Consider the following 57,671-nt stretch of genomic DNA (forward strand, 5'->3'; position numbering starts at 1 on the left):
CAGCAGACTTGTCGCGCGAAAAAGATTTCTCCCTCCGGTTCGAAATGACATGGAGGATAATTAGTTAACGGGCCTTAAAACTTCACCCCTAACCCAATTTGCCAAACCTGGTTATTATACTGCGGAATATCAGATATCCCTGCAATACTGGTGCTCTGCAAATCAATATTATACCTTGCACGCAATTCAATGTTCGGGTTTAACTCTAATCCAACGCCCACAACACCACCAATTAAGGTTTTGTTATAGCCATCGGTAGCCTTGTTGTAAACATCTTGCGTTTGAGTACTGTAGCCATTATTAAACTTGTTTTGTGTTGATAACAGGAACGAAACCTGCGGACCAACCACAAAATTAAAGTTAGGCACCGGCCTGATCTTTAAAAGCAATGGCAGATCGATCCAGTTGGTACGTTGCTGAAACTCACCAGTTGACGTTATCGCGCTGTAACCTTTACCCGAGTAAAGCAGATCGGCCTCAAACCCGAAAGGATAGCTGATAGGAACATCCATAGTAACCCCGGCATTTAAACCCGCCAGTGTACCGGTAGAAAAATTGGAATTGTTCACATTAACAATGTTCGAAATATTTACCCCACCCACAATACCAAACTTCACCTGCTCCTGAGGCTGTTGTTGCTGCCTTTGATTACCCTGCGGACGATTACGAGGATAATAACGGCGATGTTGCGCACTTACCGAACCCGCCAGTAACAGCAGGCATATTGCCGAATAAAAGATCTTTTTCATGTCTGAAAGTTTTTTAATTTTCAAGATATAGATAAAAGAATAAGGCAAAGGTTTTGTTTCATTATTGATTTTAACAATAATTAACAATTGGATGATAAATGGGAATTAAGTGCTTTTAAAAGTAAGAACGTAACCACCCTGTCATTGCCAGGTACGAAGCAATCGCACGGAGGCAAAGCAGTTATGCATGTTCGCCCTGTATAGTTGCAACAAGCGAGCACTTGCGGTAGCGGGGGGGCTTGTATAACAACTAAACTTTGATTATTCTTGAATCCAATACTAATCGTTACCTTAACAGTGTATCGTAAGCTTCTGAACATGGATATCCCTAATATTATAAACTATCTTAAAACACATTTAGATCAAACAGATATTACGCTTAACCCAGGAGCAAGCCAAGAATTGATCGCGAGATTTGAAGAGGCACGAAATAGTAAGCTACCTGATGACATTCGACTGTTTTATGAGTTCAGCAACGGGTTTAACTCTAAGGAAGATGATTTTAACATCGTTCCTTTGGAAGATCTTGCAGACATTACATATCACGAAGAACTATTCATTGCTCAATTCTTGATATACTGCGATGCCTGGGAATTAGAAATAGATTTGAATAACCCCGATAGCTACGGTATATTCGTCATACAGAACGACAGTTCTAAAATTGTGCTAACCAATTCCTTCGCTGAATTCTTACAAAGATTTCTTAATGGTGGACTGTATGGCAAGGGCGGTTTATATGATTGGGCTGAAGAGCTACAAAGGCAGAAACAAGACCATTCCAAAGAGGTTGTTATTGTAGCGAATTTAATTTTTTCAGGAAATGCTAGTAGTTATTATCGGTTTCCAATAAGAGAGAACTTAAGACTATCATTTTTACTTAATGGTGCTGCTATTGCAACTCCATCTGAGTTAATAGTTGACGATGCGATAAAGTTTAATAAGTCGTACAGGGTTCAAATAATCGTTATAAATCAAGATGTTTTAGAAGATTTGATTTACATAGGCAATGAGTTTCACTTGGCTACTTTTACTATTTTATTAGCAAAAGGAACTATACTTAGTATAAGCAAAAGGTTTCCAAAATAATCTCGTATCCCCTCGCTACCGCAAGTGTCCTCACTTGTGGCTTTAGGACAAGCGAACATTACAGAGCAGCTCTGTAGGTCACAGATTAAACCAACTCAAATAAACAAAAAAACCCTTTAGCTAAAAAACTAAAGGGTTAAAAAATGTGGGTTTGGTTTGAACTATCTTAATTATCCAGAGCAGCTAATGCACCCCTCTTCCATCGAACAAACTGGTCCTTCAGGTATTTCGTCTACTACAACAACACCATTATCAGGCATAACCGGGTCCATAGCTTTGCCGCCCTGGCTCTCAATGGTAAATTTAACCGCTTGCGATGCCGCTTGAGTACGCAGGTAATACATACCGGTTTTCAAGCCTTTCTTCCATGCGTAAAAATGCATCGAGGTTAGTTTAGAAGCATTTGGCGAGCTAACAAACAAGTTTAACGATTGCGACTGGCAAATGTAAGCGCCCCTATCGGCAGCCATATCAATAATGGTACGCATCTTAATTTCCCATACGGTTTTGTACAGTTCCTTAATGTCGGCAGGTATTTCAGCGATGTCCTGGATAGATCCATTCGCGCTGATGATCTGGTTCTTCATTTCGGTGGTCCAAAGGCCCATGTTAACCAAATCGCGCAATAAGTGTTTGTTTACGATAACAAATTCACCGCTCAATACACGGCGGGTGTAAATGTTTGAGGTATATGGCTCAAAACACTCATTGTTACCCAATATTTGCGATGTAGAAGCCGTAGGCATTGGCGCAACCAATAACGAGTTACGTACACCATGGTTCATCACGTCCGAACGTAAGTCTTCCCAGTTCCAACGGCCGCTATCCGGAGTAACGTTCCATAAATCGAATTGAAACTGTCCTTTAGATAATGGTGAGCCTTTAAAGGTTTCGTACGGGCCGTCTTTAATAGCCAAGTCCTTAGAAGCCGTCATGGCAGCAAAGTAAATGGTTTCGAATATCTCTTTGTTCAGTTGTTTAGCTTCTTCGCTTTCAAATGGTAAACGCAGGCGGATAAACGCATCAGCCAAACCTTGCACACCTAAACCAATAGGGCGGTGGCGGAAGTTTGAATTGCTGGCCTCAACAACCGGGTAGTAATTATGATCGATGATCTTGTTCAGGTTTAAAGTTACCTGGTAAGTTACTTCGTATAATTTATCATGATCAAATACACCAGCGGTAATATATCTTGGCAAAGCTAACGATGCCAGGTTACAAACGGCAACCTCGTCAGGAGCGGTGTATTCAATAATTTCGGTACAAAGGTTCGAGCTTTTAATGGTACCTAAGTTTTGTTGGTTTGATTTGCTGTTGGCAGCATCTTTATACAACAAATAAGGGTTACCGGTTTCAACCTGGGCATCTAATATGGCAAACCAAAGCTCTTGCGCTTTAATGGTTTTACGGGCACGGCCTTCGGCTTCGTAACGGGTGTACAAAGTTTCAAACTCTTTACCCCAGCACTCGTGCAAGCCCGGTGCTTCGTGCGGACAGAATAAGCTCCAATCGCCATCTGCTTCAACACGTTGCATAAACAAATCACATACCCAAAGGGCATAGAACAAATCGCGGGCACGCATTTCTTCCTTACCGTGATTCTTACGCAGATCAAGGAACTCAAAAATATCAGCATGCCAAGGCTCTAAGTAAATAGCGAAGGCACCTTTACGCTTGCCACCACCCTGATCAACATAACGGGCGGTATCGTTAAACACCTTCAGCATCGGTATGATGCCGTTGCTTGTACCATTAGTACCGCTGATGTACGAACCTGTAGCACGTACATTATGTACGCTCAGGCCAATACCACCTGCGCTTTGTGATATTTTAGCGGTTTGTTTTAAGGTATCGTAAATACCATCAATACTATCATCCTGCATGGTTAATAAAAAGCACGACGACATTTGTGGTTTAGGAGTACCGGCGTTAAACAAAGTAGGCGTAGCGTGAGTGAACCAACGCTCGCTCATCAGGTTATAGGTTTTGATAGCGCTTTCTACATCTTCCTTATGGATACCAACAGATACACGCATAAACAAGTGTTGAGGGCGCTCGGCAATTTTGCCGTCTATTTTCAGCAGGTACGATTTTTCTAAAGTTTTGAACCCGAAGTAATCAAAACCAAAATCACGATCATAAATAATGCTGCTATCCAGTAATTCAGCATTAGCTTCAATAACCGCCCAAACATCATCAGCGATAAGCGAAGCATCTTTACCCGTTTTTTTATCAACGTAGTTGTACAATAACTTCATCGTCTCGGAGAAAGACTTGATGGTGTTTTTGTGCAAGTTTGATACCGCTATACGCGATGCCAGTAAAGCATAATCGGGGTGCTTTGTAGTTAACGACGCCGCCGTTTCTGCCGCAAGGCTATCCAGTTCAGATGTGGTTACCCCATCGTACAAACCCTCAATCACCTTTTTAGCCACATCTATCGGGTCAACTAACGCTGGGTTTAAGCCATAACATAGTCGCTCAATTCTGGCCGTGATCTTGTCAAATTTTACTGTTTCCTTTTTTCCGTCGCGCTTAAGTACAAACATGTTGCCCCCTCCTTACTCCCCCAAAGGGGGAGAGATTTTTAAAATTGTTAACTATTATTAATTAGGTATGTATCACCTGTTTCCAGGGTATCAAGCTATTGTAAGTCCTCTCCTTTGGAGAGGATTTAGGTGAGGCTCTTAGAAATCCTCATCCATCGAGAACGACTGGCCCTTAACATCGCTGCTAAGTACACCGCTCTTTTGGTAATCGCCCACACGCTTTTCAAAGAAATTGGTTTTCCCTTGCAGGGATATCATTTCCATAAAATCAAACGGGTTGGTAGCGTTATATATTTTTGGATAGCCAAGCTCCTGCAACCATCTGTCGGCTACAAATTCGATGTACTGGCTCATCAGTTTCGCGTTCATGCCAATCAGGTTAACCGGAAGCGCGTCTGTTACAAATTCTTTTTCAATTTCAACCGCGTCGGCAATAATAGCCGTTACCGCTTCGGTTGATAGTTTGTTGCTTAGCATACCATAAAGCAAACAGGCAAACTCGCAATGCATACCTTCGTCACGCGATATCAGCTCATTGCTGAAGGTTAAACCCGGCATTAAACCACGTTTTTTCAACCAGAAGATAGAGCAAAAGCTTCCTGAAAAGAAGATACCTTCTACAGCCGCGAAAGCAACCAAACGCTCGGCAAAGCTTCCGTTATCTATCCATTTCAATGCCCATTCGCCTTTTCTCTTTACACATGGTATAGTATCTATAGCGTGGAACAAACGGTTTTTTTCGGTAGCGTCTTTAATATAAGTATCAATTAACAAGGCATAAGTTTCTGAGTGGATGTTTTCCATCATGATCTGGAAACCATAAAAACAACGCGCCTCGGGTAACTGTACCTCGCTCATAAAGTTTACAGCCAGGTTCTCGTTCACAATACCATCGCTTGCCGCGAAAAATGCCAATACGTGCGAAATAAAATAGCGCTCGCCATCGTTCATCTTGGCCCAATCCTTCATATCGTCAGATAGGTCGATCTCTTCTGCTGTCCAGAAACTGGCCTCGCATTTTTTGTACATCTCCCATATTTTGGGATAATTGATAGGCAGAATCACAAAGCGGTCCTTGTTTTCTCTTAGCAATAATTCGTCTTCCTGGCTCATATTCTGTTATCTCTTTTATTAATTGTACAATGGTTTCATTAGCGACGACGATGCTTATCCCTTTTTTCACAAAGAGCTTCGGCAAAGCTTCCATCAAAATTTTATTCGTAAAAATATTTAACAACTATTGGCCTGCTGCCTGCTTATCAGCAAATAATCCGGAGTCAATCTGTTTAACTCATTACCCAATTTTTCAATCGGGTAGTTAACAGTAAGTTAACTTTATTCGCTGCGGCATAAGCCGGCCCATGCATTTAACACGGTTACCTTTTTATGTGTTACAACCTAAATTGCAACGGGCTGTTTAATTGTTTGAAAGAACGTAAACCAAAGTTACATACTATACCCTAAAGGTTGTTATCCTATTTATAAACATTAGGGTTAGTTTTACACACATTTGATAAACATTTTCCGGCCGGATAATATATCAAATCGTACTGCATATTACGGGTAATTTTTAAACATTCATCGCCGCATTTATCAACATATTAACATTCTTGATTTTATTTTATTTGTTAACATTAACTTAACAACCAATGGGTTAGGTAAGTCGTAAACTTGAAAAACTAAACACTAACTAAACATTATTTGTATGAAACTAACTAAGTTTTTCATTTACCCTTTAGCAGCGGTCTTATTTCTAAGCTCGTGTCAAAAGGAGGCTTCGGCTCCGGTTGTTGATTCACAGTCAGCACCATTTTCCTTTAACGGTTCAATAGCGCAAGGCTATGCCATCACCCAAACTTTCGACGAAGGTTTTGAGGCCGGTACTAAAACAGCTTACGCCATTGCCAACGTAACCTTCGGCAGTGGGAGCTGGAGTTTGGATAACGCCCTGGTAGGCACCAGCACATCCGATCCTAAAGTAGGCACACACTCCGTTCGCATTACCCAAACAGGTATTGTAGGTATGAATTTTGATGTAACAACAGGCGCGTCAACAGTAACCATTAAACATGCTGTTTACGGCAGCGATGCTTCATCAACCTGGGGTTTGTACATGTCGGTTAGCGGCGGGGCTTATTCACAGGTCGGTTCAACAGTAACTACATCATCAAGTACCATAGCAACCGCGAGCTTTGCCGTTAACACCAACGGAACCCTGCGTTTCCAGGTGCGTAAATTAACCGGAGCTGCAAACCGTATCAACATCGACGAGTTTACCGTTAATAGTTACGACAGTGGCTCAGGCGGTGGCGGAGGGGGTACAACCGGCGATAACAGCAACATGCTGTTAGGCAACCCAAGCGGAGCTACAACCAGCATCACTACAAGCTATAACAACTTTTTGTACGATCATACCCAATACATTGATAGCTATAACCGCGATAAAGGCGTACCAAACTGGACAAGCTGGTACGTAGGCCCAACAAGCTTAGGCTCTGCCGCGCGTCAGGACGATTTTAGGGCTGATACCGCCCTGCCAAGCGGCTGGTACGAAGTTGGTTCTTCAAGCTACTCGGGTTCTGGTTTCGACAGGGGCCATAACTGTCCATCTGCCGATCGTACCTCAAGCGTTGCCGCTAACTCTGCCACCTTCCTGATGGACAATATGATACCGCAGGCGCCAAACAATAACCAGCAAACCTGGGGTAATTTAGAAGACTACGGCCGTACCCTGGTAAACGCCGGTAACGAGATCTACGTGATCATGGGAATCTACGGCTCTGGCGGTACAGGCTCAAGCGGCTCTGCAACAACTATTAACAGTGGCCACGTTGCCGTACCATCACACGTTTGGAAGATCATCGTTGTGATACCTAACGGCAATGGCGATTTAGCACGCATCACGGCTTCAACCCGTGTAATTGCTGTTGATACACCAAACATCAACACCGTAAGCAGCACATGGCAAAACTATATCACCACAGTTCAGGCTATTGAAAATGCTACAGGTTATTCATTCTTCACAGCTTTACCGGCATCAGTAAAAGCCGCGCTTGAAACTAAAGTTGATCCGGGTTCATAATTAACCCCATCAATATCTCACAACAAAAAACGCCGGGTGAATGCCTGGCGTTTTTTGCTTCTTTCTACTTTCGTTACAGCAAACTGAACAGGAGCCCACAGACGGACACAAAAAAAGCCGATATCAATGATACCGGCTCTTCAAATATTCGATTAAGCAATTCTTAAAACAACAACCTAACAGGCTCTTCTAACAATGCTTTTAAAGTTTGTAAAAATGCGGCGGCAGTAGCGCCATCAACAGTACGGTGATCCGCGCTTAGCGTAACCTTCATTACGTTACCTGGTACAACCGCGCCGTTTTTCACAACCGGAACCGCTTGTATACCGCTAATGGCTAATATACATGAGTTTGGTGTGTTAATAATAGCCGTAAACTCGTCAACACCAAACATACCTAAGTTTGATATGGTGAAGGTTGAGCCTTCCATTTCGTTGGGCTGTAATTTTTTAGCTTTTGCTTTACCCGCGAAGTCTTTAACCTCGGCGCTGATGTGGCTCAATGATTTACCATCGGCAAATTTGATAACCGGAACCAGCAAACCTTCATCAACCGCAACGGCCACACCAATGTGAACGTGCTCGTTGTAACGGATCTTATCGCCCAACCATGATGAATTGATATTCGGGTTTGTTTTCAACGCGATAGCTGTAGCTTTCAACACCAGATCGTTAAACGATACTTTAGTTGGAGCGTAAGCATTGATCTTGTTACGGGCCTCAATAGCTGAATCCATATCGATAGACATGGTTACAAAGAAGTGAGGCGCGGTAAACAAGCTTTCGCTTAAGCGCTTGCCAATAACTTTACGCATTTGAGTAACCGGTTTTTCGGTAAAGGTTTCAACACCAACATACTCAGGTATCTTAACCGGAGCCGGTGCTGATTTACCAGCGGCCGGAGCAGCCTCGGCAGGTGCAGGAGCACTTGCAGCAGGTTTAGCAGATGGCGTGTAAGACTCAACATCTTTTTTCACTATACGGCCACCTTCGGCGCTTCCTTTTATTTCAGTTAGGCTAATGCCTTTATCTTTTGCAATTTTGCGTGCCAATGGCGATGCCTTTACACGGCTATCGTCAGCTTCTTCAGCAGATGCAGATGTTGCTGCAGCGGCCGCCGGGGCAGCTTCGGCAGCAGGAGCGGCTTCTTCGCTTTTAGCAGCAGGCGCAGCGTTACCAGCATCAAGCAATGGCTTAATATCGGTACCTTCTTTACCAACAATGGCTATAATATCGTTAACCTTAGCGGCTTTACCTTCTTCAACACCAATGTATAATAATGTGCCGGCTTCGTAACCAACAACATCCATGGTAGCTTTATCAGTTTCAACATCGGCTAACGAATCATCGCTCTTTACCTTATCGCCAACTTTAAAGTTCCACTTGATGATCACACCTTCGGTCATGGTATCGCTCATCAAAGGCATACGGATAACCGTTGCCGGGATCTTAGATAGATCAACAGCCGGAGCGGCAGCTTTCTTTTCTTCAACCGGAGCGGCAGCAGGTGCTTTATCAGCAGCAGGCGCGGCAGCTTTCTCTTCGGCTTTTGGAGCGCTTGCGCCATCGGCATCCAGAGCAGCTTTAAAATCTTCGCCCTCTTTACCTATTACAGCTATAACACCGTCAACAGGCACAGCTGTACCTTCGGATATGCCAATGTATAGTAATGTACCATCCTGAAACGACTCAAAATCCATGGTGGCTTTATCGGTCTCTATCTCAGCCAATACATCACCCGATTTTATCTTATCGCCAACCTTTTTATGCCACTTAGCCAATACCCCTTCGGTCATGGTATCGCTCATTTTAGGCATTTTAACTACTTCAGCCATATATTTACTTGATGAATAGTTTTATAATATTTTGTAAACGTGTTTGTAATTAGTCTCTGATGTATGGATAATCCTTTTGTACATACACATCGGTGTACAATTCAGATGCTTCCGGCCAAGGTGATTCTTCAGAGAATTTTACTGATTCATCAACAATGGCTTTGATCTTTTCGTCAATTTCTTCAAACCATTTGTCGTCAGCATATTTCTCAGCGATGATGGTATTTTTAACCGTTTCGATAGGGTCTTTCGCTTTATAGCTTTCAACCTCATCTTTGGTACGGTATTTTTGAGGGTCGGACATCGAGTGACCTTTGTAGCGATAAGTACGCATCTCAAGGAAAGTTGGTCCGTCACCTTTACGGGCACGCTGAACAGCTTCGTCCATCGCGTTGTGTACCGCAACCGGGTCCATACCATCAACCGCAGATGAAGGGATCCCGTAAGGTAAACCTAACTTGTAAATATCTGGCTGGATAGTAGTACGCGCTACAGATGTACCCATGGCGTAACCGTTATTCTCGCAAATAAAGATCACTGGGAGTTTCCATAAAGCCGCCATGTTAAAGGTTTCGGTTAATGCACCCTGGCGCACTGCACCATCACCCATGTAAGCGATGTTCACGTTATCGCGGCCACTATATTGGTTAGCGAAGGCAACACCAGCACCCATCGGGATCTGGCCACCTACTATACCATGACCACCATAAAAATGGTTCTCTTTATCAAACATGTGCATTGAACCGCCTTTACCTTTAGAGCAGCCAGTGGCTTTTCCGTAAAGTTCGGCCATTACAGCGTTCGGGTGGGTACCTTTGGCTAAAGCGTGAGCATGATCGCGGTAAGCGGTTATCATACTATCATCATGCCTGATTACCGACATGGCTCCGGCCAGAACTGCTTCCTGACCTATATACAGGTGGCAAAAACCCCTGATCTTTTGCTGACCATATAACTGACCTGCTTTTTCTTCAAACTTGCGCATTAAAAGCATTGATTCGTACCAATGCAAATAAGTGTCTTTGGTTATCGCGACTGAACTCATGTGTTAAAAAAGAACTTTTAATTTTAAGATGCGCAAATCTAATTATATCCACGTAAAAAGCGAAACCCGAGCGAGTTTGTTTAACTTTTATTATATTTTTTTTGGAAAACTAAATTTTTAGGCTATCTTCGAAACCTGATAAGAATGTTAAAAGACCAAACGCTACCTGTTTGATGAACTTTTAAGTTATCAGTTTAATAAATATTGTTGCAGATCCCTAACAACAAAAAGAGATTAAATGAAGAAATTTTCTATCCTGTTTGCATTGTTCATCAGCGTTACTATTGCTACCGTACAAGCTCAAACAAAAACAGTACCAAACACAACACAGGAAGCTGCTGATGATCAGGACAAAAGCTTAGTTAAAGATTACCTTTCACAAATAATGGGCGTAGCGTTGTCTACAACCTCAAATGTTAAACTTTTTCAATTTGTTTACGACTGGATTGGCACTCCATACCGTTTTGGTGGCAACACTAAAAAAGGTATCGACTGTTCAGCTTTTACTAAAGAGTTGTATAGCAAAGTGTTCAACTTAGATATTCAACGCAACTCACGCGATATTTTCAGCATGGTTAGCCCTGTTAAAAAAGATGAGTTGAAAGAAGGTGACTTAGTATTCTTCAAAATACACAGCCGCAGCATATCACACGTTGGTATTTACTTAGGCAACAACAAATTTGCACACGCGTCAAACAAAGGCGTATCTATCAACAATCTGGACGACGATTATTACAGCCGTTACTTTTACCGCGGTGGTCGTTTGCTGGATTCGTTTAAAAAAGAATTAGAAGTAGAATCGAAAGACTCAAAATAACCAATTATAGTCCTCAATTAGAGAATCCTTTCGCCCATCGAAAGGATTTTTTTTTGACCTGATATGATGAATCACTCCCGCCTAATACCATTATCCGCCCTTTTCGGGATCATATTTCTGGCATCATGCGGGGAGCAGGCTCACACTGTTTTGTATTCCGAAAAGCCAAAATCCATCATAATACCCCAATCAACACTAAAAACACAACATAACGATACCATAACCATTGCCGCCGTTGGCGATATGATGTTGGGCACTGCTTATCCAAACGCCTGGAATCTGCCACCAGATAGCGGTAAAAACAGCCTAAAAGCCGCCGAAAAGCATCTAAAAGAAGCTGATGTAGCCTTCGGCAACCTCGAAGGCACTTTGGTTGATAGCGGTGTACCCATTGGTAAAAAGAAACTCAAGCCATACTCCTTCCGCATGCCTGTAAAATATGGTGGCTTATTTAAAGCTGCCGGTTTTAAAATGTTAAGCATCGCCAACAACCACATTGATGACTTTGGTGATCAAGGCCGCAAAAGCACCGCGAAAGTTTTAGATAGTATTGGCATCTATCATGCCGGTTTACAAATACACCCCACATCCATATTTACTATTAACGGAGTTAAATATGGTTTCTGCGCTTTCTCGCCAAATGCACAGGTAGTATCATTTCATGATTATAAAGGCGCGGCCCAAATTATCAAAAACTTAAAACAACAGGTTGATATCGTTATCGTATCCTTCCACGGCGGCGGCGAAGGTGTAGGTTACGAGCATGTGCTTTGCCAAAAAGAATCTTACATCGGCGAAAACCGTGGCGATGTTCACGCCTTTGCTCATAATGCCATTGATGCAGGTGCCGATGTAATATTTGGTAACGGCCCCCACGTTAGCCGCGCTATGGAATTATACAATAAACGATTGATAGCTTATAGCCTTGGCAATTTTTGCACCTATAAAAATGTAAGTGTAGCCGGGGTATGCGGCCTTGCTCCATTACTAAAGGTGCGCCTCAATAAAAAGGGTGAGTTTTTAAACGGCAATATCATTTCGTTCACCCAAAACCATAATAATGGTTTGCAGCGCGATAGTTTAAACCGCGCCGTTAACCGGATTAAATATTTGACAGAGATGGATTTCCCACAATCTGGGTTAACCATCACCAATGCTGGTTTAATAAAACCAGTAAATTAGATTTGACAACTTTTAAAAAGTTGTCAAATCTTTACGGATGCTAAGCCTCATCCTTAGTAACCCTTACCAAACTGATTCCCGAAAAGAAGAATAGCAGCCCAATAATGGCGAATACCGTAATATTAGTTGCCGCTGCCGATTTATTGATGATGGCAATACCGGCATAAATAAGCCCTATAATTCCTAATACGGTTAATATGGCTCCAAAAGTACGTTTCATGTTCATGGCTATAATTGTTTTTACTGATACCTATCAAAAAGTCAACCATTTATAAACCTTTAGTTATATTCGTTAAATTAATCGTTATGGAAATGATCCCAACACTCATTATTGTCGCCGTAGTTTTACTATTGATTTTTTCGGCGTTCGTGTCTATCCAACAAGGCACAATAGCCGTTGTAACTGTATTTGGAAAATACAGTCGCATTTTAACGCCGGGCTTAAATTTCAAAATACCCTTGATAGAGATGATCTCGTCGCGTATTTCTATCCAAAACCGCTCTGTCGAACTGGAGTTCCAGGCCGTTACTGTCGATCAGGCCAATGTATACTTTAAAGCCATGCTGTTATATTCTGTTCTGGATCAGAACGAAGAAACCATCAAAAACGTAGCCTTCAAATTTGTTGACGAACGCAACCTTATGCAAGCCCTCATCCGCACGGTTGAAGGTTCCATTCGTGCCTTTGTTGCTACAAAACGCCAGGCAGATGTACTGATTTTAAGGCGCGACATTGTTGATCACGTTAAAGAACAATTGGACCAAATCTTAGAAACCTGGGGATATCACCTGCAAGATCTGCAATTGAATGATATTACCTTTGATGATGTGATCATGAAATCAATGAGCCAGGTAGTAGCCTCGAACAATTTAAAAGCCGCTGCCGAAAATGAAGGTCAGGCCCTGTTGATCACCAAAACCAAAGCCGCCGAAGCAGAGGGTAACGCCATCAAAATTTCCGCCGAAGCAGAACGTTCAGCCGCCCAATTACGCGGACAAGGTATCGCCCTCTTCCGCGAGGAAGTGGCCAAAGGTATGAGCGTTGCCGCGAAAGAAATGAAAGAAGCGGATATGGATACCTCGGTAATTTTGTTTACCATGTGGACAGAAGCCATCAAACACTTCTCCGAAAACTCCAAGGGCAACGTTATCTTCTTGGATGGTTCTGCAGATAATATGCAACGGACCATGAAAGAGATGATGGCATTAAATACATTAAGCGCCCAAGGTAATACCAAGGATACAAAATCTAAGTAAAACCTTACACAATACATTCAAACCCGGGGCATAACAGCTTCGGGTTTTTTGTTGGTAATTTAACTATTGCAAAATAAACCAAAGCATAATTTATTGGTCTATCCATCGTTATCCTGATAGAAATGAGAACAAAGATTAGTGTGCGATTGATTGGTGTAGTTTTTTTATTCCTTCTTCCGTTTTTGACCCTCGCCCAACCTTACCGCAAACTCAGCACCCGCGATTTTACCGGCGCACCTGCTAACGATGGTTTTGCCGCTTACACTTATTGCTATGTAAGTTATTCCTATCAGCCAACAAGGCGCAATGGTAATTATAATATTGATTTTAATGTGCAGTTGCAGATGAACCCCGGCAGATCATGGATAAAATATGCCCAGGTAAACAATCCCAATGATTTACAGGATGTATTGAAGCACGAGCAGGGCCATTACAACATTGCCTACTTAATGAGGAACGAACTTTACTCGGTTCTATCCCGCCACCGGTACACCTCAAACTATCAGGCCGAAATTGCCAGCCTTTTCAGAGAAGTAGATAACAAATACCATAAACTCAACAGCGATTACGAAACCGAAACCCAGCATATGGCCGATATCCGTAATCAACAAAAATGGGATCTATGGTTCAGCAAACAACTAAACACTACCGAAATAGCATCTAACTATTAAACACCCAAACTTTTTCAGGAGTAATGCATTGGTGCAATGGGATGTCATACTGGTTAATATCCTCAATAAGTTCTACCGGCTCAAAAAAAGACAGCCCGATAAACCGGGTGCCCGGTTTACAATCTGCCATAAAACGATCGTAAAAGCCTTTGCCATAGCCAGCACGGTAACCTTTCTCATCAAAAGCCAACAGCGGAACAATAACCATATCAATATCTCTGTTTGATATGGTGTTTCCTTTTATAGGTTCAGGTATTCCATAAGCGTTAGTATCTATTTCCAGATCAGTATCTTCAAGGTAATGCACCATCGTATTCGCAACAAAATCAGATTTAGGAAAAGCCAGCCTAATTTGTGGATGCACTTCCTCTAACCACTCCGCAAAACTAAATGTATTGGGTTCACGTCGTTCAAGCATCGGCAAAAACAAGCTGATGTAATTGATATCATTCAAATCCACACTTTTAAACTGATTCAATAGCCCTTCGTTAAAGCTTGCATACTCATCCGGCGACAGATCCATGCGCTTTTGTAGATACAGCTTGCGTAATTCTTGCTTTTTCAAGTTGATGCTAATAAAAAAAGGCTCCCAATTTTGAGAGCCTTTCTATGAATAATTAATTCTTATTTCTTTGCACGCTCAACATAATTACTGCTGGCCGTATCAATTTTAACCCTATCGCCAATATTGATAAACAATGGTACATTAATTTCGGCACCGGTTTCAACGGTGGCTTTCTTTATTGCACCGGTTGATGTATCACCCTTAACTGCAGGCTCAGTATAAGTTACCTCTAACTCTACCGAGTTTGGCATCTGGCCTATAATAGGCTCATCGCTTTCAAAAGCGACAACCACATTCATACCCTCTTTCAAAAACTTTACCGCGGCGCCAAATAAGCCTTTAGGCACGTTAAACTGGTCGTAAGTGTTAGTGTCCATTACAACTAAAGCATCACCATCCATATACAAAAACTGGTAGTCGTTGGTTTCTACACGTGCAATTTCAACATCCTCATCCGTACGGAAACGGTATTCAACCAACTTGCCGCTTTTAACGTTACGCATACGGGCCTGGTAAAAGGCGCGCAGGTTACCCGGTGTACGGTGAATGATCTCTTCAACCTGAATCAGTTCGCCATTAAAGCGAAGTATACTGCCATTTTTTATTTCTGATGCTTTAGACATAAAACTCTTAAAAATTTAGAACCGCAAACTTAGCCACTTGTGTTGTAAATTACAAACAACTATTTAACAGGTTCGCCATCGGCATCAAGCTCAATAATCTCATAACCTAACTTTTGCAAGCCGGGTAAAACCCGGTCTTTATCACCAACTACCAGTATCACCATTTTATTGATGTCTAAGTATTTTACAGCTAAAGCATCAATCTCTGGTTTGCTAATACCTTGCAGTATCTTGTTTTGCTCATCGGCAAAAGTAGGTTGCAATTTGTATTGTTGTATCCTTGATAAAAATGCTGCCTTTTGCTGATTAGTTTCGTATTTACGGGCATCGCTCTGGCTAATGGATGCTTTGGTAAAAACCAACTCAGCCGGCGTAATACCATCCTGATGATAGTTTTTGATCTCCTTTACAAACTCCACCACAGAGCTATCAGTAGCCCCCGCTTTAACACCCGCCGAAGCAGTGAACACACCATCGTACCTATCGCCTATAAAATTGGCTCTCGCACCATAAGTCCAACCTTTAGCTTCACGTAAGTTAAGGTTAATGCGGCTATTAAAGCCACCACCCAATGCATAAGCCATAATACCCGAACGGTAATATTCGCCCAAAGCATCATATTTCAAATCCGTTTCGTTACCGATCCTGATCTCGGATTGTGCCGCTTTAGGGACGTTAACCAGGTATAATTTAGTTTGAGTAAATGTTTTTCCAGGTGCTGGCGCAGGTACATCAACCGCTTTAACAGCCCAGTTATTTAAAAAGCCAAGGCTCGCCTTTGCTTCTGCCTCGGTAATATCGCCAACTACAACAACTTCGCTAACAGACGGCGAGAAGTTATTATCGTAAAATGCCTGTACATCGGCCAAAGTAATATTGGCAACAGTTTCCGGCGTTCCAGCTACCGCATAAGTGCTGATACTTTTTGAGCCTTTTAAAATTTTATCATACACACTGGTTGCAACGCCCGCAGGCTGGGTTTTAGCAGTTTTTAAACCCTGTATCAATTGTTTTTTAATGCGCTCAAGTGTTTCTTCTGTAAATTTAGGATGCATCATCCGCTCTTCTAACAAAGCAACGGTAGTGGCCAGGTTCTTCTTTAAAGCCGACATACTAAAACTCATACTGTATTCACCCGGGCCCGCAATTACGCTTCCGCCAAGTTTTTGCAGTTCGGCGCTAAATGCTTCGGCTGTATGTTTTTGCGTGGCATCATTCAGCATACTCGCGGTAATAGCCGGCAACCCTGCTTTTGCTGGGGCTTTAGCCATTAACAAGCCGCCGCCTTTAATAGATATAGAAACCGATACCGTAGGTATTTCATTGTTATAAGTACCTATCATGCTAATACCATTCGGTGTTTTAGCCGTCCAAAAAGCTGGGGCTTTAACTACAACAGCTGGGCCTGTTGCCGGTACTTTACTCCGGTCAAATTTATCAATTGCCTTTTTGTATCTTAATGTGGCATAACCATAATCGGGGGCTTTGTAACCGGCCTTGTTAATGGTATAATTATCAGGCGCTAGGCGCATATCTTCTTTATCTTTGGGCAACACGCTCACAATAACTGCCGGTTTCCCTTTAATATATTGGTTATAAACCCGCATTACATCCTCTTTAGTAACCGCCTCAATCTCCTTGATCTCACGCTGTATCTGGTTAGGGTTTCCTGTTAAGGTTTGTGCAAGCGCCAATTCAGAAGCTTTGCCTGATACGCTGGCCAAACCATTAATAAACTGCGATTCTGAACTACCTTTAATACGTTTCAGATCTTCGTCTGATACTCCCTTAGCTTCAAATTCAGCTAACGATTTATCAACTATCGCTTTAATATCAGCCAAATTTTGGCCCGGGTAAGGCACAACGGTGATGCTGATCTCGCCCGATAATTCAGAATTTCCCGAGCGCATGCTGGCCTGTACCGCCTTCCGCGCTTTTACCAGATTTTGATATAAAACAGAGTTATTCCCCCGACCAATGATAGCTGCCAGGGCATCTAAAGCTGCCTCATCTTTATTATAAGCCTCAACACCCGGATAGGTTATGTTTAATAAAGGTAATTGCGCGTAGTTATCTACGTAAGATACATAACGGTTCTCGGTTAATACCGGAGTCGGCAAATGCATTTTAGCAGCAACCGGGCCACGTGGTATAGGGCCAAAGTATTTTTCAACCCAGGCAATAGTTTGCTTCGGGTTAATATCACCGGCAATGGTTACTGTAGCGTTATTAGGGTTATACCAACGTAAAAAAAAGTTCTTTAAATCGTTAACCCCAACCTTATTCAATTCTTCAATATAACCAATGGTTAACCACGAATAAGGGTGGCCGTAAGGGTACAGGTTTTTAGATACATACTCGCTTAACAAACCATACGGGCGGTTATCATAATTCTGTCCGCGCTCGTTTTTAACGGTTGCACGTTGTATCTCAAATTTCTTTTCGGTAACAGCATCTAACAAAAAACCCATCCGGTCGGCTTCAAGCCAAAGCATTTTTTCAACCTGGTTGCTGGGTACGGTTTCGTAGTAGTTGGTGCGGTCCAGAGTGGTTGATCCATTTAACGTTCCACCCGCTTCGGTAATTATTTTAAAGTGTTGCTGATCTGTAACGTGGTCTGAGCCCTCAAACATCATATGTTCAAAAAAGTGGGCGAAGCCCGATTTACCTATTTCTTCGCGGGCAGAGCCTACATGGTAGGTAACATCAACATGAGCCACCGGATCGGAATGATCTTCGTGCAATATCAACGTAAGCCCATTAGGAAACACATATTTTTCGTACGGGATAACGATTTCGTTCCCTTTGCGGGTAACTTTTTCAACCAGTTTAGCCTGGGCAAACGCGCCGCTGCCAACAACCACTGTTATACAGGTGCCGAGTAGTAATTTTTTAATCATATCTGGTGACTTTAATAAGAATTTAAAGCTACTAAAAAATAACTGTTCGCATAATCAAAAGAATGGAGAACATTATTTTTTATAGTCGGAGATATTCAAAATCTGGCTGCAAAAACCATACTCGTGCTGCTGATTGGAGCAAATGATGGTGAGCCGGTTAGCCGCGAATTTTGAAGCCAGATCAAGATACCAATCTACCCCCTGAACATCCAGGTTCGAGGTAGGTTCGTCGAGCATCAGCATCGCTGTATCCGAGCAAAAAGCCAGCGCCAGTTTGGTACGTTGTTTCATTCCGGATGAAAAGTAGCGGATCAGTTTATTCTTACTGTTTTGCAACCCCAATAGATCAATAACCCCCGCTTTATTCAAACCATCCCGGTATTTTTTGAACTGGAAATGAAAATCGATCATTTCATCCAAAGTAAACTCTTCGATCAATTCCTGGTATGGCGCTGCGAAGCTCAAGTGCTGATAAACGGATTCGATATCTATGGCCTTATCATCGAAAGCAAAATCAATGCTCCCGCTTGATGGGGTAAGGCTACCCGTTAATATTTGAAGTAATGTTGATTTCCCGGAACCATTTGGCCCAAGTATAGCGTAGGCGTTATTGTCGCCAAATGTGTAATTCACATCCCTGAATATCCAATCGCGATTAAAGCGGCGGCCAATATTTTGGAGGGAGATGGTTATTGGGTTCATAGTTGATGGTTCATGGATCATAGTAAGAAGGGAGGCGTTTTACGTGATCATATTTTACTATGAACTATCATCTATGAACCATGAACCCGTAATTACTGGTTACCAAAACCCTTCATGATACCACGGTTTGAGTTACGGATAAAATCCAATATCTCATCGCGGATCTCGGTGGGTTGGTATTCAGCTTCAATAATATCGAGTGCTTTAGTAAAGTTATGCTTTCTAACAAATATGGTGCGGTAAATATCCTGTATCTCGTTGATCTGCTCGCTTGAGTAACCCCTGCGGCGCAAGCCAACAGAGTTGATACCTACATATGATAGTGGCTCGCGCGCGGCCTTAACATACGGCGGAACATCTTTGCGCACTAACGAACCACCCGTTACAAACGCGTGCGACCCAACATGGCAAAACTGGTGTATAGCCACCATACCTGCCAGCACTACATAATCGTCAATGGTTACATGGCCGGCCAATGTGGTGTTATTGCTGAATATGCAGTTGTTACCTATAATACAATCGTGCCCAACGTGGCAATAGGCCATAATTAAGCAGTTATTACCCACTACGGTTTTCCAACGGTCTTTAGTACCGCGGTTTATGGTTACGCATTCGCGGATGGTTGTATTATCACCTATCTCAACAGTTGTTTCCTCGCCGGCAAATTTTAAGTCTTGTGGGATACCTGATATAACTGCTCCCGGAAAAATACGGCAGTTTTTACCGATACGGGCGCCATTCATAATGGATACATTCGGGCCGATCCAGGTACCTTCGCCAATTACAACATCCTTATCAATAGTTACAAAAGGTTCAATTACCACATTATCGGCTATTTTGGCCTGTGGGTGTATATACGCCAGCGGTTGGATCATGCTTCTAAACCTTTTACTTTTACAATTTGCGCCATTAATTCTGCTTCCACAACAATACGCTCGCCAACCATACCAACACCCCGCATTTGCGCTATACCACGGCGGATAGGCTGGAGCAGGTTACAATAAAATATCAGCGTATCGCCTGGCACTACCTTACTTTTAAAACGCGCGTTCTCTATCTTTAAGAACAAGGTAAGATAATTTTCCGGATCGGGCACGGTATTCAATACCAAAATACCACCGGTTTGCACCATAGCCTCAATTTGTAAAACACCGGGAAAAATAGGGGATCCCGGAAAGTGGCCCATAAACAAATCTTCGTTCATGGTAACATTCTTTAAACCAACTACGTGAGTTTTTGATAGTTCCAATATCTTATCAACCATCAAAAACGGCCAGCGGTGCGGCAGCATATTCATGATCTGAACGGTATCATAAACCGGCTTGGCATTAGGGTCGTAAACCTTAAAATGCTTGCGGCTGCGTTCCTTTTTAATTATCGCTTTTATCTTTTTAGCGAAGGCAACATTAGCCGCGTGGCCAGGCCTTGCAGCCATAATATGCCCTTTAATAGGCACCCCAACCAAAGCCAGATCACCAATCATATCTAATAATTTATGACGGGCAGGTTCGTTTTGATGACGGAGTTCTATATTATTCAAAATCCCTTGCGGGGCAACATCAATATCTTTGCGGTTAAACAGTTTAGCCAAATGATCAAGCTCGCCCGGGTTAACGTGCTTATCAACAACAACAATAGCGTTGTTCAAATCACCACCTTTTATCAGGTCGTGTTTCAGCAACATTTCCAGCTCATGCAAAAAGCAAAAGGTACGGCTTGAGGCTATCTCTTTTTTAAATTCAGAAATGGTAGATATACTGGCATGTTGGCTACCTAACACAGGTGAGTTATAATCAACCATGCAGGTAAAGCGGTAATCATCTAAAGGCATGGCAACCATCTCAACCTTTCGGTCTGGCTCCGAGTAATGGATGTTATCGGTAATATGATAATATTCCCTATCTGCATCCTGATCCATAAAGCCCGATTCCAGCATGGCATCAACAAATAAGATCGAGCTGCCGTCCATTATTGGGGTTTCCGGCCCGTCCACATCTATCAACACATTATCAACCTCCAAACCTACCAACGCCGCCAAAACGTGTTCAACAGTACTAACACTGGCGCCGTTTTGTGTAATGGTAGTACCGCGTGATGTATCGGTAACATTATCTACATCAGCGTCAATTATCGGCTGTCCGGGAAGGTCAACCCTTCTGAATTTATAACCGTGATTTTCTGGTGCCGGTCTAAAGGTCATTGTTACGCTTTCGCCTGTATGTAACCCTGTACCCGAAACCGAAACCTCGGTCATTATAGTTCTTTGTTTTGCATTCATATTATCTGTAATTGCGGCCGGCTATTTTATTGCTACCGTGCGTAGTTCAGCAATTATTTTTTCTAATTCTATTATTCTTTTTTCCAGGTCCGGCAAACGCATCGATACGATCTGCGAACGCATATGATCTGTATATGCTGTAGCTGGCGCACCGGCCCATTTTTTATTTTCGACCTCTATAGAGCGGCTAATGCCCGATTTTGCCTGTATTTGTGTGCCTTTAGCTATACTAATGTGACCAACAATACCCACCTGGCCACCAACAATACAATTCTCCCCAATTTTTGAGCTACCCGATATCCCGGTTTGCGCTGCAACAACAGTATTGGCCCCTATTTCCACATTATGTGCTATCTGGATCAGGTTATCCAGCTTTACACCCTTACGGATAATGGTTGAACCTAAAGTAGCCCTGTCAATAGTGGTATTGGCACCAACTTCAACATCGTCTTCAACAATAACATTACCTATCTGGCTCACTTTTGTATAGCTTCCATCGCCATTAGGCGCAAAGCCAAAACCATCGCCGCCAATAACCGTTCCCGAGTGGACTATCACCCGGTTACCAATGTTACAATCAAAGTAAACTTTTACCCCGGCATAAAAGGTAACGTCGTTACCAACAACCACATTATCGGCTATGTACGTATTAGGATATATTTTGCAGTTATCGCCAATTACAACATTCGGTCCTATATAAGCAAAAGCGCCAACGTAAGCATTTTTACCAATTTTAGCACTTGGATGAATAAAACTTGGTTCTTCGATTCCCGTTTTATTTAATTTAATGGTATTGTATTTTTCGAGGAGGACCGTGAAAGCGCTATAAGCATTTTCAACGCGTATCAAAGTACCTTTTACCGGCTCGCTCAAAACCAGGTCGCTATTAACAATAACGATCGATGCATTAGTGGTATACAAATACTGCTCGTATTTAGGATTAGCCAAAAACGATAATGAACCCGGGCCTGCTTCCTCGATCTTAGCCAGTTGGTTAACCGACACACTCTCGTCACCCTCTACGGTGCCATTAAGCATAAAACTTATTTGCTGTGCGGTAAATTGCATCCGACAAATTTAAAGGTTAATATTAAAGCAACAAATTATTATCAAATGGTGGTATTACGATTTATAGTACACCTTTGATACAACACAATACATATTTTTTAACAGTTTTAGCCAATGCCTCTAAATTTGAGTTATCACTCGCTGTGGTAATATCCTGTACACTCCCATCCTTCATCAATATCCTTATGTTACCATCGCCAACTTTGTAAGCCTTGTTTGTGATACTATCTGTAAACACAAAATACGAGGCTTCATCCTCGGTGATGCCATATTGTTCAATTGCGCGTTCAACCAATGTGTTAATTACGTCGGCTGTTGGTGCAACGTTGCTTATTTCAACATGGTATAGATTTCGCGTTATCAGGTTTTTGCAAAGCGATGATAATATAAAGTCATCATGCGTTGCCCACACCTTAATGGCCGACATAATATCGGTGTCATCAAGACTCGCAAAGGTATCTAAATCATTGTTACTATTTACAAAAGCGTTAATAGTTATACTGTTTGTTAAAAAATACTTTAAGGCGGGTGTAGCAAACAGGTCTTCCCCTTCAAGCGCAAGCTCCCTGCTGCGTTCCAGTATCTTGCCCAGCATCAACTCGCCGGCTATTACTGTTTTATGCAGATATACCTGCCAGTACATCAGGCGGCGGGCCACCAAAAACTTCTCGATAGAGTAGATCCCTTTCTCTTCAACCACCACATGATCGTCCTTAACGTTCAGCATCTTGATGATCCTGTCAAAGCTGATCACCCCCTCTGATACCCCGGTAAAAAAACTATCCCGGGTTAAATAATCCATCCTATCCATATCCAACTGGCTCGATACCAATTGATGCAGAAATTTTTTATGATAAGTACCATTAAACACATCAATAGCCATAATTAAACGCCCATCAAATTGTTCGTTTAGCCTATCCATCAATACCGATGAAATATCTTCGTGCGATATACCTTCAACAATAGTTTGTTCTAAAGCATGCGAGAATGGGCCGTGGCCAATATCATGTAGTAAAATGGCAATGGTTACAGCTTCTTCTTCTTCGGGCGTAATATCGTGGCCTTTATTACAAAGGGTTTCTATGGTGAGGCTCATCAGGTGCATGGCACCTAAGGCATGGTGAAAGCGTGTATGCAAAGCACCCGGATAAACCAGGTGAGTCATCCCCAATTGTTTAATATAACGTAACCGCTGAAAGTACGGGTGCTCTATCAGATCAAATATCAGTTCGGATGGAATAGTAATAAACCCGTAAACAGGGTCGTTTATAATCTTCTTTTTATTCAATGTAATAAATATGATACAAAAATGTTAAATTATGGTTAATTGCAACATTTTATTTTAGTTAATTTTTGTTAATACGGCTATATGTCGGCAACAAAAGCTATGTTTATTGGTTAATACTACTTATACTAAAATATCATGCAAGATACTACCATTTTATGGGCCGACGACGAGATTGATCTGCTAAAACCACATATATTATTCTTAACCGAAAAAGGTTACAAAGTAAAGACAGTTACCAACGGTAACGATGCTGTAGACCTGTTTAAAAGCCAATATTTCGATTTAGTTTTTTTAGATGAGAACATGCCCGGTTTAACCGGATTAGAGACCCTGGCACAAATAAAAAATTTAAATGCCGATGTCCCGATAGTCCTCATCACCAAAAACGAAGAAGAATATTTGATGGAAGATGCCATAGGATCTAAGATAGACGACTACCTCATCAAGCCCGTAAATCCAAAACAGATACTGCTTACCATTAAGAAATTCACAGAGAACAAACGCCTGGTAACCGAAAAAACAACCATGGCCTACCAGCAGGATTTCAGGCAGTTGGGGATGACAATGAATGAGATCTCAACCTACCAGGAATGGGTTGATGTTTATAAAAAACTAATTTACTGGGAACTTGAATTAGGGGGGTTGCAAGATGCCGGAATGCACGAAATATTGACCCTGCAAAAAGCCGAAGCCAACGTACAATTCTCCAAATTTATCGAAAAGAACTATCTCGATTGGATCAAAAACCCGGCAACAGCGCCAACATTATCCCCCGACTTGTTTAAAAAGAAAGTTTATCCACAATTGGAAAGTAATGTACCTGTGTTTTTTATCCTGATCGATAATTTACGTTACGATCAGTACCGGATGATCCACCCTATTATTTCAGAATATTTCCGTTTGGAAGAAGAGGATACCTATTTCAGCATTTTGCCCACGGCAACTCAATATGCGCGTAATGCTATATTCTCGGGCTTAATGCCGTTGGACATGGAAAAACGTTACCCCGAAATGTGGCAAAACGATGAGGACGAAGGCGGTAAAAACCTACACGAAGCCGATTTTGTTGGCGACCAGATCAAACGTGTTTTACGTAAAGACTGCAAATACTCTTACACCAAAATATTAAACATTGACGAAGGCCGTGCCCTGAACGAGAGCGTAAGCAATCTGATGCAAAACGACCTGAACGTGGTTGTTTACAACTTTGTAGATATGCTATCGCATGCCCGTACAGACATGCAAATGATCCGCGAACTGGCAAGCGATGATGCCGCTTACCGCTCATTAACCATATCATGGTTTGAGCACTCGCCACTGTTTGATTTGCTTAAATTCCTATCGCAAAAAAAGGTAAAAGTTGTGATCACTACCGATCATGGTACCATACGGGTACGCAACCCCAGCAAAATAGTTGGCGATCGTAACACCAACACCAACCTGCGTTACAAACAAGGTAAAAACCTAAACTTTAACCCAAAAGAGGTTTTCCATATCCGTAACCCGCACGATGCCATGCTGCCCAAGCTACACGTAAGCTCAAGCTTTGTATTCGCCAAGGTTGATAACTATTTTGTTTACCCCAACAATTACAATCACTTTGTCAATTTTTATAACGAAACCTTCCAACACGGCGGTATCTCGTTAGAAGAGATGATCATCCCGATAGCCACCTACGGACCAAAATAAAAGCAATATAAAATCCCATTTATGAATGGGATTTTTTTATTTAAATTTGAGTATGGTAACAGTCTTAACGGGAAACCCGTTCTGACTAATTCCCAGATCAACGGTTTATACTAAAAATGAATTATATTCTTTTCATGGTAACAATGAGGTTAGCGCAGGCAAAGTAATCACCAATAATGGATAACGATATTGTAAAACAATTAGAGGCACTTATTGATAAACTGCGCCGCTTAACTTACGACGAGGCAAAAACAGACCCCGAATTTAAAAACCTTACCCCAAAGCAATTTGAGCGTTACGCGGCCGAGCAGATCAAAACGGTGCGCGAGCAGCTTGCCCGGCTAAAAAAATAAACACCTGTATGGTGTAATCAGTTATGGATAACAGCATTATTTATACCCTAAACGACATTAGCCAAGTAGCCCAAAAATTGCTTGCGGTTATTGGCGATCAAAAGATCTTCCTTTTCCACGGCGATATGGGCGCGGGAAAAACCACACTCATTAAAGAGTTATGTAAAGAATTAGGTGTTACCGATAACGTAACCAGTCCAACATTCTCCCTCGTAAACGAATACACTATCCCCACGGGTAAAATTTATCATTTCGATTTTTACCGGCTTAAAAACCAAACCGAGGCTTTGGATATGGGCTGCGAAGAATACTTTTACTCGGGCGATTATTGCTTTATAGAATGGCCTACCATGATCCCTGATCTGATACCCGATGGGCATATCAATATCAGCATCAAAGTATTATCCGGCACCGAACGCGAAATACATATCGGTTAATTTTATATTATTTATCTTTTTGCGTATCTTCATAAACGGATATTAGAGATATATGAGTTCAGGGATTTTAAGTGGTTTTTCCGACATCGCAAAGCAGGCCATGATGCAGCCGCAAGAGTCGATGCTCGAGGTGAAGAACAAAAAAAACAAGCTTTACATTGGTATACCCCGCGAAGTTTCTTTTCAGGAAAACCGCATCGCTTTAACTCCATTATCAGTAGCGTTGCTTATTCACAATGGCCACGAGGTTATTTTAGAGAGCAATGCCGGTAAAGCAGCCAATTTTTTAGATAAAGATTACAGCGAGCAGGGCGCACGCATTGTTTACGATACCAAATCGGTTTACGAAGCCGATATCATCATCAAAATTGCGCCGCCAACCATGGTCGAGATCGAGATGATGAAGCCTCATCAAACGCTGCTCTCAACCTTACAACTATCCACATTAAAGCCTGAATACATACAAGCATTACAGCAAAAAAAAATAACAGCCCTTTGTTTTGAAGATCTGTTGGACGAGGGCGGAACCTTAACCGTAGTCCGCGCCATGAGCGAAATTGTCGGCGCAACCTCCATCCTGATAGCAGCCGAATACCTGAGCAATGTTTTTGAAGGTAAAGGATTAATGCTCGGCGGTATAACCGGAGTTCCCCCAACCGAAATTGTAATATTAGGCGCGGGTACTGTTGGCGAATACGCAGCCCGTACCGCTATATCATTAGGCGCGCAGGTAAAGGTGTTCGACCCATCTATTTATAAACTTCGCCGCCTGCAAAACAATATAGGTACCCGCATATTTACCTCGGTAGTGCAACCTATCGTATTAGAAAAAGCCATTACCACTTGCGATGTTGCCATAGGCGCCATGCGCGCCGAAAGCGGCCGCAGCCCATGCATAGTTACCGAAGCTACCGTTAGCCGGATGAAACCCAACTCGGTAGTAATTGATGTGAGTATTGATCAGGGCGGCTGTTTTGAAACATCCGAGGTTACAAACCACACCAATCCGGTATTCCGCAAGTATGATGTGATACATTATTGTGTACCCAATATTGCATCGCGTGTAGCACGTACCGCAACCTACGCGCTAACTAATATTTTCGCCCCTATTTTATTAGATATAGGTGAACAGGGCGGATTAAAAAACGTAATCTGGCAAAAAACCGGCGTACGTAACGCAGTATACATTTACCAGGGCCACTTAACCAATAAACATATAGGCGACAGGTTCAATATGCCTTGTAAAGATCTGGACCTGCTTATCGTATCGCATCGTTAACCTCAATAGAACCGACATCACAATTTATAATATGAAGCTAACCTTTACTCATTTAAAGGCCATTTTTGTTACAGGCCTTTCTCTTATTTGCACTTTTACATTTGCACAAAACACGCTACCCAATGCTTGGGAAGCATTTTATCAAAATAAACGTAGCGAAGCGCGGACTTTGTTTACCGAAGCCGCCAAACAGCCAACCTCGGCCGAAGAAGCTTTGCTTGGCTTAAGCCTGCTTGCTCAGGTTGACCGTTCAGGAGCTGAATCTTTTGATTATTTCAGGAAATTTTACGCGGCAAGTAAAAATCCACAACCTTATATCTATGCCTTGTGGTCTACCACCTCCATCAACTACTCTTACAATAAAAAGGGAGAAGAGTTAGCGTTCTTTAAAGACATCATCAACCATAAAGATTATGATGGTATGCTTGCCGCTATGACTTATTCTATTTTAGGCAAGGGTTACGAAAATGTCAAAAAGTTCGACCTGGCCGATAAAGAATATAAAAACATTGGCTCGTTAAACGCCTGGCAAATAGCCGGCGAATACGAAAATATATCAACCAGCGGTTTTGATAAAACTTACGAAACCCTGCAACACCCCGAGGCTGAAGCCCTTTTCACCAATAAGAACGGTGTAAAAAATCCCTGGTTTGAAATACCTTATGTCCGCCACGATCAGTGGATCGATTTTACTTATTATAGTAACGCCTATAACTCCATCAACTTTGCACAAACCTTTGTTAAAAGCGATAACGATTTAGAGGCCCAATTGCGTATCGGCGTATCCGGTTCGGTTAAGGTTTGGGTTAACGATCAGCAGATCATATCCGAAGCCGAAGAAAGAAACAACGATCTGGATACTTACATCCAAACCATCAAACTAAACAAAGGCTACAACCGCATCCTGATACAAATTGGCGAAAGCTATGCCAACCGCTCCAATTTTTTAGTGCGGTTAACCAATACCCAAGGTCAGCCTTTAACCGCGCTAACAAGCACGGCAAAGCCGCAGCCTTATACCAAAGAAACCGCCTTTGTATCAAAAACGATTGAGCCTTTCGCCATCACCTATTTTGAGCAGCAAATTAAAGCGCAACCATCAAACTTGCTGCCTCAATTACTTTTGGCCGAATCTTACCTCCGTAACGATAAAACTTTTGAGGCCAGGCGTATTGTTGAGAACATGCGCAAAAAATATCCGAACAGCACTTTTTTAAATAGCCTGTTACTTCGCATATTCAACAAGGATGAAAACCGTACTGGTGCCGAAACCTTAAAAGAAACCATGAAAATGGCCGATCCGGAAAGCTCGGTTTCTTTGATTATGAAATACAATCAGTTGATAGAGCAAAAAGAATACGATAAAGCAGCCGACGTAATTAATCGTTTGGAAGTATTACAGCCCGATCAGCAGGAGTTCATTTATCAAAGCCGTATAAACCTGGCCAGCTACAATAAAAAGCAGGATGAGGTGGTTAAACTTGCCGAAGAGGCGTACAAAAAATTCCCGGACAATAAGGATTTTATGGGCCTCGAATCTGCCATCGAATCAAGTTTGCGTAAAAATGCCTCCAAAGCTATCGGGATATTAAAAGATTATGCAGATACACACGATGATTACGCGGTATCTAAAAAACTAGCTGCTGCCTATTTTACAGCAGGCAACGCCGCCGATGGTTTTAAAGTTTACCAGGAAGAAGCCAGGCTTGACCCGATAGGTGTTGGTATATATGCCGACCTGGGGTATCAGTACTATCAGCAACAGCAATATGATAAGGCCGCCGCAAGCTATTTAAGCGCAGTTAAAATACGCCCAACATCATCAGTTTATTACACCTCGTTGGGAAAAATATACGAAGTAAGCAATCAACCCGATAAAGCCATTCAATATTACAAACGCGGATTGGAGTTCGCACCGAATGATTACGCGACGATTAAATCCCTACGCAAACTTCAAAACAAAAAAGATGTATTTACCTATTTTGAAGAGCCGGATATTAATGCCCTGATCAGAACCGCGCCAAAAGCGAGTGACTATCCCGAGGATAATGCCATCATTTTAGACCAAGAAGTACAAAAAGTAGTTTATGAAAACGGAGGATCGGAAGAACGGCAATATCTTATTGCCAAAATACTTACTCAAAAAGGCATAGACAGCTATAAAGAATATTCCATTAGTTACGATAACTGGCAAAACCTGTTGATAGAAACAGCCGAGGTAATTAAAGCCAATGGCAATAAAGTTCCGGCCGAAAGGAACGAGAACAATTTAGTTTTCACTAACCTTGAGGTTGGCGATGTAGTTAGCATTCGCTACAAAATTGAAAACTACTTTAAAGGTAAGCTGGCCAATCACTTTTGGGATTCGTTCTATTTTAACCATGGCAAGCCTTACGTAAAAAGTAAATACTCGTTGTTAATTGATAAAGACAAAAAGTTCACTTACAAATTCACCAAAACGGATATCCCAACACAAAAAAAAGAAGCCGACGAGTTTGACTTGTATGTATGGCAAAACAACAACCAGGCTTCTTTATCTTACGAAGATAAAATGCCTCCATTGGCCGATATATCCAACATTTTATACATCACATCAATACCCGACTGGAAATTTATTTCCGATTGGTATAACGATATGGCATCGGCAAAAGCCCGTACCAATTACGAGGTTAAAGAGGTAATTAACGAGTTACTTCCCGAAAAACTGAACCTCACCCCAATGCAAAAGGTTGAGCGTATTTATAACTACATCACAAAAAATATTAGTTACAGTTCGGTATCATTCCGCCAAAGCGGGTTGATACCCCAAAACCCGGCAGATGTGCTAAATACCCGCATTGGCGATTGTAAAGATGTATCAACTCTTTTCGTATCCATGTGTAAAGAAGCCGGCATTAAAGCCCAGTTGGTGTTGGTTAAAACCCGCGATAATGGTTTAAATACCATGCCCGTGCCTAATATTGATTTTAACCATTGCATAGCCAAGGTTAACTTGAACGCTAAAGATTATTATATCGAACTCACATCGCAATACCTGCCTTTCCGTTCCAATTATAATTCGGCCATAAACTCGGTGGTATTAGATATTGGCAGCGCTGATGCAAGCAATGTAAAATACTTGAACCCAACAAACCGTAAAGAAAACAATGTTAGCCGCAAGGTTGATATCAGTTTTAGGGATAAAGATATGATCATCAAAGAAAACGGGTATAAAACTGCCGCCCTTGCAGGGGATATGCGCGAGGTTTATAAAGAGCTTTCGCAAAAAGACCGTATTAAGAAGGTAAAAACAGCAATTTCAACCGCTTATCCGGATAACGAGATAATCCGTTTGGAATTTAACAATCTTGATGCTACAGTTAATAAAGACACCGTTTACTCGCACTTTGATTATGAGCTGCGCAATATAACCAAAACCATAGCGGGCATGTCCATATTCTCGTTGCCATGGTCGGATAAAATGGCAGCTGCCGATTTGCAGGTCATATCACCACGATACTCAGGTATTGATCTGGACCAGATGTTTAGCCTTGATAGCGAAACCGAAGCCATATCGATAACCCTGCCAGCCGGTAAAAAACTGGTGGAGCAATTTACGCCCGTTATTTTAAAGAACGATGTTTTAGACTACAGCATCATACCCAAACTTGTAGGCAATAAATTGATACTAACCCGTAGCTTAAAACTGAAAAAGGATTTCATCCCGGCAGATAAAGTATCCGAGTTTAACGAGTTCTTTAAAAAGATGGTAGAGGCCGATAACCGCGAAATAGCTATGAAATAATGAATATCAACGCACGCTACTTATTATTGCTGTTGGTTTTGTGTACCGGTGTGGCCGGGGCACAAAACTATAGGGATTCGTTAGGTGTGATCAATCCGCAGCAATACAGCAAACAGATCAAACTAAAACCCGATAGGAAGCTTGTTGAAATTACCAAATACATTCCGGGTATCCGGTTAGATATCCGTTATGCTACTACCGATAATTTTATGCACGAGCGCATGTATAACCAGGCCCGTGCCTTTACCCGTTTGCCCGTAGCTATGGCCCTAAAAGCCGTACAAGCCGAATTGAATGCCAAAGGCTTAGGGTTAAAAATTTATGATGGTTACCGCCCATATACTATAACGGAAAAGTTCTACAAAAAAGCCAGCGATAAACATTTTGTTGCCGATCCTAAAAAGGGATCAAAACATAACCGGGGTTGCGCCATTGATCTGAGTTTGATCAACCTGAAAACCGGACAGGAATTAGATATGCCCACCCCCTTTGATAGCTTTAGTAAATTGGCCGCGGCCAATTATACAGATTTACCGGCCCAGGTTATCCAAAATCGCGAATTGCTAAAAACAGTAATGGAAAGCCACGGCTTTAGAGTGCTGGATAATGAATGGTGGCACTTTGATTTTATAGGCTGGCAAAACTTTGAGATACTTGACGTGCCTTTTGAGCAACTGTAACAATCATTAAAACAAAACTATGGTATTCAAGTTGCATAACTATGATGAGTAAGTTAGACAAGGGTAAATATTTATGAGGTTTTTGATAAAAAGGCGTTTACTATCTGGATGGAAAATAACAGCAGCCACCTTTAATGGCTTTTTAGATGATCGGGGTTTAAAATTAAGCGCTTCATTAGCCTATTACACCGTCTTTTCGTTGGCCCCATTAATGATGATGCTTGTTTTTGTATTGAGTTTATATTTTGGTAAAGACGCCTTTGAAGGGAAAATATATCCTGAACTTAAAGGCTTTGTTGGTGCCGATGCTGCCGCGCAAATACAATCAATAGTTAAAAGTGTACAATTGGGTAAATCGGCACTTGCCATTGTGATTGGAGCAATCACCTTAATTATTGGCGCCACGGGTATTTTTATGGAGATACAAGATTCATTAAATATTATATGGCGGGTTAAAGCCAAGCCCAAACGTGGCTGGTTAAAACTCATCACCAATCGTTTGCTTTCGTTCTCATTGGTAATAGCATTGGGGTTTTTATTGATGGTTTCGCTGATCATCAATGGCTTACTTACCGCACTTAGCGACAAGTTAAGTCATTATTTGAGCCATTTCGAAATTGTATTTACCCTGATAGATGTTGGTGTAACCTTCGTTGTTATTTCTACCTTGTTCGGTATCATATTCAAATACCTTCCTGATGTTAAGATAGGATGGTCGCATGTACGTACAGGTGCCATTTTTACCGCTATACTTTTTATGTTAGGTAAGTACCTTATTGGTTTATACATAGGCACCATGAAAATCGGTTCAACCTATGGTGCCGCGGGTTCAATCATCATTATCTTTGTGTGGATCTATTATACATCGGCCCTGTTATATTTAGGAGCCGAATTTACCCAGGTGTATGCCGAATTTACGGGTTGTAAAATAGAACCCGCGGAATACGCGGTAGCGGTTGAGCAAAAAGAGGTAGAGCGTGATGTGGCTGTTTTACCTCCTCAAAACCCTAATCTTAAATCTTAAATAATTTTCTGCTAAACAACCCTAACGATCAATAAGTTTCGTGAATGTAGGTCATTATCTTAACCATCTCTTCGCGTATTTCGCGGACTGGCCGGGTAAAGTTATTATTCATGAATGAAAAGGCTAATCGCTTTCCTTTGCGGGTAACCAGGTAACCGCTTTGGTTATGGTTATTAGCTAATGTGCCCGTTTTAGCCCAAACAAAGGGTTTACCATTATCCGTTTTGTAAGCGCTTTTAATGGTTCCAACAACACCTCCGGCTGGCATTAAACTATGTAGAAAATTCTCGTCTTTTACTTCGATCGATATTTTTTGCAATAGGGCTATCATATCACGAGGTGTAAATAAGTCTTTTCGCGATAAGCCCGAACCATCTACCCATTGCGGTTTATCAGGCAAATCATTTAAATAATGCTTAACAGAATATTCGATAACCGAATCGGTACTCAGTGTTTTAAATTTGACTGATGAGCATACCAGCAATAACTGCTCGGCAATAAAGTTATCACTTGGTTGCAGCATCCGGCGATAAACCGAATCCGACTGTGCATTATAAACCGTTTTAACACTGGTTGGCATTGGTAAATGAACTTCGGTGATCTCTTTTTTCAAAGTATCGCCTAATAAAGCCAATTGCAAAGCGGTAGAAACCTTCCAGGGTATTTCTGCTCTATATTTTTTAGGTACAGGCGTTGCCGGGTAAACAAAATCATTATTCAAAATATTACGGGTTACCCTGAATGAGCTGGGCTTATAAGTGCTATCGCACCGTAGATATTTTTGCAGATATGCTGGTTTGATCAGCAATTTTCCGTTACCATCGGAGTAAACTACGGCTACGTTATCCTGAATAGGCAGTTCATTGATCTCGGCCTGGTAGTAATCGCTGTAATCGCCATAAGGCCATCCGTTACCATAAAAATCGCCGGTATAACTCCCGGATGAGAAGTAGAGTTTACTGGTACTGTTTTTCAATAAATTATAACCATTAACACCTTTCAAATCCGTTTGCAAAAACGATGGATCGCCGGTTGCCCAAAATATCAGCGAATCATTCCGGTTAACGTATTTAAAAGCGGGTATAGAATCGCCCAACATTTTAAGACAGGTATAAAAAGTATAAAGCTTGGTATTTGATGCCGGAGTATAATATTTATCCGAGTTTAACTCGTAAACCATTTTATGCTCATCCAGGTTATACAAAGCAAAACCGGTAAAATGATCATTCACTATTGTGGACTTTGTAAATATTTTTTTGATTGGCGCCTTTCTCAATTTATTGCTACAGCCAAACTGTATGGATATAAAAACAAGCGCCAAAAGCAACCCTATTAATCTATTTACCGTTTTCATGATATATAAAGGTGATTTTCGCATATAAACAGTTGTGTTTTTTAAGTACAGTACCAATATTTATTTATAAATTTATAATACCAATTATAATTACTTGCTATCTCATATACCCATCGGTTTAAAGCGTTCAAGTATATTGCTTTTGCTTATATGCTTGTGTAATTGTATTACCTATGGACAGCCTGCCTTTAAGCTATCCGAAAACCGGAAACGTGTAACACTCCCATTTAACTTTACGCGTAATTTAATTGTAGTGCGTGTTACTGTAAACCATAAAGGCCCCTACAATTTTATATTGGATAGTGGAGTTGGCCTTATGATTATTACCGATCCCAAACTTTTAGACTCTTTGAATATCACATATAAACGTACAATATCAGTATCAGGCTTAGGCGAAGGTAAAGATTTTGAAGCATATGTTGTTCGCCCGCTTAAAGTTGAATTGCCGGGAATTGAAGGTAATAATATTTCGGCCGCTATCCTTAAAAAAGACGAGTTTGGGCTATCAAATTATGCCGGACTACCTATTCATGGTTTGCTGGGATATGATTTTTTTAACAGTTTTGCCGTAAAATTAAATTTCAGTGATAGCACCATCGTTGTAGGTCAGCTTACGGATATGCATGTTTTTAGGAAAAGTGAAAGACTCTCGCTCAGTATTGAAGACAATAAGCCTTACATTTTAAGCGGGGTTAAAATTAAAAGCGATGGTAATATTACGGAAGATAAGCTAATACTTGACCTTGGTGCCGGGCATCCCCTATCGCTCGAAAATTTAGTTGGCCAAAACAAGGGCCTTCCCGATAAATTTATCGCTTCAAACCTGGGGGTTAGTTTAACCGGACCAATAAGGGGGTATCTGAGCCGCATTAGTGAATTTAGAATAGGCAAGTATAAGTTAAAGGATGTTATTGTATCGTTCCCGGAGTTTGACACCATCAAAAACAATCTTTTAAATGTAAAACGAGATGGTAATATCGGTATTGCGATATTGAAGAAATTCAATATTATAATTGATTATCAAAGCGGATCGCTTTATTTAAGGCCCAATTCTCTTTTTGGTGAGCCTTTTGAACACGACATGAGCGGCCTGGAATATTATTCGGCAGGTCCGGATCTAAAGCACGTCATAATCAGCAACGTAGAGAAAGGATCAGCTGGTGCCGAAATCGGTTTGCAGGCCGGTGACGAGATAGTGAGCATTAACTTCAAGCCTGTTGATAAAATGACCATTGAAGAAATAGACAAGATATTTTGCTCAAAACACGACAGATCATTGCTGCTTGAGATATTTCATGATAAGCAGTATGATAAGGTTATTATGGTGCTTAAACGGCGGGTTTAACGTAACTCGCTCAGGTTTTCGTAAAAGGCGCTTTGCAAATCAAGTAACGATCTTACTTTTATCTTCTCCCCATACGTATCAAAACACACAAATTCTGATTTTTCGGCAGAATCTACCTTGCGTTGCTCAATAAAATTAAAGGTTTTAAAAAAGTAATGATCAACGGTTAAGTTATCTTTTTTAATAATATTGGTAGAGTTTAATCTAAATCCCACCTTCTTTATCCAATCGTGAACCCGCGATCGGAGTGTTCTGCGCAAATTAGCCATCGGTTAATGTTTTTATAGTAGAACGAAAGCTATTAGTTAATGTTTCAATAAATTTACAATCGAATTAAACACAATTGTTGATAAACTTTCGGTTATACGCTGTGTTTCCTTTCAAATCCAATAAAAAACAGCATTTTTGCACCCCTTTATAATCATATGTAACAATCCTATGATTTATAGCCAATTATCATAAAGAAAGTGAACTTTTGTACTCTTTAAATGTCTGTACTGTATAATCAGCAATAAAAAACACTCAGGCAGTATGGCCGTGTAATAAATATTATGAAAAAACTAATTCTCCTTTTTACATTTCTACTAACAATAGCCTTTAAGGGCTATTCACAAACAGGCCGCGAGGTGCATGGTGTAGTTGCCGATTCAACCGGCATAACCATTCCGGGTGTTGTAGTTAAATTAACCTCGCCAACTGATAGTTTAAACGTTGTTACCAATGTTGATGGTGTATTTACTTTTACAGCGGTAAAATCAAAACAATTCGCTTTAACTATATTATCAATAGGTTATCAGGGCTTAAAACGCAACTATACGTTTGATGGTGATAACAAGCCTGCCAACATTGGAACGATCAAGCTTAAAACGGAAACAAGAATGTTAAACACGGTACAGATTACCGATGTTAACGCGGTAAAGGTTACAACCGATACTACTGAATACAAAGCAAGTGCTTATCCTGTTAGGGCAAACGCGCCGGTTGAAGATGTTTTGAAAAAGCTACCTGGCGTTGATGTAGATAAAGATGGTAATGTTACCGCCGAAGGGAAAGCAGTAAATAAGGTACGTATTAATGGAAAGGATTTTTTTGGTGGAGATGTTAAAACAGCCACTAAAAACCTGCCCGCCGATGTTATTGAAAGTATACAAATGATTGACGATTATGGCGATCAGGCTAATTTAACCGGATTAAAAACCGGTGAGCCTAACAAAATCATGAATATTGTTATCCGTAAAGATAAAAACTATGGTTACTCATTATCGGCTACCGGTGGAGACGGGTCTGATGCCTTACCTAAAAACCCAGGTGTAACAAATTCAAACCGTTATGTTGGGGCAATAAACTCATTCAAGTTTAATGGCGACCAACAAATTGCCTTATTGGGTAGTATAAATAATACCAACATAAATACCTTCTCTTTTAGCGGAGGTGGAGGCGGAGGTGGTGGCCGTGGCCAACGGCTTGGCGGAGGTGGTAATACACCAACAAACGGTATCACTGATGCTAAATCTTTAGGTTTAAACTATCGTGATCAATGGGGTAAAACCTTATCTGTTTATGGAAGTTATAGCTTTGCGGATAACTCTGTTTATACAGCAAACACCCAAATCCAAAGAAGCCTTGATGGTTCATTTGTAAACAACTCAACCGGTAATAATATAGATGGTACGTTAAACCACCGTATTAACTGGAACATGGAGTGGAAGCCGGATACGATCAACTATTTGAAGTTCACGCCAACATTCGCGTATGCAAGCACAACTACCGATGATGCCAGTCAAAACAGCATATCAACGTCGGGTTTGCAAAGCCTGTTATATAATTCAAAAACCGTTGGTAACTCCAGTTCACCAAGTTATGGTGGTAATGTTTTGTATAACCATAGGTTTAACGGGCATGGCCGTAACTTTAGTTTAAACCTATCAGCCAATAGCAGTCCGAGTGATGTGTTCTCAAATCCGATTACAACCTATATCGTAGGTAGCCCCGGAGGCTTATCACGCGTTCCGGCTAACCAATTGATCAATACAAATACAACTACTAATTCCGAAAGTATTTCCGCATCATATATCGAGCCGTTAAGTACTGTATCGTATTTAGAAGCAAATTATAACTTCAACCGCGCCGAAACAAATACCAACAGAACTAACGATACTGTTACAGTTAGCGGCCAGCAAAACTTTTACGACAGATTAAGTAATAATTACAACTTTACATACACAACCAACAAATTTGGTTTAAACTATCGTTTAATTGAAAAGAATTATAATCTTACATTAGGTGCTGGGGTACAGCCAGGTTTGTTAGATGGAGTTTCGCCGGCAACACAAACCTATCCGGCTATAACTACACATGTTAGCACATTCAATTTTATACCGACCGCTCGTTTTGTTTACAATTTTTCGCGCAGCCAGGCTTTAAATATTAATTATAACGGATCAAGCAGCCAACCATCTTACAGCCAGTTGAATCCTCGTCCGGATCTTTCTGATCCAACTTACATTGTAACTGGTAACCCTGGTTTACAGCCCGAGTTTAATAACAACTTCTCTATCCGCTATAATAAATTCAGCTTTGGCACAGGTAATGTATTGTTCACCAATTTGTCATTTACGCAAACCAATAATAAAATTGTAACTAATGTAAATACCATAGGAAATGTGCAATCCGTTGATTACCGCAATACCGATGGTTATTATAGCGCTAACGGGTTTTTCACTTATGCAAAACCTTGGGCACAACGTAAATACACATTGATATTAAATGGCAATGCTAATTACACTAACAATATTGGCTTTAATAACAATGTAAAAAACATATCTAAACAACTTACTTTTACTCCTGGGCTACGTTTCAGGGTTGATATTACCGATGTGATTGATGTGCAGGCCAGTGCCAATTATGCTGTAACATCAACAGATAATACTAACGCACAGCTTAACAGCACCTATAAAACAACAACCTTAGGCCTCAATGGTAAAAACTACTTCTGGACAAACTGGACACTTAGTTATGATTTTAGCAAGGCCATTAACCAGGGATATTCCACCGGAACAGTAACCAATCCTAATATTTTGAACACCTATGTTGAGCGTCGTTTTCTTAAAAACAACATGGCAACTATACGTTTAGCAGCTTACGATTTATTTAACCAAAATACAGGTTACACTAATACACCAAGCGGTAACTATATTGTTGAGCAATCGGTTAACCGTTTAGGCCGTTACTTTTTGGCAACCCTAACTATCCGCCTGCAAAAGTTTGCAGGTAAGGCTCCAGACCAAGGTGGTATGCCTGGCGAACGCCGTATGCGCAAAGAAGGTGGCGGTGGCCAGGGAGGCCCTGGTGGTGGCTTTGGTGGCCCACAATAACAAAGTATCATAAACCATACACAACAAAAAGCCCTTGCAATTAGATTGCAAGGGCTTTTTGTTGTGAGATATTCTTCCGGATTACCCTTCGCTCAGCATTGCCACAATCATCTCTGTAGATAACTTTTCTTGCTCGCCAGTTAGCATGTTCTTGAAGGTAAGCATCCCGCTTTCCATTTCGTCGCTGCCTATTACAATCACATATGGTATTAGCTTGTCATTGGCGTAATCCAGTTGCTTTTTGATTTTGGCTCCTGCCGGATACAGTTCGGCGCGTACCTCGCGACTACGCAGCTGCTGTAAAAAAGGCAAAGCATACGTTTCGCCATCCTTATCAAAGCAGCAAATCAACACCTGAGTAGTTTGTCCCGCCGCATCCGGAAAGAGTTTCAGCTCATCCATCACATCATATATCCTATCGGCACCAAAAGAAATACCGGCACCCGTCAAGCCTTTCAAACCGAACATGCCGGTCAGGTCGTCATAACGGCCGCCACCGCCAATACTGCCCATGGCAACTTCGTTGGTTTTCACCTCAAATATAGCGCCTGTGTAGTAGTTCAATCCGCGGGCCAGCGTAATATCCAGTTCAACCGTAGCTCTTATTAGCTTAAAGCTTTCCAGGTATTTAAATATGCTTTCAATTTCATCGCAGCCCTTCAAACCAACTGTTGATGTTGACAAAGCCTTACGTAGGCTTTCCAGCTTTTCAATATTACTGCCTTCCAGTAAAATAACAGGTTTTAGTTTGCGGATATCGGCATCGGTAAAGCCCTTTTCATTCAGTTCTTTGATCACGCCATCCAAACCTATCTTATCCAGCTTATCAATGGCAACGGTAAGGTCAATGATCTGGTCCGGTTTATCAATTACTTCGGCTATGCCCGATAATATTTTGCGGTTGTTGATCTTGATGGTAAAATCCTTCAAACCTAAATTGCTCAAAGCCTCATCATATATCAAAATAAACTCAGCCTCGTTCAATAACGAATCCGAACCAACCACATCCGCGTCGCATTGGTAAAACTCGCGGTAACGGCCTTTCTGCGGCCTGTCGGCACGCCAAACCGGCTGCACCTGGAAACGTTTGAACGGCATCGTGATCTCGTGCTGATGCATCACCACATAACGGGCGAAGGGAACGGTAAGATCGTAGCGCAGGGCTTTTTCGGAGATGTCTTTAGTTATGAGTTGTGAGTTATGAGTTGTGAGTTTTTCGGCATCAACTTTTGAAAGGTAATCCCCGCTGTTCAATATTTTAAATATCAACTTATCGCCCTCATCACCATATTTACCCATCAGGGTTGATAGGTTCTCCATAGCCGGAGTTTCAATCTGTTGGTAACCGTACTTACGGAACACGCTTTTAATGGTATCAAAAATATGGTTACGCTTCACCATTTCGGTGGGCGAAAAATCACGCGTTCCTTTCGGGGTTGATGGTTTATTAGCTGCCATGCGGCAAAGGTAAAAATTTCATTGGTTCATTTGTTCACTGGTTCATTAGTTGATTAGGGTTACTTGTGCAATAAGTGAGTTTTTTAATGAGATCTGTTAAAAATTTCTTACAATTACCCCCCTGTATGATTATTATGGTTATTGAGGTTATGGGATAAATGTTAGCTTTGGATAACATGACCATCATTACCCAAACACCACGCATTATTGTAAGGGAGTATACCCCCGAAGAAGAGATCCTCTTTATCAAACTCCTGTCCGATCCTTTGGTTACCGATTACCTGCCTAAACGAACTCCCGATGATAACCGCATCATCTTTCGTGATACCTTAAACGATTATCACCAGGGCAATAAACTTACCCGCTGGGGCATTTTCAATAAAGCAGATGGCGAGTACATTGGCCTCGGTCTGCTCAAATCAATAGAAGGCGAGCCAACGCTATCCGAATTAGGTTATGTGATACACGATAAGTTTAAAGGGCAAGGAATAGCTACCGAATTTTCAAAGGCCATGCTAACCTTTGGCTTTATAGAAATGGGCCTGTCCGAAATTTACGCCGTAACCAGTAAAGAGAACACCCCCTCAAAACGGGTGCTTGAAAAAGTAGGCATGCAGCCAGGAAACGACATTATGCGCAACGGCGAATGGTTAAACTATTTTAAAATAACGAAAGAAGATTGGCATAAAAGCCTAGAGGCTTAGTGTTTAGCCTGTAGCTCTTTCAACAACTGTTTACAACCATCAAGCACCAATTGGTAAACAGGTGCAAATAAGGTATCGTCATGATAAGGGTCGGGCACGTTTTTATCGCCCAGCAACAGCCTCACCTTTTTACTGTCCTCATCATTGCGGGCCAAAGCCAAAATATCGCGCTTGTTATTCTGGTCCATCACCACAATCAGGTCAAACTCATCAAAGTCGCCTACTTTAAACTGGCGACAAACCTGTTTGCTGATATTCACACCGTTTAACTTAGCCTCACGTGTAGATCGATGATCGGGCCCCTGCCCAACATGCCAGTTGCCTGTTCCTGCGGAATCAACTTGCCAATCTAAGCCTTCTTCTTTTACCAGGGCTTCCATCACCCCATGCGCCAACGGCGAGCGGCAAATATTACCGAGGCAAACCATTAATATTTTCATTGTTGTATTAAATTAAGTTCCCCTTTAGGGGGCGGAGGGGCTACCCTTACAAAGGCTTCACCACACAAGCAACCCGCTTCACCAACCTCAGTTTCACCGCCATCGTACTGCTAAAAGGCAACAATACCAATCCCGAATCACTTTTCGCGCTCACCACAAACCGCTCATCATAAGCGCCAAACCTAAAGCAACCGCCTTCCTTTTTCAAACTATAATCCGGATTACAAAAAAAGCCATTCAGATGCAGTGTATCACTCTTTTGCTCATAAGTCCCTTTGGCATATTCCAGCCAATGGCCCTTACTCATGCAAGTATCCGATCCATAATTCACCTTACTTACCGATGCTATCCGCACATAAAACGAATCGCAGCTAAACTTGAAATCATTCAGCGAGTAGCTTACCAGCATTTTCTGCCGCTCCACCGAATCCTGCTTCCATTCCCCCTGCACAAAATCACTGCCCTTACGTTGATAGTTAGGATTGAAAGAGCAGGAGCTTAGAGCTAAAAGCAATAAGCTGCAAGCTGCAAGTAAAAAACAAGGAAGGTTAAAAAATCTATACATAATTCAAAAAAAAGCCCTCCCTTTTAGGGGAGGGTTTGTATGTGGTTCTATTTCAAACCACCTATCATTTCTTCGGGCTTAACCCACTCGTCAAACTGCTCGTTGGTTAATAAACCCAAACCAACGGCGCTCTGGCGTAACGAAAGGTTTTCTTTTAACGCCTTTTTGGCAATTTTAGCGGCATTCTCATACCCAATATGCGGATTCAAAGCAGTAACCAGCATCAACGAGTTTTCCAGGTGCTTCTTAATACCATCATAGTTAGGTGTGATACCCTTAGCACAATGATCGTTAAACGATACACAAGCATCACCAATTAACCTGGCCGACTGTAAAAAGTTAGCCGCCATTAAAGGCTTAAACACGTTCAGCTCATAATGTCCGTTCGATCCGCCTATCGAAATAGCCACATCGTTACCCATCACCTGGGCGGCAACCATAGTAACAGCTTCGTTTTGGGTAGGATTAACCTTGCCCGGCATAATTGACGATCCCGGCTCATTATCCGGAATATGGATCTCTCCAATACCCGAACGCGGCCCGGAAGCCAGCATCCTGATATCATTCGCTATCTTCATTAACGATACCGCGATCTGTTTCAGCGCGCCATGTGTTTCCACAATAGCATCGTGAGCGGCCAAAGCCTCAAACTTGTTTTCGGCCGTGCGGAAAGGTAGGTTAGTAAACTGGGCAATATATTCGGCAACCTTAACATCATAACCTTTTGGGGTATTAATACCGGTACCAACCGCTGTACCGCCCAAAGCCAATTCGCTCAGGTGGTCTAACGTGTTTCTTAAAGCTTTTAAGCCATGGGTCAATTGTGATACATAGCCCGAAAATTCCTGACCTAAAGTCAGCGGGGTTGCATCCATTAAGTGCGTACGGCCAATTTTAACTACCGATTTAAACTCTTCAACTTTAGCTTGCAGTGTGTCACGCAGTTTCTCAACACCCGGAATGGTTACATCAATAACCATTTTGTACGCCGCTATATGCATAGCCGTAGGATAAGTATCGTTTGATGATTGCGATTTATTCACATCATCGTTCGGGTGGATAAAGGTTTTACCTTCGCCCAATTTATTACCAGCCAATACGTGCGCACGGTTGGCAATAACCTCGTTCAAATTCATGTTCGATTGCGTTCCCGAACCGGTTTGCCATATTACTAAGGGAAACTCGCTGGCTAAGCCACCAGCTAATATCTCATCACAAACGGCAGCAATCTGGTCGCGTTTTTCGGCAGGTAGCACACCGCAATCCGTGTTGGTATAAGCGGCAGCCTTTTTCAGATAAGCAAAAGCGGCTATGATCTCTTTCGGCATCGAAGCCTCGGGGCCAATTTTAAAATTGTTGCGTGAGCGCTCTGTTTGCGCGCCCCAGTATTTATCGGCAGGTACTTGTACCTCGCCCATGGTATCGTGTTCGGTTCTGAAACTCATGGTGTTAAATTTGCGAGCAAATTTAGAGTTTTATATCAAGTTACTTAATACTAATAAGCTAAAGTTTCATTTTTATTCTTGTCACTTTTCTGTACCATCGTAGTAGTAATCATTAAGGGTATCATCAATTAATATTTGCACCCAATCAACAAAGTTCAAATTGCAAACCTCTGCTTCGTCATCGCTTTCATAAAAGTATCATGCTGCCAAAACACAACCGGGCAGAGACCATCTTTTAAATTAGAGAGGTCAAGGCAGTAATGATTCCCATAGCCATCAGGTGAGAACGGTAAAAATTTTAATGGCATAGGGTTTCCTGCTTCGTGATGTTCAAACGTATATATTTCACTCAGTGATGAAGACTGGAGTTTGTCTAACGCCAATACTTCAGTCCCAAGTAATGAAATACCATTGTATTTCGTAAGTATATATTTAAAGTCTATTGGTAGTTGAAAACCGATAGACTTTTCAAAAATCTCAAATCTATCGTCACTAATAGATTTGCCTAAATCAATTATTTCTTTCGAGAATTTTTTCAGTTCAGCTATTAATTCATCACATTGTTGAATCAGTTCCTTCATTTTTGCTAAATTAAATAAAGCCCGCCATTGGGTACCTATATTTCCAAATCAGCACTAAAAAATGATATTTGCATAACTGACCGAACTCTACATCGCGAACTTATATGCCGCTCTATTGGGTATTCTTTGTTCCTCGGAATGAAATGAAAGCCAAATCAAACCGACGCGTCACCCAAATCTTTCCCCGCCTGCCAGGTAATTATTCTTTTCCGCTTATCTACTTCGGTGCTCACATCATGGTCATAAACATTATCCGTTACCGTGACGGATTTATCCCTATCCTTATCCGCAAAATGCACATCGGCCTCTTCAATCCGCGCTAACGCGATATCATACGATCCTCTTGGCGACATCAGTTTCACCAACACAGGCAAACACTCAAACAGAATAAACAGGTAGGCGATGAATGATTGCGCCAAATAAGTATCAATATCCCTTGTACCATTATCCCTGAACATCAATTGCCCCAGAGCCCAATTCCTGTCAGCAAAACCGGCTACATTAGCCAAACTATCCAGCTGGCTACCCGAAAACAGCTTCACATCATTCAAACCATCGTACTCTTTACGTTGGTTCAAATACCCATCCATCTTATCCAAATTATCCTGAACAATTTTCAGCCTCTCTTGCTTTTCCTGCAATACGCCTTGCTTCTGTTTGGCATAAGTACCATAGCCTTGTATGCCCGAAGTTTGGTTGCTTTTATCCCCAAAAACCTCTTGGTTCAACTGATAACGCGAACGGTTAATATCTTTAGTGAGCGAATCGCGCTCCTTTTTCATTTCGCCATTTTTGCCAATTTCCTGGGCATATTTATCACCATAAGCCTTTTGTAAAGTATCAACCTTGCGGCGCTGTCCGTTCAGGTACGAGGTTTTGAGCTTACCGCGAATTTCCTTATCAAATATCTTCAGTTCCAAAGGGCGGGATATCACCACACCTATCATAATCGCCAGCAATATCCGTGGCGAAGCTTGTAATATCTGTTGATTTGTGGTTCCCTGTTTGTTAATACTCCCCACAATATAGCGGTCCATATTAAAAATAGCCAGCCCCCATATCATCCCGAAAAGGATAGCGAAGCCCACCGCGAAGCTGCTGCCGCTAAAAACAAAATACATAGCATAACCACCCGATAGCGAGGCAAATAAAGCCGTAAAAAATATGGTAGCGCCTATCCCAACATATTTATTATGCTCGATGGGGTATTTTTTAAGCGTTGCCTGGTGCGCGCCCGAGCAAAACCAAAAGAAGCGTGTTAGTTTTTCCATCAAATAAATGCGGCAGCCAAAAATGCATGCTCAATTCATTAAACGCCAATAGCCCCTGATTGTTACAAACTTAAACGCAATGCCATTTTTAATGACACCCATTTTATATACGTTAAAATGAATAACTTTGCCTCATAAATATCCATCACATGAAAGAAATAAGTGTACTTGAGCTAAAAGAGAAAATAGATAACAAAGAAGATTTTCAACTGATTGATGTTCGCGAGGACTTTGAATATGAAATGAGCAACCTTGGCGGTACCCTGATTCCCCTTGCCGGGATCTTGATCGAATCGGACAAGATAGCCAAAGATAAACCCGTAATTGTACAATGCCGCAGCGGCAAACGCAGCGCAGTAGCTATTATGCAGTTAGAAGCGAAAGGCTTTACCAACCTGTACAATTTACAAGGCGGCATATTAGCCTGGGCCGAAGAAATTGACCCAACAATGGAGGTGTATTAATGGGCATCAAGGTATTTTTAAATGTAATGTACAACATCTGCATATTTATATGTGCGTACTTTGTTTATTACAGCATTAAAGGTCATAACTGGCCCGTTGCGTTTGGAGCTGTTTTTCTTTTGGGAATGGTTATCATTTTTAAATTGCGCCTGTTGAAGGATATCCGCAACTCTCAGAAAAAACCGTAAATTCAACAAAAAAAACAAACCATGTTCATCGCAATTATTGGTATCATCATCCTCATTGCAGGAATGGTGATCAAGGGTAGCCCAACCCCTAATGCCCGCTACGCGGGTGTAATTAAAATAGTAGGTATCGTTATAGTTGTACTGGGCTTGTTCAGCTCATCGGTTAAAGTGATTGAGCAGGGTAAAATAGGGGTGCAAAGCTTATTCGGCAAGGTTCAACCCGATATTCTTGAAAGTGGCTTACACATTATTGACCCCGTTGTTGATGTGACCATATTTGACGCCCGTACCCAAAACTACACCATGAGCGCGCAAACCACCGAAGGCCAAAAACCGGGTGATGATGCCATCAGGGTGCTATCGTCAGATGGTTTGGAAGTAACTATTGACATTACGGTACTTTATCGCCTGATACCTAGTAAAACACCTTTTTTACTGCAAAACATTGGCCCGGATTATATCGATAATATTGTTCGCCCGGTATCGCGTACTGCAATCCGTGACAACGCCGTAGCTTTTGAAGCCGTGAGTTTATATTCAACTAAACGGGCCGAGTTTCAGGCTCGCATTCAAAAAACTATAGCTACGGCCTTTGCCAAAAATGGAATGGAGTTGCAGTCGTTATTGGTTCGTAACATATCCTTACCAGCATCTGTAAAAGCCAGTATCGAATCAAAAATAAACGCTGAACAGGAAGCGCAAAAAATGCAATTCGTACTGCAAAAAGAAAAACAGGAAGCCGAGCGTAAGCGCATAGAAGCACAAGGTATTGCCGATTACCAAAAGATACTTTCAACTGGCTTATCTGATAAACAGCTACAATACGAAACCATCAAGGCTCAAAAAGAAATAGCCCTTTCACCCAATGCCAAAGTAATTATTTTAGGAAACGGTAAAGGCGCTCCTATCATTTTAGGAAAAGACTAAGGAATAAACACTTCACAAAAAGCACGAATCTAAACTGGTTCGTGCTTTTTTTATTTCAGGCCACCACCTACAACTAATAAAATAGTTATACTTGCATTGCCATGAAAACCATTGTATTATTCCTGCTTTTCATACCCTCACTGGTCATTGCCCAATCTACCATTACGGGCAAGGTTCTCAATGCTTCAGATAAAACCCCCGTACCTTTTGCCAGTGTATTTTTAAGTAATTCGTTAGTAGGGGCCAAAACCAACGATGATGGCTCTTTTACCCTAAATAATGTAAAAGCCGGGCAGTACGATTTGGTAATATCCTTTATCGGGTTCGAAACACATCACCAAACGGTTACCGTAAGCAACAACGTTTTGGCTTTGCCGGATATATTGATCACACCCAAAAACACAACGCTAAAAGAGGTAACCATTGGTCCACCTGATCCTAAACGGGATCAAAACCTGCAGGTATTCATCAATGAGTTTTTGGGCCATTCAGTAAACGCGCAAAATTGTACAATAAAAAACACCGACGATATTAACCTCAGCTATAATGCCCATGCAAGAATTTTAAGTGCCAGCTCAGATGATTTTCTCATCATAGAAAACAAAGCCTTAGGCTATATTGTAAAGTATCAGCTCGGTAAATTCATTAAAAATTACGCACAAGGTTTTTTATACTACGAAGGCTCGGTACTGTTCGAAGAAATGAAAGGCAAACCCGCACAACAAAAGCGTTGGCTAAAAGCCCGGCAACAAGTTTATAAAGGGTCGGATATGCACTTTTTTCGATCCATATACGGCAATAATTTACAAGAACAGGGATTTAAAGTATTAAGGCTTATCCGGAAAACAAACCCGGCCCGTCCGCCTGATAGTTTAATACGCGCAAAACTAAGATTGTACGGACCCTTTTCAAAAGCCCAACCCGGTTGGGCCGATTCTGCCAAAGTCTGGAGTGCAAAATATAAACTCCCCAAAGCATTGGAATATTTGGTATCTAAACCAATGCCTATTGCCGACTATGTAATTCAAACCGACAATAAAGCGATACTCGCCCTAAAATACACCGACTATCTATACGTCATCTACACTAAAAGATCGAACGCCGATAATAACGGCAGTATTTATCATCCGCTTGATATGCCTACTTATCCATCTACAATTATCGGTTTAAATTTACCCTATGCTGTCTTCGATAGCAATGGCATATTAGGTAACCCAACAAGCACCACGGTAGAAGGTGATTGGGCAGGCCATGGCGTAGCCGATCTGTTGCCTGTTGATTATGAGCCGCTAATTTCTAAGCCTTAAGCCCAAACCATTATCACCATTCAACACCCACTTACCATCAGTAAATTCGGGCATTACATAAGGGTTATTCGTGGTCAAAAACGGACCATCCAGATCGGCCCAATCACATAACGGCGCCAAGGCAATAGCCGCCAGGGTAGCGCAACTGGTTTCGCTCATACAGCCAATCATAGTTTTCAGCCCAAGCTCTTTTGCCTTTAATATCATTTGATGCCCTTCGTGCATCCCTGCCGATTTCATTAGCTTTACGTTGATCCCATTATAAACGCCATTAGCTTTGGTAACATCCGCCAAACGTTGCACGCTTTCATCGCCAATTATAGGTATCGGGCTGCGCTCGCTCAACCAGGCATTACTGTCTATATCTGTTTTAATAATGGGTTGCTCTATCAGCACAATACCTTGCTCATGCAACCAGTAGGTCATGTCCAGGCTTTCCTGCAAATCTGTCCAGCCCTGGTTGGCATCCACGTAAAGCGGCACATCGGTAACGCTGCGTATGGTTTTAATCAGCTCTTTATCACTATCGCGCCCAAGTTTTACTTTTACCACTTTGAAGCTCCTGGCATCTTCCAACTTTTTGATCACCATCTCGGGTGTATCAATCCCGATAGTGAACGATGTTACCGGCATCAAAGCCGGGTCGCTGCCCAGCAATTGCCAGCAGGGCTGCTGCTTAAGTTTGCCCTCCAAATCATGTAAGGCAATATCAATAGCCGCTTTAATGGCAGGCATACCGGGCGCTATCTCATCCAGATAGTTAATTATCGCTTCAAAATCAAAGGGGTATTGAAATTGATTAACATCAACCTTTTGCAAAAAATCGGTAGCGCTTTGGTGGCTTTCGCCCATATAGGGCACCATTGAAGCCTCGCCATAGCCAGTATAGCCTTCATGCTCCAGCTGTACCAGCATAACAGGTGTTGATGTGCGCGAAAATTTTGCTATCGTGAAAGCATGTTTCAGTTCAAGCTCAAAGGGTTGGTAAGTCAGTTTCATGTTAAAAATCAAATCTAAAAATTTCATTCAACTTTCAATCTTATCTTTGCAGCAATGTCAGCAAAATTATACCAGCCTTTCGAAAAATTTAACTTCAGTAACAAGCAATGCTTCCTTACGGGAGAAGAATTAAAATCTACCGAAGAAAAGATCCAGGTGTTCCCGGCATGGCTCATGAGCCGGTATGATCTGCAAGACCAGCCCTTTAAGCTGCTCGACGAAAGCATGGCAACCTATAAGGACCTTAAAATCCCTTGCGCCGCCCATGTAAACGAACAATACCTGGAACCCTTAGAAGCCGAAATTGCCCGGGCATTTGATGGTGGCTTTGAAGCCGTAAAAGCCATCGACGAGCTCAAACTATTCCAATGGGCCGGAAAACTATTGTATGGCATCATCTTTAATGAGATACAGGTAGCTATCCGCCAATCACATGCTCAGGGCGAAGAGTTCAATATATCTCAATCCATCATCCACAAATTCAGCAACCTGCACTTAATGTTGCAAAGTTTGAATTTACCCATGATTTTCGAAGCGTTTAAACCTTATAGCATCTTCCTGTTCAAGGTAAACAACCCTGAAAATGAGTTTGCTTACCGCGACGAGATCAATACCCTTACCTTTTCTATCCGTTTAAAAGATTTTGGACTTATCATATCTTTGCAGGATAACGGCGCTAACCGCAAATACCATCATAACATCTTACAAAAAATAGAGGGCCAAACCTTGCACCCCATCCAGTTCGAAGAGTTTTGCGGGCGCATATTTTACTCGGCCTACCTGTTTAACCGTTTGCCGGAATACAATATTTTGCCTGTAGGCGATGAGATCTACCTCGAAGCCATGAGTCTGAAAGGCATGAGTGTTAAACCTTTATTTGATGATTGGTTAGGCAAAACCTACGGACAAGTATTAGAAAACTTCTGGAAACGCTGGGGATTCTTGCTATTAGAGATCATCAAAAACCCCGAACACCCCATGACATTTTTGGTAGATAAAGACGATAATTTTATGCCCGCCGAGAGTATAGAATTGGGCCTTTAGCTCAATGTGGCCAGGTGATGGATAAATATCTTTAATACATCGTGGTTTACAATGATGGTGATAAATACACCACAAAGTGCGCCATAAAAGTGAGCATCATGGTTAATATTATCATTATTTTGCCTTGCCGCATACACACAATAAGCCAGATATAAAGCTCCGAACACAACGGCCCACATTTCGAATGGAAGAAACATGATGCCAATAAGACTAAACGGAAAAAACATAATAAAGCCAAATATTACCGCGCTTATCGCCCCTGATGCACCAAGACTATGATACCAGTAATCGTCCTTATGTTTAACTACCGTAGGCAAGTCGCTCAGTATTAAACTAACTATATAAAGCAATCCAAATTGCCAATGCCCAAGAACCATTTCAAGCTTAAACGCAAAGATATAGTACGACATCATGTTAAACAGCAAATGGGGCCAATCTTTATGTATCAACCCACTGGTTAACAATGTGTACATGCGTTCCTTACGGCTTACACTATAAGGATGCAGTATAAATTTACTGTAAATCTCGTCGTTATAAAACGCCAATAAGCTCACAAACAAAGTTATTGCAAATATAGCTGATGCTACTGGCGCGTATATCAAATTAGCTGAAAGCTCGTTCACAAATTGCTGTTATTATTTACTGCAATGATAACGGTTTTTTAAACTGATATTGTTGCAATTACGTAATGTTCAAAAAAAAATCCCCGCAACTTTACGAAGCGGGGATTCACAAATATTTTAACCGGATACTACCAGTAAATAGAGTAAAGAGCTACCAGTATACCACAAATAAGTACTGATCCTACTACAAATGATGTATGAGCTTTAAACATTTTGGTATCAACCTGTAATGCATTTACCTTGTCGCCTTTGCTGTTTTCTATCATACTGATCACGTACATCACAAAAATACAGATCAGGAATACGAAGCCCATCCTATCTAAGAAAGGGATCTCATATACACCAGCATCGTTAGCTTTTGAGAAACCGCTATTGGCCAGGAATGATAAGTTAACCCATCCTGGTAACAGTTTAAACATTACCGATAAGATGAAACCACCAATGGTTGCAAAAAGAGCCGCGTTAGAAGTTGTTTTTCTCCAGAAGAAGCCTAAAATAAACATGGCAAATATACCCGGAGATACAAAGCCTGTATACTCCTGAATGTATTGGAAACCACCTTTTTTATCGATACCCAAATAAGGAGAGATCACGATACCTAAAAACATCGCTACCACAACCGCTATCTTACCAACCAAAACAAGGTTCTTTTCAGATGCATCTGTTTTAAAGGTGTTTTTGTAGATATCCAATGTAAATATAGTTGCAATACTGTTAACCTTACCGGCCAATGATGCTACCACAGCAGCGGTTAATGCCGCGAATGATAAACCTTTCATGTAGGTAGGCAATAAATCCAACAATACCGGGTAAGCGTTATCAGGGTTTAGCTCGCCATTGTGCATCATTTCTTTTTGGAAAAGATCTTGTTTGTACAACACAAACGCAGCTATACCAGGCAATACCACAATAACAGGCATCAACAGTTTTAAGAACGCCGCGAACAGGATACCACCACGTGCGGTTTTCAAGTCGGCACCCAAAGCGCGTTGTGTAATGTACTGATTGCAACCCCAATAGTTCAGGTTCACTATCCACATACCACCAACTAATACGGTTAAACCAGGTAGGTCCATATAGCTTGGATTGTCCTTTTTAAATATCATGTGGAAGTGATCACTGGCATGTGATGCCATCAAATTAAATCCGCTGACAGGGCCCGAGCTACCAAAGTGTTGAGCCACCAGGTCCAAAGCGATATAGGTTGTTACCAAACCACCCAGTATTAAAAAGAATACTTGTATTACGTCGGTATAACCAATAACCTTCATACCACCTAAAGCGATAATGATGGCGAATATGGCCAATCCCCACATACATACTGCAAAACTTACACCAGATATACTGCTTACCGCTAAGGCGCCCAGATATAAAATAGAGGTTAAGTTTACTACTACGTACAATAACAACCAAAACACAGCCATAATCATGGCTACGGTACCGTTATAACGTTGCTTTAAAAACTGCGGCATCGTGAAGATCTTGTTCTTCAGGTAAACCGGGATAAAGAAAACAGCTACAATGATGAGGGTTAATGAAGCCATCCACTCGTAAGTAGAAATAGCCAAACCCATTTTAAAGCCCGAGCCGCTCATACCGATAAATTGCTCGGCTGATATATTTGATGCAATTAAAGATGCTCCAATCGCCCACCAGGTTAATGATCCTTCGGCCAAAAAGTAATCGTGTGAGGTTGCATTAACGTTCTTTTTACGCTGGTATACCCACCAGCCATACAGCGCGACGATTAAAAAGTAAATAAGGAATACGATGTAATCGCCCGTTTGGAGTCTTTTCATTGTTGGTTATTGGTTTTTAGGTTAATAAAGGTTTATTTGACAATTATAAATTAAATATAGTTGTTAATCAAGTTTTCTAAATATTCTTGTTTACCACTTATTACTGCAGGCTCGCCTTTCTCAATGGCGTAGTTCCGCAGATCCTCCAAACTTAATAAACCTTTTTCAAATTCTGAACCTTTACCACTATCAAATGAAGCGTAACGATCTGTACGGATTTTTTTATAATCTGATTTTTGTAAAATGTTATCAGCAATGATCAATGCCCGTGCAAAAATGTCCATACCGCCAACGTGCGCGTAGAACAGATCAGCCGGATCGGTTGAGTTTCTGCGGATCTTGGCATCAAAATTAACACCACCACCTTGCAAGCCTGTGCCATCTAAAATAACCAGCATGGCCTCAACTATTTCAGTAATATTGTTCGGGAACTGATCAGTATCCCAACCGTTCTGGTAATCACCGCGGTTAGCATCAATTGAGCCTAACAAACCAGCATCACTGGCAACCTGTAACTCATGTTGGAAAGTATGGCCCGCCAAAGTAGCGTGGTTAACTTCTAAATTCAATTTAAAATCATTCAACAAGTCGTATTGGCGTAAAAAGCCGATCACCGTAGCCGAATCATAATCATACTGGTGCTTTGATGGCTCGCAAGGTTTTGGTTCGATAAAGAACGTTCCTTTAAACCCTTGTTTACGGGCATAATCTTTTGCTGTATGAAGGAACTTCGCAAAATGTTCCTGCTCACGTTTCATATTAGTGTTCAGCAAAGTCATATAACCTTCACGTCCACCCCAAAATACGTAGTTCTCGCCACCTAAAGCAATTGTAGCATCTAAAGCAGCTTTTACCTGTGCGCCACCATGTGCCAACACCTGGAAATCCGGGTTGGTTGATGCACCGTTCATATACCTGCGATGCGAGAACAGGTTAGCAGTTCCCCAAAGTAGTTTAACGCCGCTATCGGCTTGTTTTTGTTTGGCATATTCAACCAAAGCTTGTAAGCGGCTTTCATTTTCGGCAACATTATTACCGTAATCAACCACATCCACATCATGGAAACAGTAGTACGGCAAATTCATTTTAGTTAAAAACTCAAATGCCGCGTCCATTTTATCTTTGGCACGCTCAACAGCATCGCTTTTAGCATCCCAAGGGAAGATATGGGTTGGTCCGCCAAACGGATCGGCACCATTACCCACAAACGAATGCCAGTAAGCACCGGCAAAGCGCAAATGCTCTTTCAATGTTTTGCCCGCAACAACGCGGTTCTCATCATACCAGCGGAAAGCCAGCGGATTGTCTGTTTGCGGTCCTTCGTATTTAACCTGACCGATACCTTTAAAAAACTCCTTCTCACCTAAAACGATGTTTGCCATTATATTAAAAATTGAATGATTGAATGATTGAATGATTGAATGATTGAATGATTGAATGATTGAATTAATATTTATTATTATGCATTTAACTGCTTACCAAGCAATGTTTTCCACTCCTGGTAAATAGGCTCGTAATCTTTTGTGTGCGATGGTTCTACCAATTGTATGGCCTTTATATTACTGAACGCTTCTTTTGGCGATTGATAAATACCGCTGCCAATCCCTGCTCCCAAAGCCGCGCCAACACTACCATCATTTTGATATAATTCTACGGGTACACCTGTTGCGTTCACAAAGGCTTCGGTAAACAGATCGCTTAAAAACAAATTGGCCTTACCTGCTCTGATGATGCTCGGATTCATACCATTCCCCCGCATAATATCCAAGCCATAACGGAACGAAAAGGCTATGCCCTCTTGAACAGCCCTGAATATATGCGCCCTTGTATGTAAATTCAAATCAATATTCTGGAAATGCACACCTACCAACTTATTGTTCAGCATCCGTTCGGCACCATTACCAAAAGGCAATATGCGTAAGCCATCACTACCTAATTTAATGTTCTTAGCCTCGCTATTCATTTGCTGATAGGTAGTATCGGCGCCAAAAATGGTTTTGGTCCACCGGTTTAAGCTGCCGGTGCCATTAATGCAAAGTAAAACGCCCAAACGCTGCTGCTCTTCAGTATGGTTAACATGCGCGAAGGTATTCACCCGAGATTCCTGATCGTAAGCCAAAACATCGCTCACGCCATAAATAACTCCGGATGTACCCGCTGTTGCAGCAACCTCGCCCGGGTTAAGAACGTTTAACGATAATGCATTGTTAGGTTGATCTCCCGCCTTATAAGCTACAGGTATTCCTGCTTTTAAACCCAGTAAATCAGCGATGGACTTTTTTATTTGCCCATGATCCGAAAAAACGGGTTTTATAGTTGCAAACAAGCTTTCGCTGAAGCCGAAATAATCCAGCACTTCTTTAGACAACCGATTGCATGTAAAATCGTAAAATATTCCTTCGGATAGCGCCGATGCCGAGGTGGTGATCTCACCCGTCAGTTTCATTGCGATAAAGTCGCCAGGCAACATTATTTTATCAACTTTGGCATAGATCTCTGGCTCATTAGCTTTTACCCATGCCAGTTTTGATGCCGTAAAATTTCCGGGAGAGTTTAGCAAATGGCTCAAACAAGCCTCGTGGCCTAATTTATCAAATGCTTCGTTGCCAATTTCAACCGCCCGGCTATCGCACCAAATAATACTATCGCGTAAGCTATTCTGGTCTTTATCAACCAATACCAGGCCATGCATCTGGTAAGCAATACCAATGGCGCTAATATCTTGCGGATCAAAACTCTTGCTCTGTTTAACTTTAGCAATAGCCTTTTGCACATGCTCCCACCACATTTCGGGCGATTGCTCTGCCCATCCCGGTTGCACCGAAGTAATGGCCGATTCTGTTTCGGGGTACTGTGCAGATGCAATACAAGTTTGTAAAGTTGCATCAACAACCGAAACCTTAATAGACGAAGTACCAATATCAATACCCAAAAGTAACATGCAGCAGCTGTATTAGTTTATAAAAGGCTTTAACACTTGTTGATTTAAACAAGATGCAGTAAAATTATATATATTTTTTGAAAATGCAACCGATTGTAATTTTAATTTTTAAAGTGTAAATTGCATTAAATTTATACCTTGCGTTGTTGCAACCTATCCATTACGATGAAAAACAAAGAAATTACTATTTACGATATAGCTAAAGCGCTTGATATTTCGCCGGCAACGGTTAGCCGCGGTCTGCGCGATCATCCGGCTATTAACCGTAAAACCAAGAAAAAGATAATGGATATTGCAAAGGAAATGGGCTATCGCTCAAATACCTTTGCCAGCAGCTTGCGTTTAAAGCGCACCAACACCATAGGTGTAATTGTACACCGTTTGGATAGTTATTTTGTAGCCCAGGTTTTAGCCGGTATGGAAAAAGTAGCCAGCGAATTAGGCTATAACTTGATCATAAGCCAATCTTTAGAGAGCATGGCTAAAGAGGTTGCCAATGCAAACACCATGTTTAACAGCCGGGTTGATGGCTTAATGGTTTCGTTAGCCTATGATACTGATAATATTGAACACTTTGATGTTTTTATAAATAAAGATATCCCCCTGTTGTTTTTCGACCGGGTTGCGCAGCATAAAAATTGCCCTACTGTAGTAATTGATAACTTTAAATCGGCCTACGAAATTACCACACACCTTATTGAGCAGGGCTGTAAAAGAATAGCCCACGTTACCGGAGATTTAAAACGTAACGTGTATGCCGATAGGTTTGCCGGCTATAAAAAAGCATTGGAGGATAATAAGCTTAAATATAGCGATGACCTGCTTATCATCAATTACCTTAACGAGCACATTGGCCATGATGTGGATGCATCACAACAATTACTGAACTTGAGCCCGCGCCCCGACGGCGTGTTTATTACCAACGATGCCTTTGCCGCCTACTGCATGCGCGAACTGAGATTAGCCGGTGTTAATATTCCTCAAGATATTGCCGTTGCCGGGTTCAATAATGATCCGATGTGTGAACTGGTTGATCCTAACCTCACAACAATAAATTACCCCAGCTATGAAATGGGCGAAGTTGCGGCAAAAACTCTGATTAACCATTTAAAAGGTGAATCTAATATGCTGCTTACCGATTCCATCGTTTTAAAGTCGGAAATGATCATCAGGGAATCATCTTTAAAGAAAGGTTTGTAGGGCTATTTAAACGTGGAAAGAGCTGTTTGGCGTCGAAATGGGTAGTCCCTGCGGGACATAACAAAGACGCATAATTTGTTTTCTACAAAGCGGTAGTCCCTCCGGGACAAAAGAAAAAGGGGGTATTTGTTTTCTATAAATAGGTAACCATACCCTATCTGAGACTAAGTGATTATCGCAAAAACTTTAAGACGGATAGTATCTCTCTGTTTAAGTAAGTTCGCATACCTACTCCATCTTTTAATTATCTTCGGTTGAATAAAATAAAATATTATGTCAATATTCCACGGTATTCAGGTTTATGAAATTTTAGAAAATGGCAATCTACTCAACGCTATTTATACAAATACAGGGCTTTTGAAAAAGAATAGCCTAAGCCCAGGTAATCATTATTGTATAGATAGTGAAATTGCCAGAAAAAAAATGAATGATAATAAAGGAGTTGATGGGGATTATGAATGCATAATTTATTGAAACAGATAATCAAACGAATGATATTTCAGCAATACGTTGCGATTTAAAAATTTCGTGGCATAATGGTGTATACGAATTCGAGTGGAGTGAAGGAAATAAACCAACTTGGAAAGGATTAGGTTTAATGTCTGGCACTACGCACATTTCAGTTTCCTATATTGAGGCCTAAAGTTTTCAAACAGAGACACTACTCCCTGATGTAAATATCAATCGATCTAAATCAATT

At 41.5% G+C, this 57,671-nt stretch carries 49 protein-coding genes; 22 read left to right on the forward strand and 27 right to left on the reverse strand.

What is annotated here, in order from left to right; genetic code table 11:
* Window positions 1-74: 74 nt before the first annotated feature.
* Complete coding sequence (locus tag ABIN91_RS00525; RefSeq protein ID WP_348047308.1) at window positions 75-749, reverse strand: porin family protein; 675 nt, start codon at window positions 747-749, stop codon at window positions 75-77.
* Window positions 750-1,067: 318 nt separating this feature from the next.
* Here ABIN91_RS00525 and ABIN91_RS00530 point away from each other — a divergent pair, with 318 nt between their 5' ends.
* The gene (locus tag ABIN91_RS00530) at window positions 1,068-1,835 is read left to right on the forward strand and encodes an SMI1/KNR4 family protein (RefSeq protein ID WP_348047310.1); all 768 of its coding nucleotides are present in this window, start codon (window positions 1,068-1,070) and stop codon (window positions 1,833-1,835) included.
* Window positions 1,836-2,005: 170 nt separating this feature from the next.
* Here ABIN91_RS00530 and ABIN91_RS00535 read toward each other — a convergent pair whose 3' ends face one another.
* The gene (locus ABIN91_RS00535; protein WP_348047312.1) at window positions 2,006-4,384 is read right to left on the reverse strand and encodes a ribonucleoside-diphosphate reductase subunit alpha; all 2,379 of its coding nucleotides are present in this window, start codon (window positions 4,382-4,384) and stop codon (window positions 2,006-2,008) included.
* Window positions 4,385-4,522: 138 nt separating this feature from the next.
* Window positions 4,523-5,497, reverse strand: a complete 975-nt coding sequence (locus tag ABIN91_RS00540) for a ribonucleoside-diphosphate reductase small subunit (RefSeq protein ID WP_348047314.1) — start codon at window positions 5,495-5,497, stop codon at window positions 4,523-4,525.
* Between the two features lie 592 nt (window positions 5,498-6,089).
* Here ABIN91_RS00540 and ABIN91_RS00545 point away from each other — a divergent pair.
* Window positions 6,090-7,466, forward strand: a complete 1,377-nt coding sequence (locus ABIN91_RS00545) for a DNA/RNA non-specific endonuclease (protein ID WP_348047316.1) — start codon at window positions 6,090-6,092, stop codon at window positions 7,464-7,466.
* A gap of 163 nt (window positions 7,467-7,629) precedes the next feature.
* Here the strand turns inward: ABIN91_RS00545 and ABIN91_RS00550 are convergent, their stop codons facing one another.
* Together ABIN91_RS00550 and pdhA are read right to left on the reverse strand one after the other, a co-directional pair.
* On the reverse strand, window positions 7,630-9,300 hold the full coding sequence (locus tag ABIN91_RS00550) for a 2-oxo acid dehydrogenase subunit E2 (protein ID WP_348047318.1): 1,671 nt from the start codon (window positions 9,298-9,300) through the stop codon (window positions 7,630-7,632).
* A 49-nt stretch (window positions 9,301-9,349) separates the two neighbouring features.
* Entirely contained in the window at window positions 9,350-10,345 is a 996-nt protein-coding gene (gene pdhA, locus ABIN91_RS00555) for a pyruvate dehydrogenase (acetyl-transferring) E1 component subunit alpha (RefSeq protein ID WP_348047320.1), read from the reverse strand.
* Between the two features lie 238 nt (window positions 10,346-10,583).
* Here pdhA and ABIN91_RS00560 point away from each other — a divergent pair, with 238 nt between their 5' ends.
* Both ABIN91_RS00560 and ABIN91_RS00565 read left to right on the forward strand, forming a co-directional pair.
* A complete protein-coding gene (locus tag ABIN91_RS00560) occupies window positions 10,584-11,162 on the forward strand; it encodes an NlpC/P60 family protein (RefSeq protein WP_348047322.1) in 579 nt (192 codons plus the stop codon).
* A 63-nt stretch (window positions 11,163-11,225) separates the two neighbouring features.
* A complete protein-coding gene (locus ABIN91_RS00565) occupies window positions 11,226-12,344 on the forward strand; it encodes a CapA family protein (protein WP_348047324.1) in 1,119 nt (372 codons plus the stop codon).
* 40 nt (window positions 12,345-12,384) lie between these two features.
* Here the strand turns inward: ABIN91_RS00565 and ABIN91_RS00570 are convergent, their stop codons facing one another.
* Window positions 12,385-12,564 (reverse strand): hypothetical protein, encoded by a 180-nt coding sequence (locus ABIN91_RS00570; protein ID WP_348047326.1) that lies wholly within the window; start codon window positions 12,562-12,564, stop codon window positions 12,385-12,387.
* 86 nt (window positions 12,565-12,650) lie between these two features.
* Between ABIN91_RS00570 and ABIN91_RS00575 the strand changes: the two genes are divergently transcribed.
* The gene (locus ABIN91_RS00575; protein WP_348047328.1) at window positions 12,651-13,601 is read left to right on the forward strand and encodes an SPFH domain-containing protein; all 951 of its coding nucleotides are present in this window, start codon (window positions 12,651-12,653) and stop codon (window positions 13,599-13,601) included.
* Between the two features lie 122 nt (window positions 13,602-13,723).
* A complete protein-coding gene (locus tag ABIN91_RS00580; protein ID WP_348047330.1) occupies window positions 13,724-14,272 on the forward strand; it encodes a hypothetical protein in 549 nt (182 codons plus the stop codon).
* Here ABIN91_RS00580 and ABIN91_RS00585 read toward each other — a convergent pair.
* The 8 genes from ABIN91_RS00585 to ABIN91_RS00620 form a co-directional block, all read right to left on the reverse strand.
* Window positions 14,262-14,837: a 5-formyltetrahydrofolate cyclo-ligase gene (locus ABIN91_RS00585; RefSeq protein WP_348047332.1), complete on the reverse strand. Its 576-nt coding sequence runs from the start codon at window positions 14,835-14,837 to the stop codon at window positions 14,262-14,264. The two genes, ABIN91_RS00580 and ABIN91_RS00585, sit on opposite strands and share 11 nt — an antisense overlap.
* 59 nt (window positions 14,838-14,896) lie before the next feature.
* A complete protein-coding gene (gene efp, locus ABIN91_RS00590) occupies window positions 14,897-15,460 on the reverse strand; it encodes an elongation factor P (RefSeq protein ID WP_348047334.1) in 564 nt (187 codons plus the stop codon).
* Between the two features lie 59 nt (window positions 15,461-15,519).
* Window positions 15,520-18,360 carry a pitrilysin family protein gene (locus ABIN91_RS00595; protein ID WP_348047336.1) on the reverse strand — a complete coding sequence of 947 codons (2,841 nt, stop codon included), beginning with the start codon at window positions 18,358-18,360 and terminating at the stop codon, window positions 15,520-15,522.
* Window positions 18,361-18,432: 72 nt separating this feature from the next.
* Window positions 18,433-19,083 carry an ABC transporter ATP-binding protein gene (locus tag ABIN91_RS00600; protein ID WP_348047338.1) on the reverse strand — a complete coding sequence of 217 codons (651 nt, stop codon included), beginning with the start codon at window positions 19,081-19,083 and terminating at the stop codon, window positions 18,433-18,435.
* 71 nt (window positions 19,084-19,154) lie between these two features.
* Complete coding sequence (gene lpxA, locus ABIN91_RS00605; protein ID WP_348047340.1) at window positions 19,155-19,937, reverse strand: acyl-ACP--UDP-N-acetylglucosamine O-acyltransferase; 783 nt, start codon at window positions 19,935-19,937, stop codon at window positions 19,155-19,157.
* Window positions 19,934-21,340, reverse strand: a complete 1,407-nt coding sequence (locus ABIN91_RS00610; protein ID WP_348047342.1) for a bifunctional UDP-3-O-[3-hydroxymyristoyl] N-acetylglucosamine deacetylase/3-hydroxyacyl-ACP dehydratase — start codon at window positions 21,338-21,340, stop codon at window positions 19,934-19,936. Before ABIN91_RS00610 ends, lpxA begins: the two co-directional genes overlap by 4 nt.
* A 21-nt stretch (window positions 21,341-21,361) precedes the next feature.
* Entirely contained in the window at window positions 21,362-22,408 is a 1,047-nt protein-coding gene (gene lpxD / locus ABIN91_RS00615; RefSeq protein ID WP_348047344.1) for a UDP-3-O-(3-hydroxymyristoyl)glucosamine N-acyltransferase, read from the reverse strand.
* Window positions 22,409-22,469: 61 nt separating this feature from the next.
* The gene (locus ABIN91_RS00620) at window positions 22,470-23,696 is read right to left on the reverse strand and encodes an HD domain-containing protein (protein WP_348047346.1); all 1,227 of its coding nucleotides are present in this window, start codon (window positions 23,694-23,696) and stop codon (window positions 22,470-22,472) included.
* 135 nt (window positions 23,697-23,831) lie between these two features.
* Between ABIN91_RS00620 and ABIN91_RS00625 the strand changes: the two genes are divergently transcribed.
* The 7 genes from ABIN91_RS00625 (at window position 23,832) to ABIN91_RS00655 (ending at window position 32,942) form a co-directional block, all read left to right on the forward strand.
* Window positions 23,832-25,385 (forward strand): bifunctional response regulator/alkaline phosphatase family protein, encoded by a 1,554-nt coding sequence (locus ABIN91_RS00625; RefSeq protein WP_348047348.1) that lies wholly within the window; start codon window positions 23,832-23,834, stop codon window positions 25,383-25,385.
* 176 nt (window positions 25,386-25,561) lie between these two features.
* Window positions 25,562-25,738, forward strand: a complete 177-nt coding sequence (locus ABIN91_RS00630) for a hypothetical protein (RefSeq protein WP_348047350.1) — start codon at window positions 25,562-25,564, stop codon at window positions 25,736-25,738.
* A 23-nt stretch (window positions 25,739-25,761) separates the two neighbouring features.
* A complete protein-coding gene (gene tsaE / locus ABIN91_RS00635; protein WP_348047352.1) occupies window positions 25,762-26,175 on the forward strand; it encodes a tRNA (adenosine(37)-N6)-threonylcarbamoyltransferase complex ATPase subunit type 1 TsaE in 414 nt (137 codons plus the stop codon).
* Window positions 26,176-26,227: 52 nt separating this feature from the next.
* Window positions 26,228-27,454 carry an alanine dehydrogenase gene (locus ABIN91_RS00640; protein WP_348047354.1) on the forward strand — a complete coding sequence of 409 codons (1,227 nt, stop codon included), beginning with the start codon at window positions 26,228-26,230 and terminating at the stop codon, window positions 27,452-27,454.
* Window positions 27,455-27,485: 31 nt separating this feature from the next.
* The gene (locus ABIN91_RS00645; RefSeq protein ID WP_348047356.1) at window positions 27,486-31,238 is read left to right on the forward strand and encodes a DUF3857 domain-containing protein; all 3,753 of its coding nucleotides are present in this window, start codon (window positions 27,486-27,488) and stop codon (window positions 31,236-31,238) included.
* A complete protein-coding gene (locus ABIN91_RS00650) occupies window positions 31,238-31,918 on the forward strand; it encodes a M15 family metallopeptidase (RefSeq protein ID WP_348047358.1) in 681 nt (226 codons plus the stop codon). The genes ABIN91_RS00645 and ABIN91_RS00650 overlap by 1 nt, the downstream gene beginning before the upstream one ends.
* Before the next feature lie 73 nt (window positions 31,919-31,991).
* Window positions 31,992-32,942, forward strand: a complete 951-nt coding sequence (locus ABIN91_RS00655) for a YihY/virulence factor BrkB family protein (RefSeq protein WP_348047360.1) — start codon at window positions 31,992-31,994, stop codon at window positions 32,940-32,942.
* Window positions 32,943-32,970: 28 nt separating this feature from the next.
* Here ABIN91_RS00655 and ABIN91_RS00660 read toward each other — a convergent pair whose 3' ends face one another.
* Window positions 32,971-34,296 carry a D-alanyl-D-alanine carboxypeptidase gene (locus ABIN91_RS00660; protein ID WP_348047362.1) on the reverse strand — a complete coding sequence of 442 codons (1,326 nt, stop codon included), beginning with the start codon at window positions 34,294-34,296 and terminating at the stop codon, window positions 32,971-32,973.
* A gap of 154 nt (window positions 34,297-34,450) precedes the next feature.
* On the opposite strand from ABIN91_RS00660, the gene ABIN91_RS00665 reads away from it, so the two are divergent.
* Window positions 34,451-35,641 (forward strand): aspartyl protease family protein, encoded by a 1,191-nt coding sequence (locus ABIN91_RS00665; protein ID WP_348047364.1) that lies wholly within the window; start codon window positions 34,451-34,453, stop codon window positions 35,639-35,641.
* On the opposite strand, the gene ABIN91_RS00670 is transcribed toward ABIN91_RS00665, so the two are convergent.
* On the reverse strand, window positions 35,638-35,910 hold the full coding sequence (locus tag ABIN91_RS00670; protein ID WP_348047366.1) for a hypothetical protein: 273 nt from the start codon (window positions 35,908-35,910) through the stop codon (window positions 35,638-35,640). The genes ABIN91_RS00665 and ABIN91_RS00670 overlap by 4 nt on opposite strands.
* A 282-nt stretch (window positions 35,911-36,192) precedes the next feature.
* Between ABIN91_RS00670 and ABIN91_RS00675 the strand changes: the two genes are divergently transcribed.
* Window positions 36,193-39,015: a TonB-dependent receptor gene (locus ABIN91_RS00675; protein WP_348047368.1), complete on the forward strand. Its 2,823-nt coding sequence runs from the start codon at window positions 36,193-36,195 to the stop codon at window positions 39,013-39,015.
* A gap of 81 nt (window positions 39,016-39,096) precedes the next feature.
* On the opposite strand, the gene hisS is transcribed toward ABIN91_RS00675, so the two are convergent.
* Window positions 39,097-40,473, reverse strand: coding sequence for a histidine--tRNA ligase (gene hisS, locus ABIN91_RS00680; protein WP_348047370.1), 1,377 nt, complete (start codon window positions 40,471-40,473; stop codon window positions 39,097-39,099).
* Window positions 40,474-40,649: 176 nt separating this feature from the next.
* On the opposite strand from hisS, the gene ABIN91_RS00685 reads away from it, so the two are divergent.
* Window positions 40,650-41,177 (forward strand): GNAT family N-acetyltransferase, encoded by a 528-nt coding sequence (locus ABIN91_RS00685; protein WP_348047372.1) that lies wholly within the window; start codon window positions 40,650-40,652, stop codon window positions 41,175-41,177.
* On the opposite strand, the gene ABIN91_RS00690 is transcribed toward ABIN91_RS00685, so the two are convergent.
* From ABIN91_RS00690 to ABIN91_RS00710, 5 genes are all read right to left on the reverse strand, one after another.
* Entirely contained in the window at window positions 41,174-41,617 is a 444-nt protein-coding gene (locus ABIN91_RS00690; RefSeq protein ID WP_348047374.1) for a low molecular weight protein-tyrosine-phosphatase, read from the reverse strand. The genes ABIN91_RS00685 and ABIN91_RS00690 overlap by 4 nt on opposite strands.
* Before the next feature lie 46 nt (window positions 41,618-41,663).
* On the reverse strand, window positions 41,664-42,182 hold the full coding sequence (locus ABIN91_RS00695) for a fumarate hydratase (protein WP_348047376.1): 519 nt from the start codon (window positions 42,180-42,182) through the stop codon (window positions 41,664-41,666).
* Window positions 42,183-42,229: 47 nt separating this feature from the next.
* Entirely contained in the window at window positions 42,230-43,627 is a 1,398-nt protein-coding gene (gene fumC, locus ABIN91_RS00700) for a class II fumarate hydratase (protein WP_348047378.1), read from the reverse strand.
* Window positions 43,628-43,782: 155 nt separating this feature from the next.
* Window positions 43,783-44,208 carry an SMI1/KNR4 family protein gene (locus ABIN91_RS00705; RefSeq protein ID WP_348047380.1) on the reverse strand — a complete coding sequence of 142 codons (426 nt, stop codon included), beginning with the start codon at window positions 44,206-44,208 and terminating at the stop codon, window positions 43,783-43,785.
* A gap of 155 nt (window positions 44,209-44,363) precedes the next feature.
* The gene (locus ABIN91_RS00710) at window positions 44,364-45,479 is read right to left on the reverse strand and encodes a DUF4407 domain-containing protein (RefSeq protein WP_348047382.1); all 1,116 of its coding nucleotides are present in this window, start codon (window positions 45,477-45,479) and stop codon (window positions 44,364-44,366) included.
* A gap of 149 nt (window positions 45,480-45,628) precedes the next feature.
* On the opposite strand from ABIN91_RS00710, the gene ABIN91_RS00715 reads away from it, so the two are divergent.
* From ABIN91_RS00715 to ABIN91_RS00725, 3 genes are all read left to right on the forward strand, one after another.
* Entirely contained in the window at window positions 45,629-45,943 is a 315-nt protein-coding gene (locus tag ABIN91_RS00715) for a rhodanese-like domain-containing protein (protein ID WP_348047384.1), read from the forward strand.
* Between the two features lie 209 nt (window positions 45,944-46,152).
* Window positions 46,153-47,058, forward strand: a complete 906-nt coding sequence (locus tag ABIN91_RS00720) for a prohibitin family protein (protein WP_348047386.1) — start codon at window positions 46,153-46,155, stop codon at window positions 47,056-47,058.
* A 101-nt stretch (window positions 47,059-47,159) separates the two neighbouring features.
* Complete coding sequence (locus ABIN91_RS00725; RefSeq protein ID WP_348047388.1) at window positions 47,160-48,365, forward strand: carboxypeptidase-like regulatory domain-containing protein; 1,206 nt, start codon at window positions 47,160-47,162, stop codon at window positions 48,363-48,365.
* Here the strand turns inward: ABIN91_RS00725 and ABIN91_RS00730 are convergent.
* Window positions 48,348-49,364 (reverse strand): dipeptide epimerase, encoded by a 1,017-nt coding sequence (locus tag ABIN91_RS00730; RefSeq protein ID WP_348047390.1) that lies wholly within the window; start codon window positions 49,362-49,364, stop codon window positions 48,348-48,350. The two genes, ABIN91_RS00725 and ABIN91_RS00730, sit on opposite strands and share 18 nt — an antisense overlap.
* Before the next feature lie 54 nt (window positions 49,365-49,418).
* On the opposite strand from ABIN91_RS00730, the gene ABIN91_RS00735 reads away from it, so the two are divergent.
* Window positions 49,419-50,408: a hypothetical protein gene (locus ABIN91_RS00735; protein ID WP_348047392.1), complete on the forward strand. Its 990-nt coding sequence runs from the start codon at window positions 49,419-49,421 to the stop codon at window positions 50,406-50,408.
* On the opposite strand, the gene ABIN91_RS00740 is transcribed toward ABIN91_RS00735, so the two are convergent.
* The 4 genes from ABIN91_RS00740 to ABIN91_RS00755 all read right to left on the reverse strand — a co-directional run bounded on the left by ABIN91_RS00740 (window position 50,405) and on the right by ABIN91_RS00755 (window position 55,771).
* Complete coding sequence (locus tag ABIN91_RS00740) at window positions 50,405-51,031, reverse strand: rhomboid family intramembrane serine protease (RefSeq protein ID WP_348047394.1); 627 nt, start codon at window positions 51,029-51,031, stop codon at window positions 50,405-50,407. The genes ABIN91_RS00735 and ABIN91_RS00740 overlap by 4 nt on opposite strands.
* Window positions 51,032-51,159: 128 nt before the next feature.
* The gene (locus ABIN91_RS00745; protein ID WP_348047398.1) at window positions 51,160-52,830 is read right to left on the reverse strand and encodes a sodium/sugar symporter; all 1,671 of its coding nucleotides are present in this window, start codon (window positions 52,828-52,830) and stop codon (window positions 51,160-51,162) included.
* 50 nt (window positions 52,831-52,880) lie between these two features.
* On the reverse strand, window positions 52,881-54,212 hold the full coding sequence (xylA, locus tag ABIN91_RS00750) for a xylose isomerase (protein WP_348047402.1): 1,332 nt from the start codon (window positions 54,210-54,212) through the stop codon (window positions 52,881-52,883).
* 77 nt (window positions 54,213-54,289) lie between these two features.
* The gene (locus tag ABIN91_RS00755; RefSeq protein ID WP_348047404.1) at window positions 54,290-55,771 is read right to left on the reverse strand and encodes an FGGY family carbohydrate kinase; all 1,482 of its coding nucleotides are present in this window, start codon (window positions 55,769-55,771) and stop codon (window positions 54,290-54,292) included.
* Window positions 55,772-55,936: 165 nt separating this feature from the next.
* On the opposite strand from ABIN91_RS00755, the gene ABIN91_RS00760 reads away from it, so the two are divergent.
* Window positions 55,937-56,971: a LacI family DNA-binding transcriptional regulator gene (locus ABIN91_RS00760; protein ID WP_348047406.1), complete on the forward strand. Its 1,035-nt coding sequence runs from the start codon at window positions 55,937-55,939 to the stop codon at window positions 56,969-56,971.
* Window positions 56,972-57,244: 273 nt separating this feature from the next.
* Window positions 57,245-57,445 (forward strand): hypothetical protein, encoded by a 201-nt coding sequence (locus ABIN91_RS00765; protein ID WP_348047408.1) that lies wholly within the window; start codon window positions 57,245-57,247, stop codon window positions 57,443-57,445.
* The last annotated feature ends 226 nt before the right edge of the window (window positions 57,446-57,671 follow it).

This window comes from Mucilaginibacter sp., from assembly GCF_039921305.1.
Classification (GTDB): domain Bacteria; phylum Bacteroidota; class Bacteroidia; order Sphingobacteriales; family Sphingobacteriaceae; genus Mucilaginibacter.

Coding starts and splice junctions, on each gene's coding strand:
- ABIN91_RS00695 (WP_348047376.1), bottom strand. CDS start 42,182: ATGTATAGATTTTTTAACCTTCCTTGTTTTTTACTTGCAGCTTGCAGC.
- ABIN91_RS00575 (WP_348047328.1), top strand. CDS start 12,651: ATGGAAATGATCCCAACACTCATTATTGTCGCCGTAGTTTTACTATTG.
- ABIN91_RS00690 (WP_348047374.1), bottom strand. CDS start 41,617: ATGAAAATATTAATGGTTTGCCTCGGTAATATTTGCCGCTCGCCGTTG.
- ABIN91_RS00685 (WP_348047372.1), top strand. CDS start 40,650: ATGACCATCATTACCCAAACACCACGCATTATTGTAAGGGAGTATACC.
- ABIN91_RS00580 (WP_348047330.1), top strand. CDS start 13,724: ATGAGAACAAAGATTAGTGTGCGATTGATTGGTGTAGTTTTTTTATTC.
- ABIN91_RS00560 (WP_348047322.1), top strand. CDS start 10,584: ATGAAGAAATTTTCTATCCTGTTTGCATTGTTCATCAGCGTTACTATT.
- ABIN91_RS00625 (WP_348047348.1), top strand. CDS start 23,832: ATGCAAGATACTACCATTTTATGGGCCGACGACGAGATTGATCTGCTA.
- ABIN91_RS00755 (WP_348047404.1), bottom strand. CDS start 55,771: ATGTTACTTTTGGGTATTGATATTGGTACTTCGTCTATTAAGGTTTCG.
- ABIN91_RS00645 (WP_348047356.1), top strand. CDS start 27,486: ATGAAGCTAACCTTTACTCATTTAAAGGCCATTTTTGTTACAGGCCTT.
- ABIN91_RS00735 (WP_348047392.1), top strand. CDS start 49,419: ATGTCAGCAAAATTATACCAGCCTTTCGAAAAATTTAACTTCAGTAAC.
- ABIN91_RS00595 (WP_348047336.1), bottom strand. CDS start 18,360: ATGATTAAAAAATTACTACTCGGCACCTGTATAACAGTGGTTGTTGGC.
- ABIN91_RS00570 (WP_348047326.1), bottom strand. CDS start 12,564: ATGAAACGTACTTTTGGAGCCATATTAACCGTATTAGGAATTATAGGG.
- fumC (WP_348047378.1), bottom strand. CDS start 43,627: ATGAGTTTCAGAACCGAACACGATACCATGGGCGAGGTACAAGTACCT.
- xylA (WP_348047402.1), bottom strand. CDS start 54,212: ATGGCAAACATCGTTTTAGGTGAGAAGGAGTTTTTTAAAGGTATCGGT.
- ABIN91_RS00715 (WP_348047384.1), top strand. CDS start 45,629: ATGAAAGAAATAAGTGTACTTGAGCTAAAAGAGAAAATAGATAACAAA.
- ABIN91_RS00550 (WP_348047318.1), bottom strand. CDS start 9,300: ATGGCTGAAGTAGTTAAAATGCCTAAAATGAGCGATACCATGACCGAA.
- ABIN91_RS00765 (WP_348047408.1), top strand. CDS start 57,245: ATGTCAATATTCCACGGTATTCAGGTTTATGAAATTTTAGAAAATGGC.
- ABIN91_RS00710 (WP_348047382.1), bottom strand. CDS start 45,479: ATGGAAAAACTAACACGCTTCTTTTGGTTTTGCTCGGGCGCGCACCAG.
- ABIN91_RS00640 (WP_348047354.1), top strand. CDS start 26,228: ATGAGTTCAGGGATTTTAAGTGGTTTTTCCGACATCGCAAAGCAGGCC.
- ABIN91_RS00530 (WP_348047310.1), top strand. CDS start 1,068: ATGGATATCCCTAATATTATAAACTATCTTAAAACACATTTAGATCAA.
- ABIN91_RS00545 (WP_348047316.1), top strand. CDS start 6,090: ATGAAACTAACTAAGTTTTTCATTTACCCTTTAGCAGCGGTCTTATTT.
- ABIN91_RS00650 (WP_348047358.1), top strand. CDS start 31,238: ATGAATATCAACGCACGCTACTTATTATTGCTGTTGGTTTTGTGTACC.
- ABIN91_RS00540 (WP_348047314.1), bottom strand. CDS start 5,497: ATGAGCCAGGAAGACGAATTATTGCTAAGAGAAAACAAGGACCGCTTT.
- ABIN91_RS00760 (WP_348047406.1), top strand. CDS start 55,937: ATGAAAAACAAAGAAATTACTATTTACGATATAGCTAAAGCGCTTGAT.
- ABIN91_RS00745 (WP_348047398.1), bottom strand. CDS start 52,830: ATGAAAAGACTCCAAACGGGCGATTACATCGTATTCCTTATTTACTTT.
- lpxA (WP_348047340.1), bottom strand. CDS start 19,937: ATGATCCAACCGCTGGCGTATATACACCCACAGGCCAAAATAGCCGAT.
- ABIN91_RS00705 (WP_348047380.1), bottom strand. CDS start 44,208: ATGAAGGAACTGATTCAACAATGTGATGAATTAATAGCTGAACTGAAA.
- lpxD (WP_348047344.1), bottom strand. CDS start 22,408: ATGCAATTTACCGCACAGCAAATAAGTTTTATGCTTAATGGCACCGTA.
- ABIN91_RS00525 (WP_348047308.1), bottom strand. CDS start 749: ATGAAAAAGATCTTTTATTCGGCAATATGCCTGCTGTTACTGGCGGGT.
- ABIN91_RS00725 (WP_348047388.1), top strand. CDS start 47,160: ATGAAAACCATTGTATTATTCCTGCTTTTCATACCCTCACTGGTCATT.
- ABIN91_RS00720 (WP_348047386.1), top strand. CDS start 46,153: ATGTTCATCGCAATTATTGGTATCATCATCCTCATTGCAGGAATGGTG.
- ABIN91_RS00600 (WP_348047338.1), bottom strand. CDS start 19,083: ATGATCCATGAACCATCAACTATGAACCCAATAACCATCTCCCTCCAA.
- ABIN91_RS00535 (WP_348047312.1), bottom strand. CDS start 4,384: ATGTTTGTACTTAAGCGCGACGGAAAAAAGGAAACAGTAAAATTTGAC.
- ABIN91_RS00660 (WP_348047362.1), bottom strand. CDS start 34,296: ATGAAAACGGTAAATAGATTAATAGGGTTGCTTTTGGCGCTTGTTTTT.
- hisS (WP_348047370.1), bottom strand. CDS start 40,473: ATGGCAGCTAATAAACCATCAACCCCGAAAGGAACGCGTGATTTTTCG.
- ABIN91_RS00655 (WP_348047360.1), top strand. CDS start 31,992: ATGAGGTTTTTGATAAAAAGGCGTTTACTATCTGGATGGAAAATAACA.
- pdhA (WP_348047320.1), bottom strand. CDS start 10,345: ATGAGTTCAGTCGCGATAACCAAAGACACTTATTTGCATTGGTACGAA.
- ABIN91_RS00630 (WP_348047350.1), top strand. CDS start 25,562: ATGGATAACGATATTGTAAAACAATTAGAGGCACTTATTGATAAACTG.
- ABIN91_RS00610 (WP_348047342.1), bottom strand. CDS start 21,340: ATGAATGCAAAACAAAGAACTATAATGACCGAGGTTTCGGTTTCGGGT.
- tsaE (WP_348047352.1), top strand. CDS start 25,762: ATGGATAACAGCATTATTTATACCCTAAACGACATTAGCCAAGTAGCC.
- ABIN91_RS00565 (WP_348047324.1), top strand. CDS start 11,226: ATGATGAATCACTCCCGCCTAATACCATTATCCGCCCTTTTCGGGATC.
- ABIN91_RS00675 (WP_348047368.1), top strand. CDS start 36,193: ATGAAAAAACTAATTCTCCTTTTTACATTTCTACTAACAATAGCCTTT.
- ABIN91_RS00730 (WP_348047390.1), bottom strand. CDS start 49,364: ATGAAACTGACTTACCAACCCTTTGAGCTTGAACTGAAACATGCTTTC.
- ABIN91_RS00670 (WP_348047366.1), bottom strand. CDS start 35,910: ATGGCTAATTTGCGCAGAACACTCCGATCGCGGGTTCACGATTGGATA.
- efp (WP_348047334.1), bottom strand. CDS start 15,460: ATGTCTAAAGCATCAGAAATAAAAAATGGCAGTATACTTCGCTTTAAT.